Consider the following 55,912-nt stretch of genomic DNA (forward strand, 5'->3'; position numbering starts at 1 on the left):
CAGGAAAAAGGGGGAACGAGTCATAAGTAATCTCAATATTTTATTCAGAGGCAATACATAAATCCTATATCGTCGCGCACTCTACGGTAGCGTCAGTGGGTTGTGAAACGGTAAAATTTGCACCATGCTGTGAAAAAAATTGAAGGCAGGATATGTGGTCTGAATACTCTCTGGAAGTGATTGATGCCGTGGCACGTACCGGCAGTTTCAGTGCGGCCGCGCAGGAGCTGCACCGCGTGCCTTCTGCTGTCAGTTATACGGTGCGCCAGCTCGAGCAGTGGCTGGCGGTTGAGCTGTTTGAGCGCCGCCACCGGGATGTGGTGATTACCGAAGCCGGGCGGGTGTTTGTGCAGGAGGCGCGGCTGCTTATCAAAAAAATGCAGGCTACACGCCGCCAGTGCCAGCAGGTGGCGAACGGCTGGCGCGGCCAGCTCAGCATTGCCGTGGACCGGATTGTCCGGGCCGACCGTACCCGGCAGTTGGTGCTGGATTTTTACCGGGAATTCCCTGACATGGAACTGCTGATCTCACCCGAAGTGTTTAATGGCGTGTGGGATGCCCTGGCCGACGGGCGGGTGGATGCCGCCATCGGGGCCACGCGTGCCGTGCCGGTGGGCGGCGGTTACCGTTTCCGCGATATGGGGTTTATGCCGTGGCACTGTGTGGTCAGCCGGGGGCATCCGCTGGCGCAGCAGGCGGGGCCGCTGACGGACGATCAGCTGCGGCCCTATCCGGCACTGTGCCAGGAAGACACCTCGCGCAGCCTGCCGAAACGCGATACCTGGACGCTCGACAACCAGCGGCGGCTGGTGGTGCCGGACTGGACCAGCGCGCTGGATTGCCTGCTGGCCGGGTTATGTGTCGGCATGATCCCGGCGCACATGGCGCAACCGCTGATTGACCGCGGTGACCTTACCGTGCTGACGCTGCACCAGCCATTCCCGGACAGCGCCTGTTGCCTGACCTGGGCGCAGGAGAAATCGTCACCGGCGTTGGTATGGTTGCTGGATTATCTGGGGGAGAGTGACACGCTGAACCGCGAGTGGTTACGTGGATGAAACGCAGCGCGGGTAAAAAGCTGGGCGGGTAAAAGGTGGCGCGGGTAAACGCCGGGGGCGGGCTGGATGCCCCCGGCTCACGGATTACCGGCGGTAATCGCGGTACGGGCCGTCTGCCACGGAACGGCGTTCGACCAGTTTCGGGTGGACTTCAATGGTCTGCGGGTCTTCACGCTTGCTGGTGATGCGATCCAGCAGCATGGCAAAGGCGTTCTCGCCCAGGCGCTCTTTGGGCTGGTGGATGGTGGTCAGCGCCGGGGAGAAGTAACGCGCGTTGCGCACGTTGTCATAACCGATCACGGAGACGTCCTGCGGCACACGCAGGCCCAGCTCATCGGCGGCGCAAATCGCGCCCATCGCCATGATGTCGCCGCCGCAGAACACCGCCGTCGGGCGCTGTTTCTGGGTCAGGATCTGGTGCATCGCCTTATAACCTGATTCCGGCTCAAAATCGCCCTGAACCACCCACTCTTCGCGTACCGGAATATTGGCCTCTTCCATCGCCTTCAGGAAGCCCTGATGCCGCCCGCCGCCGGTATTGCGCGACAACTGGCCGGGGATAATGCCGATGTCGCGGTGGCCGCGTTCAATCAGGTAACGCCCGGCCAGATAACCGCCCTCAAAGGCGTTATCAATAATCGAGTCGGTAAAATCGCTGCGCGCCGAGCCCCAGTCCATCACCACCATCGGGATGTTGCGGTACTCTTCCAGCATGCCGATCAGCTGGTCGGGGTATTCAGAGCACATCACCAGCAGCCCATCGACACGCTTTTGCGCCAGCATCGCCAGGTAAGCCTGTTGTTTGTCGAGGTTGTTATGGGAATTACACAGGATAAGCGTATAGCCTTTGCTGTAGCAGCTGTTCTCTACCGCCTCAATCACTTCAGCGAAGTAGGGCGCTTCGCTGGAGGTCGCCAGCAGGCCAATCGATTTTGTATGGTTGACCTTCAGGCTGCGCGCGACGGCGCTCGGCGAATAGTGTAATTCCTTAATGGCAGCCCAGACTGCCGCCTTAGTCTCTTCAGCGACAAAACGTGTTTTATTAATGACGTGTGACACGGTAGTCGTGGATACGCCGGCACGTCTGGCGACATCTTTAATCGTTGCCATGGAAAGAATGACTCCTGATAGTACGTGTTACAGCACGTAACTATTATGTTAATCGTTTGCCTGCGTTTATTCTCCTGCCCGCTGAAAGAATTGCAGTGGATTCTGGGGGGAAGGAGCGGTCATCTTCGCTGAACTAAGCGGTGGGGCATCGCAGCCGGCCGGGTACGCAGTGCGTAAACCGCGAATTTTCACTCATTATGGTGAAAAGGGAAAGAGGAAAATTGTGCCGTACACCCCGAAAGTGTTTAGGAATTTCTTTAAATAGTGTGAGAATAGGGTCGGCACACTAAGTGTGTGGTTTTCTTGTGGTTCACCAAGGAGAGAATAATGGACAGTGATTTGAAAATGTCGCTTTTGACCACTGTGGGCGCGCTGACAGTGATTTTACTCTTCAGCTTTACCGCCATCCTGCACTGAGGCTGGCCGGGCTGATAAAAAAACGCCGGAGATCCGGCGTTTTTTACGGGTGCGCTTTACTCAGCGGATGGTTTTTGGCGTCATCACCCGGCGGGCGCCGACGTAATGATCCTGCCAGTAATCATTGTCCAGGAAACTGATGCGGATATCCTCACCGGTACGCGGTGACTGGATAAACTTGCCGTTGCCGAGGTAAACCCCCACATGGTCAGCGGCACCGCGGTTATTGATGCGGAAGAACACCAGATCGCCGGTTTCCAGCTCACCACGTTTGACCGGTGCAGCATCGCGCAGGTGGTACATCTCATTGGCGGTGCGCGGCATACGGATTTTCATGACGTCTTTATAGGCGTAATAGACCAGGCCGCTGCAATCAAACCCGGTATTGGGTGAGGTACCGCCCCAGCGGTAAGGCTTGCCGACCTGGTTCATCAGCTTGGCCATCGCAGTCTGCTTGGCATGCTGGTAGCGTTTTTTATGCGCCGGGCTGAGGGTCAGCGGTTTGCTGAGCTGGGCCAGTTCCTGCGCGTCCGCGCCTTTGGTGCGGTGGCGGCCATACCCTTTTTTGTACCCTTTCTTTGGCGGGGTGACCTTGACCAGCCGGGTCGAGGCCGTTTTACGGCTTTTGCCGCTTTTGGTGGTGACGTTAACCACCCGTGACTTTTCCGTCCCGGTGCTTTTCTTTTTGGCACTGGTTTTCACCGGCTTTCGCTTTTTGCGCTCATCCGTTTTGGCTTCGCTGACATGGCTTTTACGCTGTTCAGCAGAAACACGGGCGTGCGGCGACGCATGTGCCAGATTCATAAACAGTTGTGTCAACAACAGGACAAAAAGCGTGACGATTAAACGCATAGTAACGCTACCAAAAGTGGCCCCGGAAAGAACGTCAAAGGAGGCTCAGTATTCCTGAAACCTGCCGTACAAAAAAGCACGAAACGCATCGATTCTAATTCATATTGTCAGAAAACGTTAATAGCTTTTTTCACAAATGAAAAAACAGTGCCGTTTGCTGCTATTTTATTCTCTGCTCAACGGGTTAGCGTGCAAAAGTGCCCGCGGAACGGCCCGGTTTTACAGGTGAAAAGCCCCGCTTAAAAATGTTATTCTCAATGAATGTTTATTGATTACGGGCAGCCACGCCCCCGCGCGTTGGCCGGGTTAGGGGAAAAACCCTGTAAAAAATGGCGTTTTTATCCCATAGCTGCCATCGTTACAATAGACCCAGTGCCGATTTGACGTGACGCATAACAGCCAGCTTATGGCGTGAGGAAGCAAGACAATGACGACGACGATTGATAAAATTCAGGCCCAGATCACTGAAAACCCGATCCTGCTCTACATGAAAGGCTCACCGAAGCTGCCGAGCTGCGGCTTCTCCGCTCAGGCGGTACAGGCGCTGTCAGCCTGCGGCGAGCGTTTTGCCTACGTGGACATCCTGCAAAACCCGGACATCCGCGCAGAGCTGCCGAAATATGCCAACTGGCCGACGTTCCCGCAGCTGTGGGTAGACGGCGAGCTGGTAGGCGGCTGTGACATCATTCTGGAGATGTACCAGCGTGGTGAATTGCAGCAGCTGATCAAAGAGACGGCTGAAAAGCACAAGTCTCAGGAAGATCAGCAGTAACCGGGCCGGGCGGGCAACCGCCTGTCAGGTAAAAAAAGGCGGCCTCAGGGCCGCCTTTTTTATGGGTAAAAGCAAGTTGCCGGAAGGGCAGGCCCTCAGGCATCCGCCTCCGGTGCCTCTTCCGGCGTGGCCAGCGGCCAGCCGCCCAGCCGTTTCCAGCGGTTGACCAGCTCGCAGAACAGCAGCGCCGTCTGTTCGGTGTCATAAATCGCGGAGTGCGCCTGGGTGCTGTCAAACTCAATGCCGGCGGTGATACAGGCTTTGGCCAGCACCGTCTGCCCCAGCACCAGCCCGCTCAGCGCCGCGGTGTCAAAGGTGGCAAACGGGTGGAACGGGTTGCGCTTCAGCCCGGCGCGTTCGGCAGCAGCCATCAGGAAGCTGTGATCAAAGGTGGCGTTGTGCGCCACAATAATCGCCCGGTTACAGTTCTGCTCTTTCATGCCTTTGCGCACCGCTTTGAAAATCGCGTGCAGCGCATCATATTCACTGACGGCCCCCCGCAGCGGGTTATGCGGGTCAATGCCGTTGAACGCCAGCGCTTCAGGTTGCAGCAGTGCCCCCTCAAACGGCTCAACATGGAAGTGCAGGGTTTCATCACGCATCAGCCAGCCGTCGCTGTCCATACGCAGGGTTACCGCGGCAATCTCCAGCAGGGCGTCGGTGCGGGCGCTGAAACCGGCGGTTTCAACATCAATAACGACGGGGTAAAACCCGCGGAAGCGGCCACTCAGGGCGTTGAGATCACTTTTATCAGCCATCAGTTTCTTATCTTGTCCGAATTCAGCGCGCATTATGGCAAATTTTTGCAGCGGATGCAGGCGGGGAACGTCCGGAAGGGGAGAAACGGGTGCGGAGCCGCACCCGTCAGGGGAAAATCAGTTGCCCAGGCCGTGGCCGGCGTGGCTGTTTTCGATCAGTTCAATTTTGTAACCGTCTGGATCTTCAACAAAGGCGATCACGGTAGTGCCGCCTTTTACCGGGCCGGCCTCACGCGTGACGTTACCGCCTGCGTTGCGGATCTGGTCGCAGGTTGCGGCCACGTCATCCACGCCCAGCGCGATATGGCCGTACGCGGTGCCCATCTCATAGCTCTCTACGCCCCAGTTGTACGTCAGCTCAATCACCGCGCCTTCGCTCTCGTCGGTGTAACCCACAAACGCCAGGGAGTATTTGTATTCGGTATTTTCACTGGAACGCAGCAGACGCATGCCTAATACCTTGGTGTAGAAGTCGATGGAGCGTTGCAGGTCACCGACGCGAAGCATGGTATGGAGTAAGCGCATATTGTCCTCTGATAACAAGTTAGGGCACGGCAGCCCGGTTTGCGGCGCTGAAACCGCGCCGGGATTGCCGTACCATTAAGGTAAAAACAGTTAAGTATAGCCTCCGCAGGCGAATAAATTCAATGTGATGCAAAAACAGCGCCTGCGTGGCAGGGGCCGCTTACAGCGTCGGGTAATCGGTATAGCCTTCCGCACCGCCGCCGTAGAACAGCTCGGTACGCTGGGCATTCAGGGCCGCGCCCTGACGGAAGCGTTCAGCCAGATCCGGGTTGGCGATGTAGTCACGGCCAAAGGCCACGGCGTCAATATACCCTTTGGCGATCAGCGTCTCCGCTTTCTCCTGCGTATAGCCACCGGCCCCGATAATGACCCCCTGATAACGGGCGCGCACCGCGTCACGGAACGTCTCAGTGTAAGAGGCACCGCCGACCCAGTCCGGCTCAGAGATATGCAGATAGGCCAGCTTACGCGTATTCAGCTGCTCGATCAGGTACAGCGCGTCTTCAATTTCATTCTCCCCGTTCCCCAGCCCGCTGACGGTGCCCAGCGGGGAAATACGGATACCCACGCGATCGGCCCCGGCTTCTGCCACCGCGGCATCGACCACTTCCAGCGTCAGGCGGATACGGTTTTCCACGCTGCCGCCATACTGGTCGGTACGCTGGTTCGATTCCGGCGAAATGAACTGATGCAGCAGGTAACCGTGAGCGGCGTGCAGCTCCAGATAGTCGAAACCGGCTTCAACCGCATTGGCCGCCGCCTGGCGGAAATCGTTGATAATGCCTGGGATCTCGTCAGTCTCCAGTGCGCGCGGCACCGGGCAGTCAACGCGCACCGGCTGGCCGGCCTCATCACGCAGGGTGGTGCGGGTGTTCACCGGCAGGGCCGACGGGGCGACCGGCAACTGCTTGCCCGGTTGCAGCTCAGGGTGTGAAATCCGCCCGACGTGCCACAACTGCACCGCCATATGGCCCTGTTGCGCATGCACCCGTTCAACGATCTTTTTCCAGGCCGCAATCTGTTCCGGCGTGTGCAGGCCGGGTGCGCCGGCATAGCCTTTGCCCTGGAAGGAAATCTGGGTCGCTTCGGAGATGATAAGCCCGGCACCGGCACGCTGGGCGTAGTACTCGCCCATCAGGTCAGTCGGGATGTCGCCAGGCTCAATGCTGCGCAGACGGGTCAGCGGGGCCATAAACACGCGGTTCGGCAGAGTCTGTTTGCCGACGGTCAGCGGCGTAAAAAGTGTGCTCATCATATCTCCAAATATCTTGCCTGTTGTCAGCGCACACTATGCAAGGGCAGGGCGGCGGCAGATTGTTTAAATGTGCGAAGCCCGGCAGCGCTGTATAAGATCCAGATCCGGCTGGTACTCGTGCGTCTGCACATCCATCAGTCCCAGCATCATCGGGAACAGGTTGTCCTGGGAGATATCATCGTTGGCGGCGATACGGTTAAGGCACCGGCGATCGATACCGTAACTTTTCTCATATTGAGGGGACATCCAGATCAGGAACGGAATATGGGTTTGTTGCGACGGCGCAAACAGATAGGGCGTGCCGTGCAGGTACATGCCGTTTTCACCCAGCGATTCGCCATGATCTGAAAGGTAAACCATGACGGTATTGAATTTATCGCTGTGCTGTTGCAGCAATTTGATGGTGTCATCCAGCATCGCATCGGTATAGAGCAGCGTGTTGTTGTAGGTATTCACCAGTTTTTCATGATCGCAATCCTGGATCTGGTTGCTGTCACAGGTTGGCGTGAACGTGCGGAACTGCGCCGGGTAGCGCTGGTAATAGGCCGGGCCGTGGCTGCCAATCTGGTGCAGCACGACCACACTGTCCTCCTTCAGGCCGTCAATATACTGGTCGAGGCGGGAGAGCAACGCGCCGTCGCGGCAGAGGTCGCCCCGGCAATCCTCCTGCAATTTAAGCTGGGTCACATCCTGGTGCGGTACCCGGTCGCAGGCCCCTTTGCAACCGCCGTCGTTTTCACGCCACAGCACATGAATCCCGGCATGTTTCATCACATCCAGTAACCCCTCCTGGTGGCTGGCCAGGGCGGCGTCATAGTGACGGCGCGGCATATTGGAAAACATGCAGGGCACAGAAATTGCGGTTTCCGTGCCGCAGGAGGTGGCATGGCGGAAATAGCTGACCCCCTCTTTTGCCAGGCGCGGGTTGGTGGGTTTTTCATAACCGCCCAGCGAGAAGTTTTCAGCCCGTGCCGTTTCGCCGACCACCAGCACCACCAGCGTTTTCTTCGGTTGGGACAAGATCAGCGGGCCTTTGTGGGCATCTGTGCCGATAGGGATCAGCGGGAGATTTTCGGCAAAATAGCGGTGGTGGGCAAACGCAATCGTGCCGCTGACATAGCTGGTGGGGGCCAGCATTTTGACGATTGACCGGTTATTGCGGAACAGCGACGCGTAATCCTTATAGAAAAAAGCGGCAATCAACAGAATCACCACCCCTGACGCCAGGATATTGGCGGCCCGCAGCCCCAGCATGTACCACCATGGGCGGTCGTTGCGCACCTTAACCAGCCCGATCACCAGCGCCGGCAACACACCGGCGCCCAGCAGCCACAGCAGCAGTTGGGGCGTCAGCAGCGCGGTGGCCTCCTGCGGCGTGGTCTCAAAGGCGTTCTGCATCATATTGCCGTCAATCACCACCCCATAGCTGAACATAAAATAGTTTGCCGCCGCACCACACAGCAGCAAAACAATCGCCAGCGGTTTACGGAGATAGGGCAGTGCCAGCAGGCTGAAAAGGATGTTCAATGCCAGGAACAGAACCAGCGGTAGGCTCAGGGCGAACAGCACATCATGCAGCCGGCTGAAGGTGATTAATGACCAGGCTTTATGCAGAAACAGCGCATTTTGAAACAGCAGGAAGGCCAGTGCCGTCAGCAGCACAAAGCTCAGGGAATTACAGTGCAACGATCGCAGGGTACGCATCAGAATAGAAAAATCCGTCCGAAAGGAATAGGCACAAGGTATCAGGTGAAACTTAAGAGAACCTTAAACAGTCCGGCAACAATTCTTTTACGAGTAACGGGCGGCCGTTTGCGTCACAGCCCGGCACAAGGGCCTATGCCCCCGCCATGAGGTGCAGGTGTCCATCATAAGCCTTCATGAATCAGGGGAGCGACACCCACCGTACCGGGGCGCGATGCCTTGCCAGCCGCGGCGATAGCGTCTTCAATTAAAGGCATCGTCTTTTTATTCGCCCGCCGTATCGCCTGTTGGCGTGAGGCGTGGGAGGTTTTATGGCCGAACAGCTGGAGTTTTTTGACATACCCAGCCCCTGCCGCGGCATCTGCCAGATGGATGCCCGTGGTTTCTGCCGGGGGTGCCTGCGCAGCCGGGAGGAGCGTTTTGGCTGGATAAGCATGAGCGATGCGCAGAAGCGGCACGTCCTTTACCTGTGCCGCCAGCGTTTTCTGCGGCAACAGCGGCTGGCGCGGAAAACCGACGATCCCCCGCCGGAACAACCCTCTCTGTTCTGATCTGCTTTTTCTTGCGAGGCAGTACGCAAAGCGGCGCACTGCCGTCGAGTCCGGCCGGGCAATTGTGTATGCTTGGCTCCTTACTTTCTGAGGATGCCGTTATTTGAGGATGTTGTTATGGACTCACGTTGTCAGATCTCTCCGCAAGGCCCTGAATTTTCGCCGCTCATTGCCGGTTATTGGCGGTTAATGGAGTGGGGGATGCGCCCGCAGGAGCTGCTGGCTTTTATGGAGCAGCATAGTGAACTGGGCATCACCACCGTTGACCATGCGGATATTTACGGTGACTACCAGTGTGAAGCGGCTTTTGGTGAGGCGCTGCGCCTGAAACCGTCACTGCGTGAAAAGCTGGAGCTGGTGAGCAAATGCGGCATCGCCACCACGGCCAAACCGGAACATGCCCTCGGCCACTACATCACTGACCGGGCGCACATTCTGGCCAGCGCGGAGCAGTCGCTGAAAAACCTGCATACCGATTACCTTGACCTGCTGCTGATCCACCGGCCGGACCCGCTGATGGAAGCAGATGAGGTGGCCGAAGCCTTCACGGCGCTGCACAGCAGCGGCAAGGTGCGCCATTTTGGTGTCTCCAATTTTACCCCGGCACAATTCAGCCTGTTGCAGTCACGCCTGCCGTTTATGCTGGCGACTAACCAGGTGGAAATCTCGCCGCTGAACCAGACGGTGACGCTAGACGGCACGCTCGACCAATGCCAGCAGCTGCGCATCCGGCCGATGGCGTGGTCATGCCTGGGGGGCGGGCGGTTGTTTACCGAACCGCGTTACCAGCCGTTGCGGGAGGAGCTGGAGGCGATCGCCGGCGAAATCGGTGCGCAAACCCTGGAGCAGGTGGTGTATGCCTGGATCCTGCGCCTGCCCAGCCAACCGTTACCGATCCTCGGTACCGGGAAAATTGAGCGGATGCGGGACGCCTGGGCCGCGCTTTCCCTGACGCTCAGCCGTCAGCAATGGTTCCGCATCCGCAAGGCTGCGCTGGGGTATGACGTTCCCTGATTAAAAGGGTGACCGCGGTCACAAGACCGCGGGCTGCCCCCCGGCAAGCAATGCGCCGGCAGGGAAATAAGCGAAGCGGCGGCACGGAAACAGCAGGGTTGCCTATACTCAGGGTTCTGAATCAACAGGCACTGGAGGCAGCATGAAATCTCTTTCCGGCGTAGCATTGGCCGCCATCATGGTATGTGGCGCGGCACAGGCCGCCAGCAAAGATGTGACGATGAACCTGGTTTCGGCAGAGGGCGAGGCGAAACCGATCGGAACCATAACCATCAGTGAGACGCAATACGGCCTGCTGTTTACGCCAAAACTGACCTCCCTGCCGCCGGGCGTGCATGGTTTTCATGTCCATCAGAACGGCAGTTGTGACGCGGGCATGAAAGACGGGAAAAAAGTGGCGGCACAGGCAGCGGGTGATCACTTTGATCCGGGCAGCACCGGTAAACATCTGGGGCCGTATCAGGAAGGCCACCTGGGCGACCTGCCGGTGCTGTTTGTGCATGACGATGGCTCATCCAGCGATCAGGTGCTGGCACCACGCCTGAAAAAGCTGTCAGAGATCGACAATAAAGCGCTGATGATCCATGCCGGTGGCGATAACCACGCCGACATGCCGATGCCGCTGGGTGGCGGAGGCGGCCGGATCGCCTGCGGGGTAATATAAACCTGTGGGGTAATAGGAAGAAGAGAGTTTCCCCCGGTGTAATACGTCAGAACCGGCCTGCCTGTCAGGCCGGTTCTGATGCGCAGGTGCCTGGTGCCGGTACAGCCGGCCATTGCGGGACAGCGAGCAGGCCGGCCACCGGCGCACCCTGGCAAGGCCCCGTTCAGCCGTTGCGCAGGGAAGAACACGCCATCACGTAGGCGCGGTAATTTATTCAGATGCCCTGCAACATCCAGGTACCCTGCAACATCCAGATGCCCTGTAACGGGGGCGGGATTTTACCGCGAATAAGGCCATAAACACCCACCTGCAAAAATTGCCACGACCCAGATCAAAAGTATGCAGACTATTTTAATATCTTACATGTCATTATTTATTTACCCTTCTCCTGAAACCCGATGAGAAACCCTCACGGTTATCAAAAATCCTGTCAGATCCCTCAACAAAACGACCGCAGGTTTCAAGACTGTCGTTTTTGTGCAAAGCGCGGCGTCTCACCCGCCCTAATACTAACCCTGGTGAAAACGCACTAAATATAGGCTGTCTATAGAGGGAATCGCCGGATACCTGCACATTTAGAGGTTATTTGACGGAAAGAATAAGGTTATTAACCTGGGTATTATTATTTGGATGAATACTTATTTGTTTTAAAAACAGATGAATGATTCATGTCATAAATTATTAAGTCAAATATCATTATAATGATATATATAATTGAATTTGGGTTCTTATCTCTCCAAAATAGGCTACACTCTGGGAAACAATGTTAGCACGCTAATTATAAGGAGGGGCAATTGGAGTCCAACTTAGGTTCAGATTTAGCACGATTGGTACGCGTATGGCGTGCCCTGATTGACCATCGGCTTAAACCACTGGAAATGACCCAAACCCACTGGGTGACATTGCATAATATCAACAGGCTACCGCCTGAGCAGTCACAGATCCAGCTGGCGAAAGCCATTGGCATTGAGCAGCCGTCGCTGGTGCGTACGCTTGACCAACTGGAAGAGAAGGGGCTGATTACCCGTCACACCTGCGCCAGTGACCGTCGGGCCAAGCGCATCAAACTCACAGAGGCGGCTGCGCCGGTGATCGGCGAGGTTGAGAATGTGATTGATTCTACCCGTCAGGAAATCCTGGCCGGTATTACGCCGCAAGAGGTGGAGTTACTGACAAAACTGATAGGAAAATTGGAAGAAAACATCATCGAGTTACATAATAAATAACAAATTTTACCGACTTCACAGCACACAGACAGAACCGGCGGCCATTGGCCGCCGGTTTCTCGTTCAGCAGGGATTAGCGCGGGGAGACAGTCACCGTGCTGCCGCTGCTGGCCAGGCTCACGCGCTGGCCAACGCTGAATTTGCTGGCATCGGCTTTCTGCACCACCATGATGGTGTTGCCGTCATCTTTACGGATCTCCAGCTCGACGCCGTTGCTGCGGTTCAGCGCACCCTGCACGCCCTGGCCCGCAACACCCCCGGCTACTGCCCCTGCGGCTGTGGCCAGGCTACGGCCGGAACCACCACCCACGGTGTTACCCAGGAACCCACCCAATACCGCGCCGCCAATCGCCCCGATGACGTTATTCTCTTCACCGCCCTGAATCTGTACCGGGCGCGTTGAAACGATGGTGCCGTAAGTCACATTCTGCACCTGTTTGGCCTGATCAGCGGTATAGACATCACCGGAAAGGGCGCTGTCGTTTACACAACCTGTCAGCGTTACGCCCGTTAATGCCACCACGAGAAGACGCTTAATCATAAAAAACTCCTATTTTTTTACGCTCCGTCCCCGGCACTTCCTGCCTGACGACGTAATGATGATAACGACCGGTGAAAGTATGGCTGATAACCGGCCCAATGGCTATTTTGCCGGTGTACTGCCGGGCAGCATACCTTTCTGCCCGTCAACGGATAATAAACGGGTATTTAGGTTTCTGACAGCCGTTCAGCATGCCGCGGCGTTGAATAACGCCTGTGATCGCAGGGATGTTAAAAAATCAGCCGCTTTCATGGCGTTAAGCCGTTAAATCTGGTGTAGTGAAGGGCGGTGCACTAAGAGGACAGGTTATGAAGTCAGGCCGTTATATCGGTGTCATGTCGGGAACCAGCCTGGATGGGATAGACGTTGTGCTGGCCGCCATTGATGAACGCATGGTGGCGCAGCAGGGCAGTTATTCCCACCCCATACCGCCGGCGATGAAGCAGGCAATCCTGGGCATGTGCCAGGGGCAAAGCGTGACACTGTCACAGGTGGGGCAACTGGATGCCCAGCTTGGGCAGCTGTTTGCCGACGCTGTGCAGGGGTTACTGGCCCACTATCAGGTACAGGCGGGCGACATTACCGCCATCGGGTGTCACGGCCAGACTGTCTGGCATGAACCCAATGGCGTCGCCCCTTTTTCCATGCAACTGGGTGACAACCACCGCATCGCTGCCCTGACCGGCATCACCACCGTGGGCGATTTCCGGCGGCGTGACATTGCGCTGGGCGGACAGGGCGCGCCCCTGGTGCCGGCGTTCCATGATGCGCTGCTTTCCCACCCGAACGAGCGGCGGATGGTGCTGAATATCGGCGGCATCGCCAATCTTTCCCTGCTGCTGCCCGGCCAGCCGGTACGCGGGTTTGATACCGGCCCCGGTAATATGCTGATGGATGCCTGGATCTGGCGTCAGCGCGCGCTGCCGTATGATGAAGATGCCGCGCTGGGGCTGGCAGGGCGGCCGGCTATCGCGCTGTTGCAGCAGATGCTGGCAGACCCCTATTTTGCCGCCCCGGCCCCGAAAAGCACCGGGCGCGAATATTTCAACCTCGCCTGGCTGGAGCGCCATCTGGCAGCCTATCCCGGCCTGGTGCCGGAAGATGTCCAGGCCACGCTGGCCGAGCTGACGGCGGTCACCATTGCTGAACAGGTATTGCTCAGCGGCGGCTGTGAGCGGCTGCTGGTCTGCGGCGGCGGCGCCCGTAACCCGCTGGTGATGACCCGCCTGGCCGCGTTGCTGCCGGGCACCGAGGTCAGCCCCACCGATCCGTTCGGCATCAGCGGTGATGATATGGAAGCGCTGGCCTTTGCCTGGCTGGCCTCCCGCACGCTTTCCGGGCTGCCGGGTAATCTGCCGTCTGTCACCGGGGCGTCGGCCGCTGCCGTACTGGGCGCGGTTTACCCCGGCGCAAGCGGGTTGCTGTGCTGACACTGCCCGGATAACAAGGAGATTCAGATGTATAAACAGTTACTTACTGCGGCCGCGCTGCTGGCGTTGGCCGGATGCAGCCATGTCAGCCAGCCGGTGGCGCAGTCTGTCCACTATCAATGCGGCACCCTGCCGCTGACCGTGAACCAGGCGGCCGATCGCCAGAGCGTGAGCCTGGTGCTGGACGGGGAGCAGCTCCACCTGCCGCATGTGGAGGCTGCGTCCGGGGCCAAATACAGTGACGGCCGCTATACCTACTGGTCACAGGGCGAGAAAGCGTTGATCCAGCGGGATGATGAAATCATTATTTCTGATTGTGTGGTCAGCCGCTGACCGGCCGCCGTGACTGCGGCGGGCCGGGGCTGGCCGTGTTGTACATGTTGACAGGATCACATGGGCTATGACTGAAAAACTCTCTATCGCCGATTTACGGCGTGAATACACCAAAGGCGGTTTGCGCCGCCATGACCTGACAGACGATCCGCTGGATCTCTTCACCCTGTGGCTGCAACAGGCGTGCGATGCGCAACTGGCTGACCCGACGGCAATGTGTGTGGCCACCGTTGATGAAGAGGGCCAGCCGTTCCAGCGGATTGTGCTGCTCAAACACTATGACGAAAAAGGGCTGGTGTTCTACACCAACCTCGGCAGCCGCAAGGCACAGCACCTCAGCCATAACCCCAAAATCAGCCTGCATTTCCCCTGGCACACGCTGGAGCGGCAGGTCAGTTTCCTCGGGCGTGCGGAGCGGCTCTCTACGCTGGAGGTCGTAAAGTATTTCAGCAGCCGGCCGAAAGAGAGCCAGATCGGTGCCTGGGTGTCGCAGCAATCCTCCCGGATTTCCGCGCGCGGTGTGCTGGAGAGCAAATTCCTCGAGCTGAAGCAGAAGTTCCAGCAGGGTGAAGTGCCGCTGCCCAGCTTCTGGGGCGGGTTCCGCGTGGTATTTGATTCGGTTGAGTTCTGGCAGGGCGGCGAACATCGCCTGCACGACCGGTTTATCTACCAGCGTCAGGCGGATGGCTGGAAAATCGACCGCCTGGCCCCCTGAGCGGTAAAAACCGTGCTTACTTCTGGCGCTCGGGCTACGGGCGCTTTATTCTATGTGCTTTGCCGGATTTCGCCGTGGCCGGGCAGGCTTTTCCTGACACGGCAAGCAACGCGGCACGACTTACTACCCACCCTTAACGGAGTCATTGATGACCAGCAGTAATTTGATTGCACAATTGCAAGAGCGGGGCCTTATCGCCCAGGTAACGGATGAAAAAGCGTTAGCAGAGCGACTGGCGCAAGGGCCAATTGCACTCTATTGCGGTTTCGATCCCACCGCAGACAGCTTGCACTTGGGCCATCTGGTTCCGTTACTCTGCCTCAAACGTTTCCAGCTGGCCGGGCACAAGCCGGTGGCGCTGGTGGGCGGGGCGACCGGCCTTATCGGTGACCCGAGCTTCAAGGCCGCCGAGCGCAAGCTCAATACCAGCGACACCGTGGCAGAGTGGGTGGAGAAGATCCGCCGCCAGGTCTCCCCGTTCCTGGATTTTGATTGCGGTGAGAACAGCGCGATAGCGGCCAACAACTACGACTGGTTCGGCAACATGAATGTGCTGACCTTCCTGCGTGATATCGGCAAGCACTTCTCCGTCAACCAGATGATCAACAAGGAAGCGGTGAAACAGCGTCTGAACCGCGAAGACAGCGGCATCTCGTTCACCGAGTTCTCCTACAACCTGTTGCAGGGGTACGATTTCGCCTCACTGTATGGCCTGCACAGCGTTGAGCTGCAAATCGGCGGCTCCGACCAGTGGGGTAACATCACCTCCGGTATCGACCTGACCCGCCGTATGCACCAGAAACAGGTGTTCGGCCTGACGGTGCCGCTTATCACCAAGTCAGACGGCACCAAATTCGGTAAAACCGAAGGCGGCGCGGTGTGGCTGGACCCGAAAAAAACCAGCCCGTACAAATTCTACCAGTTCTGGATCAACACCGCGGACGCCGATGTTTACCGTTTCCTGAAGTTCTTTACCTTCCTGAGCCTGGACGAGATCAACGCGCTGGAAGAGGAAGATAAAAACAGCGGCAAGGCCCCGCGCGCGCAGTATGTGCTGGCCGAGCAGGTCACCGGCATGGTGCATGGCGAGGAAGGGCTGGCAGCGGCCCGCCGTATCACCGCCAGCCTCTTCTCCGGGGCGCTGAGTGACATGACCGAAGCGGACTTCGCCCAGCTGGCGCAGGACGGGATGCCGGCTATCGAACTGGAGCAGGATGCCGATCTGCAACAGGCCCTGGTGAATGCTGAGCTGGTGCCGTCCCGCGGGCAGGCACGTACCATGATCACGTCCAATGCGGTGCAGGTAAACGGTGAGAAACAAGCAGACGCTGAATACCGCTTCACGGCAGAAGATCGTCTGTTCGGCCGTTACACCCTGCTGCGCCGCGGCAAAAAACATTACTGCCTGGTGTGCTGGAAATAAACGGCGCATGATGCAGAAGGGGGCTTAGTGCCCCCTTTATTTTTGCCTGCGATGCAGGCCGATGACAGGGGTTGCCCGTCATGCGGGTAATCACCCTTTTGCCCGCAGCGCGGGCGATAATATTGACCGGCCACACCGGTTGAAACACAGCGTGTCGCCGCTTACGTCGGCGGCATCCGGGTGCCGGCATAACCGGCGCTTTTGGCAAGGGTAAGAGAGTAGGTTGTTGCAATGAAAAATATACTTTCCATTCAATCGCATGTGGTATTCGGCCACGCCGGTAACAGTGCTGCCGAATTCCCAATGCGCCGCATGGGTGTCAACGTCTGGCCGCTCAACACGGTGCAGTTTTCCAACCACACCCAATATGGCCGCTGGACCGGTTGCGTCATGCCCGCCAGCCATCTGACCGAGATTGTGCAGGGGATTGCGGACATCGATCAGCTGAAACACTGTGATGCGGTGCTGAGCGGCTACATCGGTTCCTCAGAGCAGGGCGAGCATATTCAGGAGATTGTCCGCCGGGTAAAACAGGCTAATCCGCAGGCGATTTATTTCTGTGACCCGGTGATGGGCCACCCGGAAAAAGGGTGCATCGTGGCGCCGGGCGTGGCGGAGTTCCACTGCAAACAATCGCTGCCCAGCAGTGATGTCATCGCGCCGAACCTGATTGAGCTGGAGCAACTGAGCGGCCGCGCCATTAACAGCGTGGATGATGCCGTCGCCACTGCCCGCGCGCTCTGCGCCCAGGGGCCGAAAATCGTGCTGGTGAAACACCTGGCCCGTGCCGCCCGCCGTGCGGATGCGTTTGAGATGTTGCTGGTCACCGCGGAAGAGGCATGGCATATCAGCCGCCCGCTGGTGACGTTCCCCGATCGCCAGCCGGTCGGCGTCGGCGATCTCACCAGTGGTTTGTTGTTAGTGAATCTGCTGAAGGGCGAGCCGTTGGACAAGGCGCTGGAACATGTGACGGCAGCGGTCTACGAGGTGATGCTGACGACCCGGCAGATGGGCGAATATGAGTTGCAGGTGGTGGCGGCACAAGAGGCGATTGCCCGCCCAACCCACCATTTTACCGCAGAAAAACTCTGATATTTGCAGGGGCAGTGGCTGCCCCTGCTTCACGCCTCAGCGTTATTTCAACCCTTCCGCCGTCAGGGCGGCATCCACTGCCGGGCGGGCCTTCATGCGCTCAACAAAGGCACTCAGGTGCGGCAGGGCGGAAAAATCAAATTTCAGCGCGTTTGCCCAGTTCAGGACCGTAAACAGATAGGCATCGGCCACGCTGAACCGGCTCCCCAGCAGATACTCTTTCTCCGCCAGCTGATCGTTCAGGAAAATAAACTTCTTCTCCAGCAGCTCACGTGCCACCGTTTTGGCCTCGTCCGGGAAACGCGGGTTAAACAGTGGGCTGAAGCCTTTGTGCAGCTCGGTTGCCACATAGTTAAGCCACTCCAGGGCATGGTAACGCGCCGGGGTGCCGGCTTCGGGCAACAGCTGGCGGTCAGGCTTCTGGTCGGCCAGGTATTGCACAATCACCGCGTTTTCCGTCAGGAAGCTGCCGTCGTCCAGTTGCAGCACCGGCACCTGGCCTTTCGGGTTGATTGCCAGGAAATCCGCGTCATGCTCGGTCTTTTTCGACACCAGATCGACCTTTTCGATGCTGAAGTCCAGCCCGGCTTCACGCAGAACGATATGGGGGGAGAGCGAGCAGGCACCCGGCTTGTAGTAAAGTTTCATCGTAAGGCTCCATCAGGGGGGTAAACCTTTATCCTAGAAGCCGGTAGGGGAAAAGTCAGGGTGTAAGTGTGCGAAATACTGAATAAAAAGCGGCGTCATGGGGTAAACCCGGTTCGCCGCCTTTTGGCGGGAGGGGCAAGATAAGCCTAGTGCATGTGCAGGGTGAAATAGTCGCGCAGCGCCTGTTCGACGTCGGCAGGGGCCGCCAGCATCGGTTCGCGCAGCTCGTTTTCCATCTGCCCCTGCAACGCCAGGGCGCACTTGATGGCGACCGGGTTGGCAATCGAGAACAGCAGGCGGATCATCGGCAACAGGCCAAAGAAGGTGGCGCGGGCTGCCGGAAGGTTGCCCTCTTTCACCTGTTGCACCAGCGCGACGAACTGCGCCGGGCAGAGGTGGGCCGAGGCGGTAATCGCGCCGGTGCCGCCGAGTGCCAGCACCGTGAGCATCTGGGTATCCTCGCCGGTCAGTACATCCAGCTTGCCGTCATGGATGAGGTCCAGCGTCAGCTCGGCATTGCCGCCACAATCTTTGATCGCCACAATCCGCGGGTGATCGCTCAGGCGGCGCAGCGTCTCCCACTCCAGCGCAATGCCGGTGCGGTAAGGGACGTTATACAGGATGATCGGCAGGTGGGTGCGATCGGCAAGCGTGGTGAAATAGTGGGCCAGCGCTGCCTGGGTCGGGCGGATATAGTAGGGGGCCGCCACCAGCAACCCGGCAACCGGCCGCTGCTGAACAGCATCCTGCATCGCCAGGATGGAGGGCAGATGGTTACCGGCCAGCCCCATTACCACCTGCGCACCCGGCACCACCTCCAGCACCGCATCCAGCGCCTGTAACTGTTCTTCGTCGCTCAGGGCGGCGGCTTCACCGGTGGTGCCGCACACCACCACGCCTGACACGCCGGAGGCAATCAGTGACGTCGCCAGGGTTTTCAGTGCGGGCAGATCCAGCGCGCCCTGGCGGAAAGGGGTGACCAGCGGAACCCAGATACCTGAAAAGTGTGACATGTTCTTCTCCTTGAAAAGTAGGTGCCGCCAGGGGGAAAGAGGCCAGGAAAGGGGCACGTTGCCGTGATGCCGCTGTCCTGTCATCTCACCTGACGGGACAGCGCCCGGTCAGATGAGCGACGGTTTCTTCGATTTATCAGCAGCACGCACGCCACAGGCCAGGGTCACCGCGGGGGTGCCGGAAGGGCCGTTCAGAGGGGCAGAGGGCGTCATGAGCTGTTCCATAGTGGGTTGATTTTTCGGCTTCTTTAAGCGGGAGCACCGCCTGCCAAGACTATGACGCAGCACAGGGCAGAGTACCAATTGAATGAATTAATACCAAAAACGTTATTATTGTTTTTGCTTATGGATGATGCCGTTCCCTGGGTAAAGGGCGGGGAACGGGCATTCTGTCAGGCAGGGGTCAGGCGGCAGGCAGCAGCGCGGTCAGCACATCCACCGGCACCGGGCGTGAAAACAGGAAACCCTGCATATGGGAGCAACCGGCGGTCAGCAGGAAACGTTTTTGCAGATCGTTCTCCACCCCTTCGGCAATCACGTTCAGCTTCATCTTGTTGCCGAGTTGCGATACCGCCGTGACGATCGCCGCCGTATCCGTAACGTCATTGACGTATTGCACAAAAGAGCGGTCGATTTTGACGCTGTCTACCGCAATGTCTTTCAGCAGGCTCAGGCTGGAGTAGCCGGTACCGAAATCATCCAGCGAGATTTTGATGCCGGCGTTGCGCAGTTGCATCAGCTGTTGCAGGCTGTCGGCATCGGCGTTCATCACGGCGGTTTCGGTGAGTTCCAGCTCCAGCCGGTGGCAGGGGAAGCCCTCTTCATGCAGCAGGGCCAGGGTTTTTTCAGCGAACTGCCGTTCACGCAATTGCACGGCTGACACGTTGATCGCCAACCGCAGATCCCCCAGCGGTTTGATATGGCGGCACGCCTGGCGCAACACCGATTCCCCCAGCTGGCTCACCAGCCCGGTCTCTTCTGCCAGCGCGATAAATTGCACCGGCGGCACCGGCCCCAGTTGCGGGTGCGTCCAGCGTGCCAGTGCCTCAACCCCGATGATTTTTTCATCGCTGCTGCGCAAAATCGGCTGGTAGACGCAGGTCAGTTCGCCCTCTTTGGTCAGCGATTCCGCCAGTGCTTTCACCATCACCCGTTTGTTCTCTGAACCGGCATCCAGCGCTTCGGAGTAGAAGCAGAAGGTGTTCTGCCCCTGGCGCTGCGCCTCTCGCAGGGCCGCATTGCCGCGCCGCAGGATCTCCCCGGCGGTGAGGTTTTCGCTGTTCAGGCTGACGATACCGCAGGAGAGGGTGACCACCGGTTTGGCCTGGGTCAGGGTAAACGGCTCATGCATCATGGCGATGATGGCACTGGCAACCGGCTCAACCTCCTCAATGGCCGATTTGCCGCGCAGCAGCACGGCAAACTCATCCGCCCCCAGGCGCGCCGGCATCCCCTGCTGGCCGATCAGCGTGCGCAGTCGCTGGCCAAACTCACACAGAATGCTGTCACCGGACTGGTAGCCGTAAGTGTCATTCAGCACAGTGAAATAGTTCAGGTTGAACACCAGCAAAGCGCAATGTTGCGGATGGTAGAGGCTGCGGGCCGCCAGCTGGTGCAGCTCCTCATTCAGTGAGGTGCGGTTCGGCAGGCCGGTCAGGGTGTCATGGTAGGCAAGGTAACGGATCTGCGCCTCTGAACTGCGCAGCAGTGAAATGTCACTGAGAATAGAGAGCACATAGAAACGGTTGTTCAGGGTAATGCGCGATTTGCGGATCAGCACTGTCCGGCTTTTGTTGGCCCCGTCAGTAATGACCTCCTCACTTTCAAGCTGTTCACCGCTCTTTAATACTTTTAGGGCGCGGCTGGTGTGCCGGGCGGCCTGGTCTGCCGTCATAAAAAAGGTGAAATTCTGCCCGACCAGCTCTTCACGGGAATAACCAAAAAAATCACACGCCCTTTTGTTCACAAAAACCAGTTGCAGCGAGTCATCTTTTATAAGGGTGGCTTCCGGGAGTGCATTCAGCACCGCCTGACATATGGCAATGTCATTGAGCATTTTCAAACGTCCTGAGCAGGGGGAAGCGGCAAGATTAGCACTGAAATATGACGGCGTCTCGCGCAGGACAGGCGATAAGTGAATTATTTTACTGCATTTTTTAATTCTGCCAGGCAATCATAACGCCATTCTGTTTATTTAAGTATCTTCAACTGTTTATCACGCTCTAAGTACCGTCGGCCTTATTTTATCCGGCCAGGGGGAACCCCCTGAATCAGCGTGCGCCCGGCAACCCCAGGCATGACAACCGGCTTTCCAGCGCGGCAACCTGAACGGCAACGGATTATTCACAATAAGGTAAGGAGGGAACGCGGCGGGGTGCCGGGGGAAGCAGGCACTACTCAGGGCTTTGGGCCAAATTTTTCATCCCACTCCCGGCGATACCGGCGCGCCCTGGCCCGGTCGCGCAGGTAGAGATAGGTACTCACCACACACACCGCGCCGGAGAAGAGAATATTGCGCATATCCTGGTCATAGAACGACACCAACAGGCAATCCAGGGCCGCGACAATGGCAAACCATTTGTAAATGTGGGATTGCCGGCGGGTCAGGGCATTCAGCCGCTTGAGCTGGCGCGATTCATCCAGGAATTTTCTTTTTTCCATCGGCATCTCAGGAAGCGGAAGGGTGGCGTAAACGGGTTCATTTTACTGAAGAGTCAGCGAGATAAAGGGTACCAAAGAGTGATTGGTTTGCGCGAGAAAATTATCATCGTGAATGATTTGTGCGCCGGCCCCCGCATGACGCCGGGCCGGCACACGGCTGACCGCGCCCGGCTCAGGGCCATTGCTGGGTGGCATAACGGGCAAACCCCGGCCGTTCGCGCAGCAGGTCATAATAGCGGTCAATCGCCGGTAACGCCGGGTGTGACATCGGCGTCATCAGCCAGCGATGCACCGACAGCCCCAGCACAATGTCGGCCAGGGTAAAGGTGCCGCCGGTCACATAGGCACCGGTCTGCGCCAGCTGACTGGCCAGCAAAGTGAGATGTTGGTTCCAGCCGGCCTCACTTTCCGCCAGCTGGGCCGGGTCCGGCTCGGCCGGGGTATTGCGCATCCGCGCATTGAACAGGTAGCGCCAGGCACTGTTCATATCGCCGAGTTGCCAGTCCATCCAGCGCTCAATCTCCGCACGGGCGCGGGCGCCCTGCGGGTAAAGCGTTGTCTCCGGCCCGGCGGCAGCCAGATAACGGCAGATGGTGTTTGACTCCCACAGCACAAACTCCCCGTCCCGGAGCACCGGCACCTGCGCATTGGGGTTCAGTGCCAGAAACGCCGGCTGGTGCGTCTCCTGAAAGCCGTGGCCCCACATCTCCTGCCGGTAATCCAGCGCCAGTTCGTCACAGGTCCACAGCACTTTCCGGACGTTAATAGAGGACGTCCTTCCCAGTATGGTCAGCATCGCAAAGCTCCCGGAAGAGGGTGGCCCGCAGGCCACGGTGAAACCACGATACGGCGCGGCACGGCGCAAAAGCAAAATGCTGCTTAAAAAGCCACCGGTGAGGGTAAATATCAGCGGCCTCATGCCGATAATGAAGGACACGGCTTTCGGATGAAAGCCCCCTGACCGCCCACCTGTTATGTCCGCGCCCGGAGAGGACGATGAGCCATCTTATTACGCGAAAGATTACTGATTCTGCCCATATTTATGAGGATTTTGACACGCGTTTTTATGAGTGGGAGGACGGCATGTCATCCGCCGGCCTGAAGCTGGAGCTCTCCCGCCAGGCCTTTACCGGCTTTGACTGGGAAGTGACCGGCTATAATTTCGGCCGTCTGGTGGGCGGGGTGCTGAATGTCAGTGAGCACGATATCCACCGCCAGCGCGGCAACGTTTTTTCCATGCCCGATCATGTATTGATCTTCATCATCATGCTGGGCGGCATGGAGTGCCAATGTTTTGGCCGCCGTTTCTCCCTCACGCAGGGGGATGTGCTGATCCAGGACTCTTCCCAGCCGATCGCCATCCACGTTCACCCGAGCAAATCACCGCCGCATCTCTGCACGTATCAGTACATCATCCTGCCGAAACACACGGTGGCCCTGAGCCTGGATATTGCCGCGCTGCATGGCCGGGTGTTGCCTGCGGCCTCACCGATGAGCTTTTTGCTGCGCCAGCATTTCAATGCCATGTTGCAGGTCTTCGACACCCTGAGTGAGCCGGAAGTGCTGGCTACCGGTGAAGGGGCGGCCGCGTTGATCCTGCATACCCTGGCGCTGGTGGCGGGCACGCCGGTGGAGACGCCTTTCATGCACAGTTCGCGGCTGGAGCAAATCTGCCTCTATATTGAGCAGCATCTGGCGCAGCCGCTGACGGCGGAGATGCTGTGCCGCCAGTTTGGCCTGTCTCGCGCGGCACTTTACCGGCTGTTTGAACCGATGGGCGGCATTGCGCTGTTTATCCGTAACCGGCGCGCCACACTGGCACGGCGGCTGATGCGCACCACGTCACTCTCTGATCTGAGCCTGACCGCCATCGCCCGCCGTTGCGGTTTGTCGCCTGCGGCCCTGCGCCGCCTGCTGGTGCAGGAGTACGGCATGTCATCGCGTGATGTGCGTACGGCGTTGCTGAATGCACCGCCGATGGCCACCGGCACCCCGACGCACCTGAACTGGGTCAGCCACCTGTAACCGGCGGGCAGCCCGCTCATCTCCCTCATTTTTCCTCATTTAGCCGTACCGCCTCTGCCGGGGACGATCCCGGCAGGCTAAGGTTACCCCTGTGTGGCAGGCAGGAGAGTGGGGGCGGCATGTTGATAAAAAGATCAGGGTTTATAAAAAGATCGGGGTTAATAAAACGCGCATGGCGGCACAGCGCCTGGCTGGTTATGGCGTTACTTTCCGCCTGCTTACTGGTGGGCTGCGCCACGGATACCCAGCCGCAGCACACCGCAGAAAATTTTGCTGAGCGGAATGCAGAGGCGGGAAAACTGAGCGAACAGGCGCTGATCATGATGCATCAGGGGATTAACCGCATGGCGTATCAGCAACAGTACCTGCAACTGACGCGCAGCAGCGGCATCCCGATGCGGCAGGATCTGCCGCTGGAACATACCGTGCAGCGGGTCGCCGCGGCACGGGCGCTGCAACAGTATGGCGAAGCGTTGCAGGCGTTGCTGCGGCAGGAGCGCACCCCGGAAGCCGCGGCAGCGTTTAACGGCCTGCTCGACAACACCCAGACGGCGTTGGGCATGTTCCTGCCTGCGGCCGTCGCCCGGCCCATCCGGGAAATGGGGGAGGCGCTGGGTCAACAGTACTACTTCCAGCGCAAAATCACCCAGGTCAGGCTGCTGATGAGCACCTACCAGCCGATAGTGAGCCAGCTCGCCGGCCTGCTGGCTGAGGATTTTGAGGCCAACGGCTCAGGCTATATGGCGCTTTACCTGACCAGCGCCGCAGAATTGCGCAACACCGCACAGCAGGTGCTGGACGATCCACAGACCGGCCCCACCCGGCGTCAACAGGCGCTGGAGGCACTGAACGATGCCGAACACGCCGACGAGCAGGGGCAGGCCCTGAGCGTCCGGATGGTAGGGATGATGACTGCGCTGCACACGGCGCAGCAGGAGACGTTGCGCAACCTGGATGAGCCGGTGGATGCCCACCCGGCGCTGGAGGAGTACAGCCGCCGGGTCAGCTATGCCGGGCGGCTTATGCCGTTACTGTCACCGTCGGCACAAGGGGGGATGAATCATGAGTGAAAGCCTGATGCAGCAACTGAACCGCACATTGGCCCAGCTTGAGGCGGTCAGCAAACAGGGCGGTGAGGCGGGAAAACGGGCGCAACAGCTGTTGTCCCAGCTTTACCCGGTAAAAAAGGCGATGCTGTTACAGGCGATCGCGCTCCAGACCCCGCTCTATGCGGCGCTGGCCGATGCCCTGAAGCAGGGGGCAGACAAAGCGCATCAGGCGCAGTTGGGGCTGATCGCGCCGGTGTCCTTTGTGGCAGGCGTAGAAAGCTGCATGGCAAAAGCGCTGGTCATGCTGCAGGCCGGACGGCAGGCATAAAAAAACGCTCCCGGAGGAGCGTTTTTCAGGCAACAGGCGGGGATTAGCGCGCCTTGACCAGTTCAACCTTTTTGCGTTCTTCGGCCGTGTCCTGCGTCATGCGGTGCAGTTTCGGCGCAGCCAGAATCATCAGCACGGCGATCACGCCGGTAGCGATACCAATCTGCAGGAAGACGTGGCTGTAGATCGCCAGGGAGGCATGGGCATCGGTGATGTCCTGCGGCACGGCGGTCAGGTTAGCCACCTTACCGGCAATGATCGCGGCCGCCGCAGTGGTGAGGAACCAGGAACCCATGATAAAGCCCATCAGGCGTTGCGGCACCAGTTGGGCCACCATCGCCAGGCCGAGGCCGGAGATCATCAGCTCACCAATACTTTGCAGGGCATAGCTCAGCACCAGCCAGTTCACCGACACGATACCGGCGTCGTTTGCCATTGAAGCACCCCACGGCAGCACCAGGAAGGCCGCGGAGCAGAGCACCATGCCCACAGCGAATTTGTGCGGCATCGGCAACCGGTCACCGGCTTTGGCATAGAAGGCCGCCAGCAGCGGGCTGGCCAGCATGATCCAGAACGGGTTGAGTGCCTGATACTGTTCCGGCTCCATGCTGATACCTAACAGGCTGTGCTCGACGTTATGGATGGCGAAGAAGTTCAGTGAGGTCGGCATCTGGCTGTAGAGCACAAAGAACACCACTGCTTCGATCATCATCAGGAACGCCACGATCATTTTGCGGCGGGCGGTGCCTTTCAGGGCAAACGTCTCTTTGGCAAAGATAAAAATGATCCCCAGAGACACCACACCCAGCGCCAGGCGGGCGATATCCTGGTGGTGCAGCAGCCAGGTGGACACCGCCGCCAGCGCAATCACGCCCACAATGGTCATCAGCAGTTTATTCATCTGCAACGGTTCAAAATCGGGTTTGGAACCGTGGTTTTTCACCCACTTCGAGCAGAACAGGAAGTTCACCAGGGTGATCAGCATCCCGACCACGCTCAGGGAGAACGCCACGCTCCAGCCAAATCTGGCGGCCAGCCACGGTGTTGCCAGCATAGAGAAGAAGGAACCGATATTCACCGACATATAGTACATGGTGAAGGCGCCATCCAGGCGCGGGTCATCTTTCTCATAGCAGGTAGAAAGCAGGGAGGAAGGGTTTGCCTTAAACAGGCCGCTGCCCACGGCAACCGTCGCCATACCGACATACACCCAGAAGATCTCATGATTGGAGTAGGCGATGCAGGCATAACCCACGGCCAGCACCAGTGCACCGAGCACAATAACACGTTTGGACCCCAGCACTTTGTCACCCAGCCAGCCACCGATGGCCACAAAGCCATACACCAGCGCGCTGAAGGAGGAGAACAGGGTAATGGAATCGGCTTCACTCAGGCCAAGCTGCTTGACCAGGTACACCGCCATAATGCCCTGCAGACCGTAAAAGCCGAAACGTTCCCAGAGTTCGATAGAGAAGATCAGATAAAACGCTTTCGGTTGTTTGAACGCGTTCAAGCTGACGTCTTGTGATGTCTGTTTGTTTGATGTTGACACTGAAACCTCTTTATTCACAGCCTGTTTTAAGTTGCACAGGGAAGGCGCAGAAGTGATGCCGGAAACATCCTTCGCATTGTTATAAGATGAAGAGCGAAGGGTAATGTTCCCGATCTTTGTCAATGAGGCAAGCTATTTGACATAACCTGTTACATATAATTCCAGCGGCATAATGAGAAGGTGTTGCAAATGTTATGCAGGATTAACGTTTATGTTCCGTAGGTTTTCCAAACTATTATATTGATTAATCGCCATCCAAATTTTTATTAGTGATATATTCTGCTTTTTAACGCCTTAGCAGTTCATCCGGTTATCTCTGAATAGTCTGATTGAAGATGATAAGGGCAGTCATCCCTTTTCCCCTATATTCCCCTTTTTAATGAATGAAGAAGATCGCTGCTTTTTCTCTCACCCGGTAAAAACGTGATAGAGATCCCAATTCCTGCTTAAAATTCAGGTTGAAAAAAATGTTTTTACCACATGAGGTAATTAACCGGGGTGTTGGAAGGGGTTTATCCGTTTTAAATCACATTTCCAACAGAAAATGGGGGAAGGGCGAATTACCATGAGGAAGAGGGCGCGTTTTCGCCGGCGTGGAGGGCACAAGGGGGATCACCGGCATAAAAAAACCGGCCACCGGCCGGTTTGATTACGCTGCCGCCACCAGGCGGCAGGAGGCTTAGTTGATTTCCAGCTCGTTCATCGCAGCGATGTTGAAACCGCCGTCAACGTGCAGGATTTCACCGGAGATACCGGCTGCCAGGTTGGAGCACAGGAAGGCTGCGGAGTTACCCACGTCTTCGGTGGTCACGGTACGGCGGATCGGGGTCACTGCTTCGCAGTGTGCCAGCATCTTACGGAAGTTTTTGATGCCGGAGGCTGCCAGGGTGCGGATCGGGCCGGCAGAGATGCCGTTAACACGCACGCCTTCCGGGCCCATCGCGTTCGCCATGTAGCGCACGTTGGCTTCCAGAGAGGCTTTCGCCAGGCCCATCACGTTGTAGTTCGGGATGGCGCGCTCTGCACCCAGGTAAGAGAGGGTCAGCAGGGCGGAATCCGGGTTCAGCATGGCGCGGCAGGCTTTAGCCATGGCCACAAAGCTGTAGGAGCTGATGTCGTGCGCCACGCCAAAGCCCTGGCGGGTCACGGCATTGACGTAGTCGCCGTCCAGCTGGTCAGCCGGGGCGAAACCAATGGAGTGAACGAAGCCGTCAAATTTCGGCCAGGATTTAGCCAGTTCAGCAAACATTGCATCGATGCTGGCATCTTCTGCCACGTCGCACGGCAGCACCAGGTTGGAACCCAGTTCAGTCGCGAACTCTTCAACGCGGGACTTCAGCTTGTCATTCTGGTAAGTGAATGCCAGTTCCGCGCCTTCGCGGTGCATAGCCTGAGCAATACCGTAAGCGATGGAAAGTTTGCTGGCAACGCCAGTAATCAAAATGCGTTTGCCGGTAAGAAAACCCATAGCAATAATCCTTGTGGTCATTGTGCGTGCGGAAGCCTGACTGCCCGACAGCAGCGCCGGGCCGCGCTTCCGCGTTAATAAACCGGGCGATTCTAGCACGCCCGGGCGAAATTAGGAGATGATTCGCCATCTGCTCCGATCAGTGTTGACTAACGGGCATCACGCCGCCAGGCATCGGCGGTCAGGGCTTCGCCAAAGTGGCTGTTAATCAGCCGGCGGGTGAGGTCATGCAGCGGGGCGGCGAGCACTTCCGCCGTACAGCCACGCTCCACCACCTCGCCCTGATGCATCACCAGCACCTGATCGCTGATGTGTTTCATCATGCCGAGGTGCTGGGTCACGTAGATATACGATATGCCGTGCTTTTCCTGCAATTCCAGCATCAGGTTAATAATTTGTGAGCGCATGGACATATCCAGTGAGGCCAGCGCCTCATCGGCAATGATCACCTGCGGCTGCAGGATCAGCGCCCGCGCCAGCGCCACACGCTGTTTCTGGCCGGAAGCCAGCATATGCGGGTAATAGGCGGCATGGTCAGGCAACAGGCCGACCTGGCGCAACGTCTGGTTGATGCGCTGCCCGCGCGCGGCGGCATCCAGCCCGGTGTTCAGGCGCAGCGGCGCATCCAGCAGCTGGCCGATGCGCTGGCGCGGGTTCAGCGAGGTGCTCGGGTCTTGCAGGATCATGCGGATGCGCTGGCTGCGGTAGCCGTAGTCACCAAACGCCAGCGGATGGTCATCGATCAGCATTTCACCGCCGCTCGGCTCCACCATCCCGGAGAGCATTTTGGCCAGGGTCGATTTGCCGGAGCCGTTTTCACCGATGATCGCCAGGGTCTGGCGCTCACGCAGGGTAAAACTCACCGGCTTGACCGCCTCCACGTTCATGCGCCGGAATAAACCGGTGCGGTAGCGGAACGTTTTGCTGAGATTGCGTACCTCAAACAGCGTCTCAGCCATCAGGATTTCTCCATGTTCAACGGGAAGTGGCAGGCAAAGGCATGGGTTTTCACCGGCTTCAGCGGCGGGGTTTCAATGCATTTTTTCTGCGCGTAAGGGCAGCGCGGCCCCAGCCGGCAGCCAATCGGCAAATGCTCCAGCGAGGGGATGGCCCCCGGCAGGGTGTTCAGCCGGCTTTTGTGCGGCAGGGAGCGGCCGAAATCCGGCATCGCGCGGATCAGCGCCTGGGTGTAAGGGTGATGCGGTGCCGCCAGCAGATCCTCACAGGTGGCGCTCTCCACGGTCTGGCCGCAGTACAGCACATTGATGCGGGTGGCCCATTTGCTCATGGTCTGCAAATCGTGGCTGATCAGCAAAATCGTGGTGTTGTTGTTCTGGTTGAGCCGCGCCAGCAGGCGGAAAATCTGCGCCTGGGTGGTGGGTTCCATCGCATTGGTGGGTTCATCAGCGATCAGCAGCCGCGGCTGGTTGGCCAGCGCGATGGCAATCATCACCTTCTGGCACTCCCCCTCGGTCAGCTCATAGGGGAAACTGCCCATAATGTCTTTATGATCTTTGATGCCGACCCGGTGCAGCAGCTCAATCGCCCGGCGCTTGCGCCAGTGCAGCCGTTGCCACCATTTCCCTTTGTACGTCCAGCCGGGGATCGCCTGCATCAGCTGGCGGCCGACGCTCTCTGACGGGTCCAGACAGGATTGCGGCTCCTGGAAAATCATCGAGACATTGTGGCCGACCACTTTGCGCCGTTCACGCGGCGTCAGTTGCAGCAGATCGATGTCATTGAAACGGAACCGGTCGGCGGTCACGCGCCAGTTATCTTTGGTCACGCCGCAGATCGCCTTGGCGATCAGGCTCTTGCCGGAGCCGGATTCACCGACCAGCCCGCGGACTTCCCCCTCCATCAGCGCCATGCTGACACGGTCAACCGCTTTGACCGGGCCGTCCGGCGTCATAAATTCAATGGTAAGGTTACGGATATCAAGCAGAGGCATCAGCGATCCTCCTGCCGGGTAAGGTTACGCATGTTAACGACCTGATTCATGATTCAATTCCCGCGTTGATCGCCCGGCGCATCCCGTCACCCATCAGGTTGATCAGCAACACGCTGACCATGATGGCCGCGCCCGGCAGCATCACCGTCCAGGGCGCGACGTAGACCAGCTCCAGCGAGTCACCCAGCATCGCCCCCCATTCCGGGGAGGGCAACTGGGCGCCGAGATCCAGAAAACCGAGGGCCGCAATATCCAGAATCGCCATTGAAAGGGCGCGGGTGAACTCGGTGACCAACACGGCAGCAATATTAGGAAGTATGGCATACCAGAGCAAATAACGAACAGAGGCACCGTCCAGCCGGGCCGCCACCACGTACTCTTTTTCCAGCTCGTCATGCACGGCGCTGTACACGGTGCGCACCATGCGCGGCACCAGCGCCAGCCACACTGCCAGCATCGCATGTTCGAGCTTGGGGCCGATAAACGCCACCACGATAATCGCCAGCAGCAGGGAGGGGATCGAAAGCAGGGTATCCAGCACATGGTTCATGACCGCCGAGCGCAACCCGTGGGTCACGCCCGCCAGCACGCCCAGGATCAGCCCGCACAGCGCCGCCGCCACCGTCACCACCATTGCCGAGCCGAGGGTCGGCGCGGCACCGGAAAGCAAACGGCTCAGGATGTCACGCCCCAGGTCATCCGTCCCGAGGAAGAAGGAGACGTTGCCGTAGCGTGACCAGGAGGGCGGCAGCAACTGGTAGCCGAGGAACTGCTGGTCGAGGGTATAGGGCGCGAGGTAATGGCCGAACAGGCAGAGCAGCACCAGCAGCAGCACGCCGTAGAAGCCAATCATCGCCAGCGGGTCGCGGTAAAAGGCCCGCCACATTGCCCGCAGCGGCCCGGCAATCCGCTTCTCATGGTAGACGTTATCGAAGGGCATACCATTCCTTATGTTTCAGCGGGTTCGTCAGCGCACCCAGAATATCGGACAGCACATTGACCACAATCACCAGCGCGCCCACCAGCATCACACCGGCCGAAATCGCGGCGTAGTCCTGCTGGCGGATGGCGTTGATCAGCCAGCGGCCCAGGCCCGGCCAGCTGAACACCACTTCGGTGATCATCGCCAGGGTCAGCATGGTGGAAAATTGCAGCCCGAGCTTGGGGATGATCGGCGGCAGCGCATTATGCAGCACATGGCGGCGGATTACGGTAAAACGGGACAGGCCGCGGGTGGCCGCCGCCTTGATATAGTTTTTGCTGAACACCTCATCGGTGCTGATGCGCATCAGGCGTATCACCTCGGTGGTCGGGGCCACAGCCAGCGCGGCAATCGGCAGCACCATATGGCGCAGGGCGCTGAGCAGCATGTCATCCCGGTACGGGGAGTCAGAGAGCCAGGCATCAATCAGCGTTACCCCGGTCACCGGTTTGAGCTGATAGAGCAGGTCAAGCCGCCCGGAAACCGGCAGCCAGCCGAGATGCAGCGAGAAAAACAGCGTCAGCAGCAACGCCAGCCAGAACACCGGCATCGAAAAGCCCAGCAGCGCCAGCATACTGATCAGCGTGTCTGGCCATTTATGGCGCGTTACCCCGGCGGTGATGCCGAGCGGGATGCCGATCAGCAGCGCCAGCCCGAACGCCAGCACGCACAGCTCCATCGTTGCCGGGAACACCTCGTGCAGCTGTTCCCGGATCGGCTGGCCGTTAATGCTGGAGACGCCGAAATCCCACTGCAACAGGCTCTGGAAGTAAAAGCTGTAAGCATCAAACAGCGCGGCCCCGCTCAGCGGGGCGTGGGGGGTAAAGTAACTCAGGCTGAACCCCACCAGCGACAGCAGGAACAGGGTGATCAGCAACAGCAGCAGGCGGCGCAGGGTAAAGATAATCATGGTTGTGATCCCTCCGGGGCCTCACGGTACACGCCGGCAAAGGAGGCGTTGCCGAACGGGCTGAGCACCAGCCCTTTGATGTCATAACGGTAGGCCTGCAACCGCAGCGAAGAGGCCAGCGGCAGCACCGGCAACTGCTGTTCCAGGATGCGCTGCGCCAGCTGGTACTCATCCATCCGCTGGGAAAGCTGCTGGGAGAGCAGGGCGCGTTGCAGCAGGGCATCAAATTCCGGGTTACACCAGTGAGCATAGTTGGTCTGTGAATGGATCGCCGCGCAGCTCAACAGCGGCCGGAAGAAGCTGTCCGGGTCGTTACTGTCGGTGGCCCAGCCGGAGAGCGTCAGGTCATGGTTCATCTCCATCAGCCGCGCTTCCTGGTAACGCCCCTCCACCGGCACAATCACAATCTGGATGCCGACCTGCGCCAGATCGGCCTGCAACAGTTCGGCGGTTTTCAGCGGGCTGGGGTTGTACGCCTGGGAGGCGGTCGGCACCCATAAATAGAGCTGCAGGCCGGAAATGCCCTGGCTTTGCAGCAATTGCCGCGCTTTTTCCGGGTTGTACTCCGTGACCTGCGCGGCGTTGTCATAGGCCCAGGAGGCGCGCGGCAGAATAGAGGCTGCCGTCTCCGCCGTGCCGTAATAGATCGACTGCATCAGCCGCTGGTTGTTGATCGCCAGTGCAATCGCCTGCCGCACGACGGGGTTATCCAGCGGCGGTTTGCCGGTGTTAAACGCCAGATAGGCGACGTTCATGCCGGGGCGCAGCGTCATGCGTAAGCGCGGGTCATCCCGCAGGATGGTGAGCTGGCTGGCCGCCGGGTAGGCCAGCACATCGCATTCGCCGGTCAGCAGCTTGGAGAGGCGGCCGGTGCCGCCCGCGCCGAGGTCAATGATCACCTGCGGCATCCGCGGTACCCCTTTCCAGTAGGCGCCGTTACGCGCCAGCCGGATATATTGCCCGGCGCGGTATTCATTCAGCATAAACGGCCCGGTGCCCACCGGCTGGCGATCCAGCTCCTCTTCATGGCCGCGGCGGCTCAGATCGGCCGCATACTCGGCCGACAGCACCGGCGCGTAGTGAGTGGCCAGGTGCCAGAGGAAGGAGGCGTCCGGCTGGGTGAGGCGGAACTCCACGGTATGGTTGTCAATTTTGCGGATACGTTTGACGGAGTCGGCAAATTTCAGGCTGTCGAAATAGGGATAACTGCCGCCGTTAATCTCATGGTAAGGATGGTGCGTATCCACCACCCGCTGGAAGCTGAAAATCACATCATCGGCATTCATCATGCGGGTCGGGCGGAACCAGCCGGTGGTCTGGAACGGCACATCTTTGCGCAGGTGGAAACGGTAGGTCGCGCCGTTGTCGAGCACTTCCCAGCGCTGCGCCAGCTCCGGGATTAACCGGTAGGTGTAAGGGTCGACATCCAGCAGGCGATCGTAGAGTTGTGCCGCCAGCGTATCTACCGTCAGCCCACTGCTGGCCATCTGCGGGTTAAAGGTGTTGAGGATGCCGCTGACGCAGTAGACAAAGCCGCTCTGGCGGATGTCGGGCGGAGTGGCGGGCACCGGTTTCGGCGCGGCGCAGACACTGCCGGCCAACCCGGCCAGCGCCAGTACCCAATAAGTTAAGACTCGCATAAACGCTTCATTGTTAAGTAAGCAATAAGATGATTGTACCGTACTCTGGCGATCACCCCAATCTGTTGCACGCCGGCGGCCGGTGCGGTCAGGCGTTTTTTGCGCCGTCGGGCGCGTCACCGCCCAGCAGCGCATGTTTTTTCAGCACGCCGCGCAGCTGGTGGTAGGTCAGCCCCAGCAGGGTGGCGGCGCGGCGCTGGTTATAGTGCGCCTGGGTCAGCGCCTGCTGTAACAGGTCATGTTCCTGCTGATGCTGCCAGCCGCGCAGGTCAAGCGGCAGCGCGGGCAGGGTGCCGGGGGCAGGCGTGAGGGCCGCCGGGCCTGGGTTCGCGCGCGGGCTGAACGGGTTAATGATGATCTCATCCAGCGGCTCGTCACTGGTGCCGTGGCGGTACATCGAGCGCTCAACCACATTTTTCAGCTCGCGGACGTTGCCCGGCCAGGGGTAGCCCAGCAGGGCGTCCTGCGCGCGTGCGGTGAAACCTGGGAACAGCGGCAGGTGCAGTTCCCGGCACATCAGAATGGCAAAATGCTCAGCCAGCAGCATGATGTCCTGACGGCGCTCGCGCAGCGGCGGCAGTTGCACCACATCGAAGGCCAGCCGATCGAGCAGGTCAGCGCGGAATTTGCCGGCAGCGGCCAGCGCCGGCAGGTCGGCATGGGTGGCGCAGACCAGCCGCACATCCACCCGCAACGGCTGGCTGCCGCCGACCCGCTCAAGCTGGCCATACTCAATCACCCGCAACAGCTTCTCCTGCACCAGCATCGGCGCGGTGGCCAGCTCATCCAGAAACAGTGTGCCGCCATCCGCACGCTCAAAGCGCCCCAGATGGCGTTTTTGCGCCCCGGTAAACGCCCCGGCCTCATGGCCGAACAGCTCTGAATCCAGCAGGTTTTCGTTTAATGCCGCACAGTTCAGCGAGATAAACGGCCCCTGCCAGCGTTCGGAGAGGTAGTGCAGCCGGTGGGCAATCAGCTCTTTACCGGTGCCGCGTTCGCCAATCACCAGCACCGGTTTATTCAGTTTCGCCAGCCGCGATACCTGCTCCAGCACGTCAATAAAGCTGTTGGCCTCGCCCAGCAGGTTATCCAGGGATTCACTCATGATTAAATTCACCACGCATTGGTTAAATTGACCAGTCCGCTGATAAGCGTAGCAGAGCTGTTTTATAAAAGTAGTGTTATTTCAATAAGATATTTTTTATGCAAACCTGGCACGGCAATTGTATTAATGAACAGGCTAATCAAGCACACCAACGCTGCGGCGGCGGTGAGAGAAAAATTTTGCGGCAATTGTCGCGTGACCGTCAAAGAGGAAGTTTTTTATGGGTATCTTTTCGCGTTTTGCTGACATCGTAAATGCCAACATCAACACCCTGCTGGACAAGGCTGAAGATCCGCAAAAGCTGGTTCGCCTGATGATCCAGGAGATGGAAGACACGCTGGTGGAAGTGCGTTCCACCTCTGCCCGTGCGCTGGCCGAGAAAAAACAGCTGCTGCGCCGTATTGAGCAGGGCGAAAGCCAGCAGGCGGAGTGGCAGGAGAAAGCTGAACTGGCGCTGCGCAAAGACAAAGACGATCTGGCCCGCGCGGCCCTAATCGAGAAACAGAAGCTGGCCTCTCTGGTCGCCACGCTGAAAACCGAAGTCGCGGTGGTGGAAGAGACGCTGGGCCGCATGAAAGGGGAAATCACTGAGCTTGAGAAAAAGCTTACCGAAACCCGCGCCCGCCAGCAGGCCCTGACGCTGCGCCATCAGGCTGCGTCCTCTTCGCGTGAGGTGCGCCGCCAGCTCGACAGCGGCAAACTGGATGAGGCCATGGTGCGCTTCGAGCAGTTTGAACGCCGTATTGACCAGATGGAAGCAGAAGCCGAGAGCGTCAGCCTGGGCAAACAGAAGTCGCTTAACCAGGAGTTTGCTGAGCTGAAAGCGGATGACGAAATCAGCGCGCAACTGGCGGCCCTGAAAGCCAGAATGCAGCGCCCGGAGTAACCGGAACAAGGATGCCCGGCCCAGTGCGTGGGCCGGTTGCCACCGCTCTCGTGTCATACACTAAGGAGAAGGAATGAGCGTCTTATTTTTAGCGATTCCGCTGACCATTTTCGTGCTGTTTGTGGCGCCGATCTGGCTTTGGCTGCATTACAGCAGCCGCCAACAGCGCGGCGGGCAGCTCAGCCAGCAGGATGTGCAACATTTAACCCAGCTAACGCAGGACGCGCGCCGGATGCAGGATCGTATCCGGGCGTTGGAAGAGATCCTGGATGCCGAACACCCGCATTGGAGAGAGTCATAATGAACAATGGTCTCACTGAGAAAAAACTCTACCGGGTGCCGGAAGAGGGCATGGTAAAAGGCGTGCTGGCCGGTCTGGCGCACTACTTTAATGTCCCGGTCAAGCTGTTGCGGGTGATGGTGGTACTTTCGCTGTTCTTTGGGCTGTTTGCCTTTACCGTTCTGGCGTACATCATCCTCAGCTTTGTGCTGGACCCGGTGCCTGCCAGCCGGTACAGCGGCGAAGAGACGGTGTCACCCCATGATTTGCTGGATGAAGCGGACGCAGTGCTGAATAACAGCGAGCGCCGTTTACGGGAGGTGGAGCGCTATGTTACGTCCGAAACCTTTGGCGTGCGCAGCCGCTTCCGTCAGCTGTAAGCCAGCCCGATAACGGCGCGTATCGCCCGGCGGTGCGCGCCGTTTTTTATCCCTGCATTGTTCATCATCAGACAGACTATTTACCCGGAGCTGCTTCATGACACGTTACGCATCTGGCGTTACCCTTAAAAAAGTGCTGCGCTTTCTGTTTATGATGGCGATCAGTTATGGACCGGCCGGCGTCGCCACCCGTATTCTGGGTGTGGTAGGCAGCCGCCCGTTGCGCTTTATTCTGGCGCTGGTACTGGAGCCGCTGCTGAAACGCGGCTTTACCGCGCTGTTTGGACGTTTCACCAAGGAGCCGAATGAAACGATTACAAAATGAATTGACTTCCCTGGTCAACCGCGGCATGGATCGGCATCTGCGGCTGGCCGTCACCGGCCTGAGCCGCAGCGGCAAAACGGCATTTATTACCGCCTTCGTTAACCAACTTCTGCATCTGCACAGCGGTGCCCGGTTGCCGCTGTTCGCCGCCGCCCGTGAGGATCGCCTGCTGGGCGTCAAACGCGTGCCCCAACGCGATCTCGGCATTCCGCGCTTCCGGTATGATGAAGGCCTGGCCTCACTGTACGGCACACCGCCCGCCTGGCCGCTGCCGACCCGCGGCGTCAGTGAGATGCGGCTGGCGTTGCGGTTCCGCTCACAGGCATCCCTGATGCGCCACCTCAAAGAGACCTCCACGCTCTACCTCGAGATTGTCGACTATCCCGGCGAATGGCTGCTCGACCTGCCGATGCTGGACCAGACCTATCTCAGCTGGTCATTGCAGATGGCCGGGCTGTTGCAGGGAGAGCGCGCAAAATGGGCGGAACCCTGGCTGGCGCTGTGCAAACGCTGTGATCCCTTCGCCCCGGCCGATGAAAACCTGCTGGCCGCCATTGCACAGGCCTACAGTGATTATCTGGTGCGCTGCAAGCAGGAGGGGCTGCACTTTATCCAACCGGGGCGCTTCGTGCTGCCCGGCGAGCTGGCAGGCGCCCCGGTGCTGCAATTCTTCCCCTGGCCGGATGTGAACGGCATCGGCGAGGCACGGCTGGCACAAGCCGGCAAGCAGACCAATATCGGGATGCTCCGTGAGCGTTATCACTACTATTGCCAGAACATCGTGAAAGGGTTCTACAAGGAGCATTTTGTCCGCTTTGACCGGCAGATTGTGCTGGTGGACTGCCTCCAGCCGCTCAACAGCGGCCCGCACGCCTTCAATGACATGCGCCTGGCGCTGACCCAGCTGATGCAGAGTTTCCACTACGGGAAACGTACCCTGTTCCGCCGGTTGTTCTCCCCCTGTATTGATAAGCTGATGTTCGCTGCCACCAAAGCTGACCATATTACCGGCGAGCAACATGCCAACCTGGTGTCACTGCTGCAGCAGCTGGTGCAGGAGGCGTGGCAGAATGCCGCGTTTGAAGGGATCAGCATGGACTGCGTCGGCCTGGCCTCGGTACAGGCGACGCAGAGCGGCATTATTGACTACCAGGGCCAGCCGGTCCCGGCGCTGAAAGGCCACCGGCTGGAGGATGGCGCGCCGCTGACGGTATTCCCCGGTGAAGTCCCGGCGCGGCTGCCGGGCGGGGCCTTCTGGCAGCAGCAGGGATTTCATTTTGAGCAGTTCCGGCCGCCGGCGCTCGCCGTGGACACCCCTTTGCCGCATATCCGGCTGGATGCCGTCATGGAATTTTTATTGGGAGATAAATTGCGATGAACGATCCAATAAAACCGCGCATTGATTTCGACCAGCCGCTCGAGCCGCCGGCGCAGCCGGTATTGCGCGCGGCGCAGGCTTTCAGCGATCGGGATGCCGAGCACTTTCTGCCGGCTGCCCCGGAGGCGCAGGAAAATGAAGGGGAGGCGGAAGCCGTGGTAGCGCAGGTGCTGAAACCCCGTCGCAGCCTCTGGCGCAAACTGGTGACGCTGGGGCTGACGATTTTTGGCGTCAGTGTGGTGGCACAGGGCGTGCAGTGGACGCATCAGGCGTGGGTAGAGCAGCAATGGATCGCCCTGGGCGGCTGCGCGGCCGGTGGGTTGATTGTGCTGGCCGGTGCCGGATCGCTCTTCACCGAATGGCGGCGGTTATACCGCTTGCGCCAGCGGGCCGAGATGCGTGATACCGCCCAGGCGCTGTTGCACAGCCACGGCGTAGGGCAGGGTCGGGCTTTTTGCGAGAACCTGGCGCGGCAGGCCGGGATTGATGCGGGCCACCCGGCATTGCAGCGCTGGCAGGCCTCCTTGCATGAAACGCAGAACGATCGCGAAGTCGTGGCGCTCTATGCGCGGCTGGTGCAGCCGGTGCTGGATAAGCAAGCCCGCCGGGAGATCAGCCATTCAGCGGCAGAGTCCGCGCTGATGATTGCGGTCAGCCCGTTGGCGCTGGTGGATATGGCGTTTATTGCCTGGCGTAATCTGCGGCTGGTCAACCGTATTGCGCTGCTCTACGGCATTGAGCTGGGGTACTTCAGCCGGTTGCGGCTGTTCCGGTTGGTGCTGCTGAATATGGCGTTTGCCGGTGCATCAGAGCTGGCGCGGGAAGTGGGGGTTGACTGGCTGTCGCAGGATTTAGCTGCCCGTCTTTCCGCCCGCGCCGCCCAGGGGATTGGTGCCGGGCTGTTAACTGCCCGCCTGGGCGTCAAGGCGATGGAATTATGCCGCCCTCTGCCGTGGCTGGAAGATGACAAACCCCGCCTGGGCGATTTCCGCCGTGATCTGGTGAACCAGGTCAAAGGCGCCCTGACGAAAACCCCGCCGCGCAGCTGATCCCCAGAACATGCCCGGTTCAATGAGCCAGGCCTTATCATACGGTTTGCTTATGGCTGAAATACGGCTATCTGGATCCTGATCAAAGGATCTCGTCCTTCCCCGCATGGGCAACTCTTTTTTACTGGGATGTTTATCAGGGAGTGCGTGCTGTCTGAAAGGAGGGTGGTGGGGGAAGGATGATTCGTCACTTCGTTCCTCACCCTTCGGGCCGTTGCTGCGCAACGTTGCTCGCGTTCGCTCGCCCGAACCTTGTCGAAGGTTCTCGTCCTTCCCCGTATGGGCAACTCTTTTTTTACTGGGATGTTTATCAGGAAGTGCGTGCTGTCTGAAAGGATGGTGGTGGGGGAAGGATTCGAACCTTCGAAGTCTGTGACGGCAGATTTACAGTCTGCTCCCTTTGGCCGCTCGGGAACCCCACCACTGGCCTTACGTGCTTGCGCTGTCGCGGTAAGCGGGGCGCATCATATCAAATGAATCCACGCTGTAAAGTGTTGAAATGCAGAAAAGGATCCGTTTGCCGATTTTTTGCCCCGGACGGTGCATTCTTCACCTTTTGCACCGCCCGGCAGCCGGATTACAAGATAATGGTACGGTTACCGTAGACAAACACGCGCTGGGCCAGCACCCGGTACAGGGCCCGGCTCAGCACATTCTTCTCTACGTCCCGGCCGGCACGCATCATGTCATCCGCCGTGTAAGTATGATCCACGTGAATCACATCCTGCATGATGATCGGGCCTTCATCCAGATTGTCATTCACATAGTGCGCAGTCGCCCCGATAATCTTCACGCCACGCTCATACGCCTGATGGTAAGGGCGCGCACCGATAAAGGCCGGCAGGAAGGAATGGTGGATATTGATCACCTGATTCGGGTAGTGCTGCACAAACTGCGGGGTCAGCACACGCATATATTTCGCCAGCACCACGTAATCAGGCTGGTACTGGTCAATCTGCGCAATCATCTGGCTGTCATGCTGCTCGCGTGTCAGCCCTTCGTGGCTCACCAGGTGGAACGGAATATCAAAACGCTCCACCAGCGTCTGCAACGTGGTGTGGTTACCAATGACCGCCGCAATCTCCACATCCAGGCCGCCATAAGCACTCTTCATCAGCAGATCGCCCAGGCAGTGGGCCTCTTTGGTGACCAGCACCACAATCCGGCGGCGGCCGGCGGCATGCAGCTCACGCACAGAGCCTTCAGGCAGGGCGCTGTCCAGATCGGCCAGCAAGGTATTGTCGTTGAAGATGCCTTCCAACTCGGTGCGCATAAAAAACCGCCCGGTACGGTGATCAACATACTCATTGTTTTGCACGATATTGAGCTCATGCTTGTAACAAATATTGGTGATCTTGGCGATCAGGCCCTTGGCATCAGGGCAGATGGTGCGCAGAATTTTTCGTTGTACGTGCTGATGTTGCATCGGGGGTAATCCTGTAGGCGTTGCGATGGTGTGAGTATGTCTCTGTTTTCGGAATGTTCGGAATTATTGTCCGCAACATTTCTTATATTTTTTACCGGAACCACAAGGGCAGGCATCATTACGGCCGCTTTGCAGGTGGGTGCCGTCCCTATAGTACCAGCGTTCATTTACACGAAGAAAGCGTGAGCGTTCATGCAGCAGATGCACGTGCGGGTTGTCGCCTTCACTGAAGCGGGCGGCAAACTCGACGAACCCTTCATCCGGCCCGCGGCCTGCAGCCTCCTCAATGATGCGCAGCCCCAGCCACCGGGTCTGGGCGGCACTCTCGGCCAGGCTTTCGCGCCACTGTTCAGCCCGGCAATCCGGGTGCCAGCTGGCCAGCAGGTAAGCGACATCATTCATGACATACGCAGTATAGCGCGAGCGCATCAGGGCCACCGGCGTGGGGGCAATATCAGTGCCCTTATGGTAAGGCTGGCAACAGAGGCTGTAGGTTACGCCACTGCCGCAAGGACAGGTCTGGGACACAATGACTCCTGATTTAACAATAAGTTTGGCGCACCGGCGCACTTGAATCACATAGGCGGACTATGTTACCTAACAATATCGCCGGCTGACAATGCAACCGGCAGGTTCTGTTTTTTGCACTGAGGACAGCCTGACAGGCTGTCCTCAGTGCAAGCGTTTACCTGCACGTCAACATTGGGTACGATCGTATTATCCGGCTGTTTACTGTGTCAGGCCACAGAGTGGGTTAGGTGATAAAAAACTTTGTTTCGTAAAAAAAGTGAGTCAGCAGGCGGGTTTCTCACCAGTTTGGTGCACTAACCCCACTTTCAGACATGCGAAAAACCGCTTTTTAGGCCACTATTAAAGAGGAGTGAGCAAGGGGGCCAGATGGATAAACCGTTAACAAGCAAGCATATCCTGATCGTGGAGGACGAGGCCGTCTTTCGCTCGGTGCTTGTCGGCTACCTGAAAACGCTGGGGGCAACCACCAGCGAAGCGGAGAATGGCCTGGAAGCGTTATCAGCTGTAGAGGAGGTGTCGCCTGATTTGATCCTGTGTGATCTGGCGATGCCCGAGATGGACGGTATTGAGTTTGTCGAGAACCTCCGCCTGCAGGGGAATAAAATTCCGGTGCTGGTGATTTCCGCAACCGACAACATGAGCGATGTGGCAAAAGTATTGCGGCTGGGCGTCGAAGACGTGCTGTTGAAACCGCTTAACGATCTTACCCGGCTGCGCGAAGCGCTGCTGGCCTGCCTCTATCCCAACCTGTTTACCTCACAGGCGATGGAGGGGAATGACCTGATTCAGGATTGGTCGGCGCTCTGCCAGGACCCGGCGCAGGCGGCCAAGCTGCTGAAACAGCTTCAGCCACCGGTACAGCAGGTGCTGGCGCACTGCCGCATCAACTACCGGCAACTGACGATGGCAGAACACCCGGGGCTGGTGTTGGATGTTGCCGCGTTATCGCCAAACGATCTGGCATTTTATTGCCTGGATGTGACACGCGCCGGGGAAAACGGTGTATTAGCCGCGCTGCTGCTGCGGGCAATATTCAATGGATTATTACGTGACCATTTAACCAATCAACGCCAGCGTTTGCCGCAGATGTCCACTATTTTAAAGCAGGTTAACCAGTTATTAAAACAGGCACATCTGGAGGGGCAATTCCCTCTGTTGCTGGGTTATTACCATGCTGAGTATAAGAATTTAATATTGGTCTCGGCGGGGTTACATGCCACAGTCAACACCGGTGAAAATCAGATTCAACTCAGTAATGGGGTGCCGTTAGGCACGCTGGGGGCGACCTATTCAAACCAGATTTCACAACGTTGCGCCGCCTGGCAGTGTCAGGTATGGGGTGCCGGGGGACGGCTGCGTTTAATGCTTTCCTCAGATTAATCTGTAAAAAAGGGAGCGTTGCTTCCTTTTTATATTCATTATTTAACCGGGTTCAATATATTGCAGATAAGGGCTATTAGGTAATTATCTTAATTTTTCTCAAACCCTCATATGAAATAAGCGCGACGGAATGAAGGTGGTATACTCGAAAACGCTAATTTAGGGTAAACCCGCTAATGTTCATTAAATGAACGGGCAAGAGAGAGATAGTCAATGTCTGCATCAAATAGAAAAGTAAAAAAGGCTGTGATTCCTGTTGCAGGGCTTGGGACGCGTATGCTGCCTGCAACGAAAGCCATTCCTAAAGAGATGTTGCCGCTGGTGGATAAGCCGCTGATTCAGTATGTGGTCAACGAATGCATCGCCGCAGGCATCCAGGAAATCATCCTGGTGACCCACTCCTCTAAAAACTCCATCGAGAACCACTTCGATACCAGTTTCGAACTGGAAGCCATGCTGGAAAAACGCGTCAAGCGCCAGTTGCTTGAAGAAGTGCAGGCGATCTGCCCGAAACATGTCACCATCATGCAGGTGCGTCAGGGTGAGGCCAAGGGCCTCGGCCATGCCATCCTCTGCGCCAAACCGCTGGTGGGCAACGAGCCGGTTGCCGTGGTACTGCCGGATGTGATCCTCGATGAATACTCCGCCGATCTGACCAAAGAAAACCTTGCAGAGATGATGGCGCGTTTTGAGCAGAGCGGCCGCAGCCAGATCCTGGTTGAGCCGGTGCCGGAAAGCGACGTCTCCAACTATGGCGTGGCAGATTGCGAAGGCCGTGAGCTGTCCGCGGGTGAAAGCGCGCCGATGGTCGGCATGGTGGAAAAACCTGCCGCCGGGACTGCGCCGTCCAATCTGGCCGTGGTAGGGCGTTATGTCCTCTCCGCTGACATCTGGCCGTTACTGGAAAAAACGGAGCCGGGTGCCGGTGACGAGATCCAGCTGACGGACGCCATCGCCATGCTGATGGATAACGAAACTGTTGAGGCCTATCACCTCCAGGGCGTGAGCCATGATTGCGGCAACAAGATGGGCTATATGCAGGCTTTTGTTGAATATGGCATGCGTCACCAGGGGTTGGGTAAAGCATTCAGTGACTGGGTAGCCGATTTCGTCAAGCAACGGGACGAACGCACTGCCGGGCACGCGTAACACCCTTTTTCTTTTCAATTTTAAAAACTAGGATTTTCCAATGAAAGTAACAGTTTTTGGTATTGGTTATGTCGGTTTGGTGCAAGCTGCCGTCCTAGCTGAAGTTGGCCATGATGTACTCTGTGTAGATGTGGATGAGCGTAAGGTCGAGAACCTGAAAAAAGGCATCATCCCGATTTATGAACCGGGCCTGACCCCGCTGGTCCAGCAAAACTATGAAGCCGGCCGCCTGCAGTTCACCACGAACGCAGAGCAGGGCGTGGCGCATGGTGTGATGCAGTTCATCGCGGTAGGCACCCCGCCGGATGAAGACGGCTCTGCCGACCTGAAATACGTGACGGCCGTGGCGCGTACCATCGCGCAGCACATGACCGATCGCAAAGTCGTGATCGACAAATCTACCGTACCGGTCGGTACTGCTGACAAAGTGCGCGCCGTGATGGCAGAGACGCTGAAACAGCGTGGCGCAGAGATCGCCTATGATGTGGTTTCCAACCCGGAATTCCTGAAAGAAGGCGCCGCAGTGGCTGACTGTATGCGTCCGGAACGTATTGTTATCGGTACGGACAACCCGGAAGCCATTGAGCCGATCCGTGAGCTCTATGAGCCGTTCAACCGCAATCACGACCGTATGATCCTGATGGATGTGCGCAGTGCTGAGCTGACCAAATATGCGGCCAACTGTATGCTGGCCACCAAGATCAGCTTCATGAACGAAATCGCTAACCTGGCTGAAATCCTGGGTGCGGATATCGAAAAAGTGCGTCAGGGCATCGGTTCTGATTCCCGTATCGGTTACCACTTCATCTATCCGGGCTGCGGCTACGGCGGTTCCTGCTTCCCGAAAGATGTGCAGGCCCTGATCCGTACCTCCGAACAGATCGGTTACCAGCCGAAGCTGCTGCAAGCTGTTGAGCACGTGAACTATCAGCAGAAATATAAGCTGACCCAGTTCATCAAACGTGAGTTCGGTGACAACCTGAAAGGCAAAATTTTCGCGCTGTGGGGCCTCTCCTTCAAGCCAAACACCGACGATATGCGTGAAGCCTCCAGCCGTGTGCTGATGGAAACCCTGTGGGAAGCCGGTGCGCAGGTACAGGCATTTGACCCGGAAGCGATGGACGAAACCCAGCGCATTTATGGTCACCGTGACTCCCTGAAACTGATGGGCACCAAAGAAGCTGCTTTGCAAGGCGCTGATGCACTGGTAATTTGTACCGAATGGCAGAACTTCCGCGCGCCGGACTTTGATGTCATCAAGGCGTCGCTGAAGCAGCCGGTCATTTTTGATGGCCGTAACCTTTTCGATCCGGAGCGTCTGGCGAAGCGTGGTTTCACCTATTATGGAATCGGCCGCGGCGCATCGGTGCAAGTGCATGATTAAGAGGTAGGTATGAATTTTCTGGTAACAGGTGCGGCCGGTTTTATCGGTTATCATGTCACGGAACGACTGCTGGCCGCCGGCCATCAGGTGGTCGGGATTGATAACCTGAATGACTATTATGATGTCAATCTTAAGCGGGCACGCCTGGCCAGGCTGGAGCAGCCGGGTTTCACCTTTATCAAAATGGACCTGGCTGACCGCGAGGGCATGGCTGAGCTGTTTGCCGCACATCAGTTCCAGCGCGTCATCCATTTGGGTGCGCAGGCCGGGGTTCGCTATTCGCTGGAGAATCCGCTGGCGTATGCTGATGCTAACCTGATTGGGCATCTGAATGTGCTGGAAGGGTGCAGGCATAACAAGGTGGAACACCTGCTTTATGCCTCCTCCAGTTCAGTCTATGGCCTGAACCAGAAAATGCCTTTCTCTACCGAAGATTCGGTTGATCACCCGGTGTCGTTGTATGCGGCGACCAAGAAAGCGAATGAGCTGATGTCACATACTTATTCGCACCTCTATAGTCTGCCGACCACCGGGTTGCGCTTCTTTACCGTGTACGGCCCCTGGGGCCGGCCGGATATGGCACTGTTTAAGTTTACTAAGGCCATGCTGGCCGGAGAGGCGATTGACGTCTATAACCGTGGCGAGATGCGCCGTGATTTCACCTACATCGATGATATCGCCGAAGCCATTGTCCGGTTACAAGAGGTCATTCCGCAGCCGGACACCCGCTGGACGGTGGAGCAGGGCTCTGCCGCCACCAGTTCGGCGCCTTACCGGGTGTACAATATCGGTAACAGCCAACCGGTGAAACTGATGGCTTACATTGAAGCGCTGGAAACTGCGTTGGGCATTGAAGCAAAGAAAAACCTGCTGCCTATGCAGCCGGGTGACGTGCTTGAAACCAGCGCTGATACCACCGCGCTCTATGAGGCGATTGGTTTTAAGCCAGAGACCAGCGTGACAGACGGTATTCAACGCTTTGTTGATTGGTATCGTGACTTTTACCAGCAATAAAACGTGAACAGTTTAAAAAGGGATGCGTTGGCATCCCTTTTTTATGGGTAAGGGTTCATTGTTTTATTTTTGTAGGTAGAATGTAAAATAAATGTATATAAAAATACTCCCCGGCGGGAGTATTGTTTTAAGCAGGTGACGTGCAATAGCAATAGAGCAATTACAGCAGGAAATCGTCCAGCGATTTACCTTCTTCATCAATTGCTTTTTTGATCACAGCCGGAGTACGCCCCTGGCCTGTCCAGGTACGGGTTTCACCGTTTTCATCCTGATATTGGTATTTAGCCGGGCGTGCAGCACGCTTGGCTTTACCTGCCGGCTTAGCCGCCGCCAGGGTTTGCATTAACTCGTTTGGATCAATACCGTCAGCAATTAACATCTCACGGTACTGTTGCAGTTTGCGGGTACGTTCTTCTGTTTCCGCAGCAACATGTTGTTCTTCTTCCCGGCGTTCATTAACAACAACATCCAATTTTTCCAGCATCTCTTCAAGCGTTTCAAGAGAGCACTCTCTTGCCTGCGCCCGCAAAGTGCGGATGTTGTTCAGAATTTTCAAAGCTTCGCTCATTGTCCTACTCTCTAATTATCATATGGGGTATTCGCCGTAATAATAGAGTGCGGGTTTAAATTCTGCAACAGCCAATATGCCGCGCTTCAGGCAGTTATAGTATAAGGCGATTATTTTTCCCGTTAAAAATAGCCTATAAACCAAAGGGAGATAAAAAAGAGAACAGGTAAATAGCGTGCCTACATGTATTTGAATTTACTGTCGCCTCGCGTCTTTTTTGATTATGAAAAACAGTTTTATTATTCCTGTTTCCATAAACCAGCCACTATTTACGCTATTTTGTAAGAAAATCGTAAGATGTCTGGAGGAGAAGTCGCCAACATGCTGCCTTCTTATTCATTTTGTCACACCGGCATAAATTAGCGGGCTAACCGGCGTCGCAACACAGCAGGCGGTGCAGGGCGGGGGAACAGGCAGAGGATCTGCCCCCGGTGCTATGTTACACTCCACGCAAATTTAATTTGGTGTGATAGGGAACGCGAGAGCAATGGCTCAACTCTATTTTTATTATTCTGCGATGAATGCCGGAAAATCTACGGCCTTGCTGCAATCATCCTATAACTATCAGGAACGCGGTATGCGTACCCTGGTGTTCACCGCTGAAATTGACCGACGCTTTGGGGTCGGCAAGGTCAGTTCCCGTATTGGGCTCTCCTCTCAGGCGCAGCTCTATAATGCGGAAACCGATCTGCAGGCCATGATTACCCAGGAACACGTTCAGCAACCGGTACATTGTGTTTTATTAGATGAAAGCCAGTTCCTGACAAAAAGCCAGGTGAGCCAGCTCTGCGACGTGGTCGATCACCTGGATATTCCGGTTTTATGTTATGGGCTCAGAACAGATTTTCTCGGGGAGTTGTTCATCGGCAGTCAATATCTGCTGGCCTGGGCAGATAAACTGGTAGAACTAAAGACAATTTGTCATTGTGGCCGTAAAGCCAACCGCGTGCTCCGCCTGGACCAGAACGGCCGCCCGATGCATGCAGGCGAACAAGTGGTCATTGGCGGCAATGAGCGTTATGTTTCAGTGTGCCGCAAACACTATCGGGATGCATTGTCCGGTACCGGTGAAGATACCCCGTAAATAGTCTGCTGTGCATCGACGCATAAAAAAACCCGCCTGACGGCGGGTTTTTTGTGGCCAGTGTGAAATTATCTTCCCGCAGGGGGAGGGTTCTCACACTGTGCCTCTTTTAAGAAGAGGCACAGCAGGCAGGCCTTATTTTTTCGCTTTTTTATCCGCTTTTACTGACTCAGTCACGGCAACCGGTTCAACGGCTTCAACCGCTGTAGCCTTCTCTTCCTCAGTAAATTTGCGGCCATAGTAAGTGTCCAGCAGGATCTGTTTCAGCTCAGCAATCAGCGGGTAACGTGGGTTAGCCCCAGTACACTGGTCGTCAAAGGCATCTTCAGACAGCTTGTCCACTTTTGCCAGGAAATCAGCTTCCTGTACGCCGGCTTCGCGGATAGAGGTCGGAATACCCAGGTCGGTTTTGATCTCATCCAGCCAGTTAAGCAGTTTCTCGATTTTTTGTGCAGTGCGATCGCCGGGTGCACTCAGGCCAAGGTGGTCAGCGATTTCAGCATAACGACGACGCGCCTGCGGACGGTCATACTGGCTGAAGGCTGTTTGCTTGGTCGGGTTATCATTCGCGTTATAGCGGATGACGTTGGAGATCAGCATCGCATTCGCCAGACCGTGAGGAATGTGGAACTCTGAACCCAGTTTGTGGGCGATAGAGTGGCAGACCCCCAGGAAGGCGTTCGCAAAGGCGATCCCTGCGATAGTCGCCGCGTTATGTACACGTTCGCGGGCAACCGGGTTTTTCGCCCCGTCACGGTAGCTTTGCGGCAGGTTCTCTTTCAGCAGTTTCAGGGCTTGCAGCGCCTGGCCGTCAGAGTACTCATTCGCCAGCACAGACACATAGGCTTCCAGCGCATGGGTCACTGCATCCAGGCCGCCAAAGGCACACAGCGACTTCGGCATGTTCATCACCAGGTTGGCGTCAACAATCGCCATATCCGGGGTCAGGGCATAGTCTGCCAGCGGGTATTTCTGGCCGGTTGCGTCATCGGTCACCACGGCAAACGGCGTAACTTCAGAGCCGGTACCTGAGGTGGTGGTAATGGCCACCATTTTTGCTTTGACGCCCATTTTCGGGAATTTGTAGATGCGTTTACGGATATCCATAAAGCGCAGCGCCAGTTCTTCAAAATGAGTTTCCGGATGCTCGTACATGACCCACATAATTTTGGCTGCATCCATCGGCGAACCACCACCCAGCGCGATAATGACGTCTGGTTTAAAGGAGTTCATCAGCTCCGCCCCTTTACGCACAATGCTCAGGGTTGGATCAGCCTCTACTTCAAAGAACACCTCGGTTTCGATACCGTGCGATTTCAGTACGCTGGTGACCTGGTCGGCATAACCATTGTTGAACAGGAAACGGTCAGTGACGATAAAGGCACGTTTAGCGCCATCAGTTGCCACCTCTTCCAGTGCAATCGGCAGTGAGCCACGACGGAAGTAGATGGATTTCGGAAGTTTATGCCACAACATATTTTCTGCTCGTTTCGCAACGGTTTTCTTGTTGATCAGGTGTTTAGGCCCTACGTTCTCAGAAATTGAGTTACCGCCCCAGGAGCCGCAGCCCAGAGTCAGAGAAGGAGCCAGTTTGAAGTTGTACAGGTCACCGATCCCACCCTGTGATGCCGGGGTGTTAATCAGGATACGGGCCGTCTTCATCTTGTCGCCGAAGTAATTTACGCGTTCCGGCTGGTTGTCCTGGTCTGTGTAGAGGCAGGAGGTGTGGCCGATACCACCCATCGCCACCAGTTTTTCTGCCTTGCTGACCGCATCATGGAAGTCAGTGGCACGGTACATCGCCAGGGTAGGGGAGAGTTTTTCATGAGCGAAAGGCTCAGACTCATCCACCAGCGTTACTTCACCAATCAGCACTTTGGTAGAAGCCGGCACACGGATACCGGCCATTTCAGCGATTTTATGCGCCGGCTGGCCAACAATTGCTGCGTTCAGGCCACCATTTTTCAGGATAATATCCTGAACGGCTTTCAGCTCCTGACCGCGCAGCAGATAGCCGCCGTGGCTGGCAAAACGTTCGCGGACAGCGTCATACACAGCGTCTACAACGATGACGGACTGTTCAGACGCACAGATAACGCCGTTATCGAAGGTTTTGGACATCAGGATAGACGCGACAACACGTTTGATATCTGCCGTTTCATCCACGACTACCGGGGTGTTACCGGCTCCTACGCCGATAGCCGGTTTACCGGAGCTATAGGCGGCTTTCACCATACCCGGACCACCTGTCGCCAGAATCAGGTTCAGGTCCGGGTGATGCATCAGTTGATTGGAAAGCTCAACGGACGGCTCATCAATCCAGCCGATAATGTCTTTTGGCGCCCCAGCGGCAATGGCGGCCTGCAGGACGATGTCTGCGGCTTTGTTGGTGGCGTTTTTAGCACGTGGGTGCGGGGAGAAGATGATGCCGTTACGGGTTTTCAGGCTAATCAGCGCCTTGAAAATCGCAGTAGAAGTTGGGTTGGTGGTAGGAACGATACCGCAAATCAGGCCAATAGGTTCAGCGATGGTGATAGTCCCGAAGGTGTCATCTTCTGACAAAACCCCACAGGTTTTTTCATCTTTATAGGCGTTGTAAATATATTCAGAAGCAAAGTGGTTTTTGATGACTTTATCTTCCACAATACCCATGCCGGATTCTGCAACAGCCATTTTGGCTAAGGGAATACGGGCATCGGCGGCAGCCAGGGCAGCGGCACGGAAGATCTTGTCGACTTGCTCCTGAGTAAAGTTGGCATACTCGCGCTGGGCTTCTTTGACACGGGCCACAAGTGCGTTAAGTTCAGCAACATTCGTTACAGCCATAATGCTCTCCTGATAAGGTTAAACTCTTTTAGTAAATGAGCTGTCAGCACCGCATCAAGTATAGTCCTGGGGGACATATTCGCTTGGGGCGTTACCCGATTCCCTGGGGATGTACAATTATCGCTTATTTACTGAAAGAGCTTGTCAGCATGCTGCAGTGCGGCGTAATGAGGAAAATGGCCGCTAATGATGAAGTTGGACAGGATCTCGTGATTTCTTAATATGTGCTCATGGTACTCTTCCCTGCACAGGTTTTCTTGATCTGGATCAAGAAAACCCCAAGCTGACACCTTTCAGCAACAGATAAAATGAGAAAAACTCTCATAGATAAGAAATGTTTTTTATTTCTTGTAAAAAATAAAAGATTACAGAAAAAGCTTCGCCAGAGGGGAGTGTTTTATCTTATAACTACTTCTAATATCGCTATTAAATCCTGCTGATGAGGATGGATTATATCGGGTAATTCCATTACATTAGCGGCCTTCAAAATGTCACCTTTATGGCCTGTTGACGGAGTTCTGCGTGAGCCAGACACTACTGGATTTGTCAGGATACATTAAATTTTTTGTCGGCCTTTTTGCGCTGGTTAACCCGATCGGCATCCTGCCGGTATTTATCAGTATGACCAGCTACCAGGCGGCAGCCGGCAGAAATAAAACCAACCTGACGGCGAATTTGTCAGTGGCCATTATTCTGTGTACCTCGCTGTTCCTGGGGGATGCGATTCTGCATCTTTTCGGCATTTCCATTGATTCCTTCAGGATTGCCGGCGGCATACTGGTCGTGACCATTGCGATGTCAATGATCAGCGGGAAGCTGGGCGAAGACAAGCAAAACAAGCAGGAAAAATCGGAGTCAGCGATCCGCGAAAGTGTTGGGGTGGTGCCGCTGGCGTTGCCGTTAATGGCAGGGCCGGGCGCAATCAGCTCCACTATTGTCTGGAGCTCCCGTTACCATAGCTGGCAGAACCTGCTCGGGCTGACACTGGCTATCGCCTTCTTCTCTTTCTGCTGTTGGCTGTTGTTCCGGGCGGCTCCCCTGGTGGTGCGGCTGCTGGGGCAGACCGGCATCAACGTGGTGACACGGATTATGGGATTATTATTGATGGCACTGGGTATCGAATTTATTGTTACCGGTATCAAAACAATTTTCCCCGGACTGCTGTAACATTATTTCCGCACACGCCTTTTCTTTTCGCTTGTCCCTGTTAGTTCGTGAACACGCTTTACGGGCTGACAGGCAGCCTCCCTTATTCTTTCCTGCCTTTTATCAGTGCACTATTTGCTGAGTAAAACAGCGGTTGCACCATCATGGCGCATTAAAACGGCATGAATGATCCAACGGTGTTCATGGCCTCCTTTCTGATACTTTTCCTGTGTTTAAAGCTGTCATAAAAATGTCATTTTTCTCACTGATGTTAATTTAGTCACATCATTCTGCAGGGCTTGTGAAGCACGTGGTGAGATGATATTAGTGTTAATTCGGACTTGCACAGCGGTTTATTCTTCAGGCGTCAGTGTTGTTAACGCTTTGTTTTTGGTTTTTTGATTATCACAGAAGCCTGGGTCAGGAAGATTTCCTGGTTATAGTGTAAGTTATTGTATTTAGTAGATTTATTTAGATTTCGCGGTTTGTTTCCAGTCCTTTCCGGTCTGGGTGCCTTTTGTTAAAAGAGAAATGCTTAACATTTCTGTAAATTAGATTGGCACAACATTTTCGCTTCTGATAATTTTTCGAACCCACCTTGTGTGCAGACCTTTTCGGACAACAGCAGTCTCTTTTGGGCAATGGCAGGTTCATTCAGCCAATTCAAACAGGCAGGCCTGAAATTTGCTAGTTAACACGTCTTATGTGATCTAATTAAAACAGAGGGAGGAGAGTGTGGCAGTGATCTCATTATTGTTTAACCCTGCCCGTGCAGCCATGTTTGCCGCGTTGGCCGGTGCTTTACCTGTTCCCATGTTGTTTGCTGCCGACGTTCCGGCATCTGTGGCGCTGGCTAAACAGCAGAGCATCGTGATTAATAATGGCTCAGAAGTCTCTTCCCTGGATCCGCAAAAAATAGAGGGTGTGCCTGAATCGAATATTATTCTCAACCTCCTTGAAGGCCTGGTTGAGACGGACGCCAACGGCCACATTGTGCCGGGTGTGGCAGAGCGCTGGGAAAACAGCGGTTACCGGATCTGGACATTCCATCTGCGTCAAAACAGCCGCTGGAGTGACGGTACGCCGGTCACGGCTGAAGACTTCGTCTATAGCTGGCAGCGCCTGGTCGACCCAAAAACAGCCTCACCTTACGGCAGTTACCTGCAATTCGGCAAAGTCGACAATATTGACGACATTCTGGCCGGTAAAAAAGCGCCGGATACATTGGGCGTCAAGGCACTGGATGCAACAACGCTGCAGGTGACGTTAAGTGCGCCGGTGCCTTATTTCGTCTCACTGCTGGCGAATACATCCCTTAAGCCGGTCAAGCGGTCAGTGATTGAAAAGTATGGCGAACGCTGGACCCAGCCGGAGAATTACGTCGGCAATGGGGCCTTCCGCCTGAAAAAGTGGGTGGTGAATGAGCGCATTGAACTTGAGCGCAGCCCCACCTACTGGAACAACGGTAAGACGGTGATTGAACACGCGACCTTCCTGCCGATCTCCTCGGAAGTGAGCGACGTTAACCGTTACCGCAGCGGCGATACCGACATCACCAGCAGTGCGATTCCCCCCACCTTATTCCCGATGGTGAAAAAAGAGCTGACGACCCAGCTGCATGTCAGCCCGCTGCTGTGCACTTTTTACTATGAGCTGAATAACCGCCGCCCACCATTGAATGATGCGCGTGTGCGTACCGCGCTGAAAATGGGGCTGGACCGCCAGATCATCACGGAAAAAATCATGGGGCAGGGGCAGATCCCGGCCTATGGCCTGACGCCGCCTTACACCGCAGGTGCCGGGTTTACCGCGCCTGCCTGGGCCGGCTGGAGCCAGCAGCAGCGCAATGCCGAAGGGCGCAAATTACTGGCGGAGGCCGGGTTCACTGCCCAGAACCCGCTGAAAGTCGCGCTGCTCTACAACACGTCTGATCAAAACAAACAACAGGCGATTGCTGCCGCCTCAATGTGGACGAAAAACCTGGGCGCGCAGGTCACCCTGCAGAACCAGGAGTGGAAAACCATGCTGGAAACGCGCCGCCAGGGTAACTATGACATTGCCCGCGCGACCTGGTGCGCCGATTACAACGAGCCGTCAAGTTTCCTCAGCATGGCGATCTCGACCAGCAGCAATAACACCATGTTCTATAAAAGTGCGGCGTTTGACCGCCTGATGGCGCAGTCACTGACCGCCCCGGATGACGCAGCCCGCCATGCCCTGTACCAGCAGGCAGAGAATCAGCTGGACAGCGATTCCGCGGTGGTGCCGGTCTATTACCGCGTCAGCGCCCGGCTGGTGAAACCCACGGTGGGCGGTTTTACCGGCAAAGACCCGCAGGACCTGACGGATTTGAAGAATTACTACCGGATCCAGCCCTGAACCGGGCTTCCTGTCATAAGAATCAGGGGTAGTGCCCTTACTCAGGGCGGTACAAAGTGAGCCACTGCGGTGCGGCCTCCGTTCCGGCCCATCCGCAGTCACACTCCGTTCGCGGAGCAATCCTGCCGTTTGGCGGCGGGTTCATAATAAAAAGTGGAGTTAAAAAGAGAATGACCAACATCACGAAAAAAACAGGGCTGGCCGTCGCGGTCATGGCAGCGATGGGCATCAGCAGCGCGTTTGCGGCTGAGGTGCCGGCAGGCGTCCAGCTGGCAGCGAAACAGGAGCTGGTACGTAACAACGGGTCGGAAGTGCAATCCCTTGACCCGCATAAAGTGGAAGGGGTGCCGGAATCCAACGTCATCCGTGATTTGCAGGAAGGGCTGGTCAACACCTCAGTCAAAGACGGCAGCGTCACGCCGGGTGTGGCAGAAAGCTGGGATAACAAAGACTTCAAAGTCTGGACGTTCCACCTGCGTAAAGACGCCAAATGGTCGAACGGCGAGCCGGTGACGGCAGAAGATTTCGTGTTCAGCTGGCAGCGCCTGGCCGATCCGAAAACCGCTTCACCGTATGAGAGCTACCTGCAATATGGTCACATTGCCAATATTGATGACATCATCACCGGCAAAAAAAGCCCGGATACGCTGGGCGTGAAAGCCATTGATGACCACACCCTGGAAGTCACCCTGACCCAGCCGGTGCCGTATTTCGTTAAAATGCTTTCCCATACCTCGATGAAACCGGTCAATAAAAAGGCCGTGGAGAAGTTTGGCGACAAATGGACGCAACCGGAAAACTACGTCAGCAACGGCGCTTACAAACTGAAAACCTGGACGGTCAACGAGCGCATCGTGCTGGAGCGCAACCCGCAATACTGGGATAACGCCCATACGGTGATCAATCAGGTCACCTACCTGCCGATCTCCTCGGAAGTCACCGACGTTAACCGCTACCGCAGCGGTGAAATCGACATGACCTACAACAACATGCCGATTGAGCTGTTCCAGAAACTGAAGAAAGAGATCCCGAACGAGGTGCATGTTGACCCGTATCTCTGCACCTACTATTACGAAATCAATAACCAGAAAGCCCCGTTCAATGACGTGCGTGTCCGTACCGCGCTGAAACTGGGCCTGGATCGTGACATCATCGTCAATAAAGTGAAAAACCAGGGCGATCTGCCGGCCTACGGCTTTACCCCGCCGTACACTGACGGCACGGAAGGCAAGCTGACCAAGCCGGAGTGGTTCACCTGGACGCAGGAAAAACGCAACGAAGAAGCCAAAAAACTGCTGGCAGAAGCGGGCTACGGCCCAGGCAAACCGCTGAGCTTTGACCTGCTGTATAACACCTCTGACCTGCACAAAAAGCTGGCGATTGCCGCCTCGTCCATCTGGAAGAAAAACCTGGGCGTCAACGTGAAGCTGGAGAACCAGGAATGGAAAACCTTCCTGGATACCCGTCATCAGGGGACGTTTGATGTGGCACGTGCCGGCTGGTGTTCTGATTACAACGAGCCGACCTCGTTCCTGAACATGTTACTCTCCGACAGCAGCAACAATACTGCCCATTATAAAAGTGAAGTATTTGATAAGCTGATCGCAGATACCATGACGGTGAAAACGGACAGCGAGCGCGCCGACCTTTACCAGAAAGCGGAAGCACAACTGGATAAAGACTCCGTGCTCGTCCCGGTCTACTACTATGTTAACGCACGTCTGGTGAAACCTTACGTCGGTGGCTATACCGGTAAAGACCCGCAGGACAACGTCTACGTTAAAGACCTCTACATTATTAAACACTGAGTGACACACTGAGTGCAACGGGCAGGCCCTGAGCCTGCCCGCTTATCATAATGAAGAGAGTGAGCTGTCGTTATAAAGCCGTTTTTGCGGCTTAAGAACAGGTATGGGCAATGTTAAAGTTTATTTTCCGTCGCTGTCTGGAAGCCA

56 protein-coding genes, 1 tRNA gene and 1 other RNA gene (2 of these 58 running past the window's edge) are annotated in these 55,912 nt (G+C 56.9%); 31 read left to right on the forward strand and 27 right to left on the reverse strand.

All coding sequences use genetic code 11. The features are described 5' to 3' along the window. Nucleotides 1-24 carry the beginning of a purine nucleoside transporter PunC gene (gene punC, locus JK232_RS14295; protein ID WP_101828880.1) on the reverse strand. The gene continues 1,185 nt to the left of window position 1, outside the view, so only the first 24 of its 1,209 coding nucleotides appear in the window; its start codon is at nucleotides 22-24; its stop codon lies off the left edge, out of view. A 128-nt stretch (nucleotides 25-152) separates the two neighbouring features. Here punC and punR point away from each other — a divergent pair, with 128 nt between their 5' ends. Further along, on the forward strand, nucleotides 153-1,058 hold the full coding sequence (punR, locus tag JK232_RS14300) for a DNA-binding transcriptional activator PunR (protein ID WP_072930902.1): 906 nt from the start codon (nucleotides 153-155) through the stop codon (nucleotides 1,056-1,058). A gap of 84 nt (nucleotides 1,059-1,142) precedes the next feature. Here the strand turns inward: punR and purR are convergent, their stop codons facing one another. Continuing rightward, entirely contained in the window at nucleotides 1,143-2,168 is a 1,026-nt protein-coding gene (gene purR, locus JK232_RS14305; protein WP_072930900.1) for an HTH-type transcriptional repressor PurR, read from the reverse strand. 327 nt (nucleotides 2,169-2,495) lie between these two features. Between purR and cydH the strand changes: the two genes are divergently transcribed. Next, entirely contained in the window at nucleotides 2,496-2,585 is a 90-nt protein-coding gene (gene cydH / locus JK232_RS14310) for a cytochrome bd-I oxidase subunit CydH (protein WP_101828881.1), read from the forward strand. A 60-nt stretch (nucleotides 2,586-2,645) separates the two neighbouring features. Here cydH and JK232_RS14315 read toward each other — a convergent pair whose 3' ends face one another. Further along, nucleotides 2,646-3,437 (reverse strand): C40 family peptidase, encoded by a 792-nt coding sequence (locus JK232_RS14315; protein WP_072930897.1) that lies wholly within the window; start codon nucleotides 3,435-3,437, stop codon nucleotides 2,646-2,648. A 427-nt stretch (nucleotides 3,438-3,864) separates the two neighbouring features. Between JK232_RS14315 and JK232_RS14320 the strand changes: the two genes are divergently transcribed. Beyond that, entirely contained in the window at nucleotides 3,865-4,209 is a 345-nt protein-coding gene (locus JK232_RS14320; RefSeq protein ID WP_072930895.1) for a Grx4 family monothiol glutaredoxin, read from the forward strand. Nucleotides 4,210-4,304: 95 nt separating this feature from the next. Here the strand turns inward: JK232_RS14320 and rnt are convergent, their stop codons facing one another. The 4 genes from rnt to eptA all read right to left on the reverse strand — a co-directional run bounded on the left by rnt (nucleotide 4,305) and on the right by eptA (nucleotide 8,451). After that, entirely contained in the window at nucleotides 4,305-5,000 is a 696-nt protein-coding gene (gene rnt, locus JK232_RS14325; RefSeq protein WP_072930893.1) for a ribonuclease T, read from the reverse strand. Nucleotides 5,001-5,084: 84 nt separating this feature from the next. Then, on the reverse strand, nucleotides 5,085-5,492 hold the full coding sequence (gene gloA / locus JK232_RS14330; RefSeq protein ID WP_072930891.1) for a lactoylglutathione lyase: 408 nt from the start codon (nucleotides 5,490-5,492) through the stop codon (nucleotides 5,085-5,087). A gap of 160 nt (nucleotides 5,493-5,652) precedes the next feature. Further along, on the reverse strand, nucleotides 5,653-6,744 hold the full coding sequence (gene nemA, locus JK232_RS14335; protein WP_072931030.1) for an alkene reductase: 1,092 nt from the start codon (nucleotides 6,742-6,744) through the stop codon (nucleotides 5,653-5,655). Between the two features lie 66 nt (nucleotides 6,745-6,810). Further along, the gene (gene eptA / locus JK232_RS14340; RefSeq protein WP_101833733.1) at nucleotides 6,811-8,451 is read right to left on the reverse strand and encodes a phosphoethanolamine transferase EptA; all 1,641 of its coding nucleotides are present in this window, start codon (nucleotides 8,449-8,451) and stop codon (nucleotides 6,811-6,813) included. A gap of 311 nt (nucleotides 8,452-8,762) precedes the next feature. On the opposite strand from eptA, the gene JK232_RS14345 reads away from it, so the two are divergent. The 4 genes from JK232_RS14345 to slyA all read left to right on the forward strand — a co-directional run bounded on the left by JK232_RS14345 (nucleotide 8,763) and on the right by slyA (nucleotide 11,906). Beyond that, nucleotides 8,763-9,002: a DUF1289 domain-containing protein gene (locus JK232_RS14345; protein ID WP_072930889.1), complete on the forward strand. Its 240-nt coding sequence runs from the start codon at nucleotides 8,763-8,765 to the stop codon at nucleotides 9,000-9,002. A gap of 117 nt (nucleotides 9,003-9,119) precedes the next feature. Beyond that, nucleotides 9,120-10,016 carry an aldo/keto reductase gene (locus JK232_RS14350; RefSeq protein ID WP_072930887.1) on the forward strand — a complete coding sequence of 299 codons (897 nt, stop codon included), beginning with the start codon at nucleotides 9,120-9,122 and terminating at the stop codon, nucleotides 10,014-10,016. Nucleotides 10,017-10,158: 142 nt separating this feature from the next. Then, nucleotides 10,159-10,680: a superoxide dismutase family protein gene (sodC, locus tag JK232_RS14355; protein WP_072930885.1), complete on the forward strand. Its 522-nt coding sequence runs from the start codon at nucleotides 10,159-10,161 to the stop codon at nucleotides 10,678-10,680. Nucleotides 10,681-11,474: 794 nt separating this feature from the next. Next, entirely contained in the window at nucleotides 11,475-11,906 is a 432-nt protein-coding gene (gene slyA, locus JK232_RS14360) for a transcriptional regulator SlyA (protein WP_072930883.1), read from the forward strand. A gap of 73 nt (nucleotides 11,907-11,979) precedes the next feature. Here slyA and JK232_RS14365 read toward each other — a convergent pair whose 3' ends face one another. Continuing rightward, nucleotides 11,980-12,447: an outer membrane lipoprotein gene (locus JK232_RS14365; RefSeq protein ID WP_072930881.1), complete on the reverse strand. Its 468-nt coding sequence runs from the start codon at nucleotides 12,445-12,447 to the stop codon at nucleotides 11,980-11,982. Nucleotides 12,448-12,526: 79 nt separating this feature from the next. On the opposite strand from JK232_RS14365, the gene JK232_RS14370 reads away from it, so the two are divergent. The 6 genes from JK232_RS14370 to pdxY all read left to right on the forward strand — a co-directional run bounded on the left by JK232_RS14370 (nucleotide 12,527) and on the right by pdxY (nucleotide 17,440). Continuing rightward, entirely contained in the window at nucleotides 12,527-12,715 is a 189-nt protein-coding gene (locus JK232_RS14370; RefSeq protein ID WP_139300325.1) for a hypothetical protein, read from the forward strand. 40 nt (nucleotides 12,716-12,755) lie between these two features. Continuing rightward, the gene (anmK, locus tag JK232_RS14375) at nucleotides 12,756-13,877 is read left to right on the forward strand and encodes an anhydro-N-acetylmuramic acid kinase (protein ID WP_212589330.1); all 1,122 of its coding nucleotides are present in this window, start codon (nucleotides 12,756-12,758) and stop codon (nucleotides 13,875-13,877) included. A gap of 27 nt (nucleotides 13,878-13,904) precedes the next feature. Continuing rightward, the gene (locus JK232_RS14380) at nucleotides 13,905-14,210 is read left to right on the forward strand and encodes an MliC family protein (RefSeq protein WP_101828885.1); all 306 of its coding nucleotides are present in this window, start codon (nucleotides 13,905-13,907) and stop codon (nucleotides 14,208-14,210) included. 67 nt (nucleotides 14,211-14,277) lie between these two features. Further along, nucleotides 14,278-14,925 (forward strand): pyridoxamine 5'-phosphate oxidase, encoded by a 648-nt coding sequence (gene pdxH / locus JK232_RS14385; RefSeq protein ID WP_072930875.1) that lies wholly within the window; start codon nucleotides 14,278-14,280, stop codon nucleotides 14,923-14,925. A 148-nt stretch (nucleotides 14,926-15,073) separates the two neighbouring features. Further along, a complete protein-coding gene (tyrS, locus tag JK232_RS14390; protein WP_212589331.1) occupies nucleotides 15,074-16,348 on the forward strand; it encodes a tyrosine--tRNA ligase in 1,275 nt (424 codons plus the stop codon). A 231-nt stretch (nucleotides 16,349-16,579) separates the two neighbouring features. Next, nucleotides 16,580-17,440 carry a pyridoxal kinase PdxY gene (gene pdxY, locus JK232_RS14395; protein WP_101833729.1) on the forward strand — a complete coding sequence of 287 codons (861 nt, stop codon included), beginning with the start codon at nucleotides 16,580-16,582 and terminating at the stop codon, nucleotides 17,438-17,440. A gap of 42 nt (nucleotides 17,441-17,482) precedes the next feature. Here pdxY and gstA read toward each other — a convergent pair whose 3' ends face one another. From gstA to JK232_RS14420, 5 genes are all read right to left on the reverse strand, one after another. After that, entirely contained in the window at nucleotides 17,483-18,088 is a 606-nt protein-coding gene (gene gstA, locus JK232_RS14400; protein WP_072930869.1) for a glutathione transferase GstA, read from the reverse strand. A gap of 146 nt (nucleotides 18,089-18,234) precedes the next feature. Beyond that, a complete protein-coding gene (gene dapA, locus JK232_RS14405; protein ID WP_072930866.1) occupies nucleotides 18,235-19,101 on the reverse strand; it encodes a 4-hydroxy-tetrahydrodipicolinate synthase in 867 nt (288 codons plus the stop codon). Between the two features lie 403 nt (nucleotides 19,102-19,504). Beyond that, on the reverse strand, nucleotides 19,505-21,157 hold the full coding sequence (locus JK232_RS14410) for a sensor domain-containing protein (protein WP_072930864.1): 1,653 nt from the start codon (nucleotides 21,155-21,157) through the stop codon (nucleotides 19,505-19,507). A 341-nt stretch (nucleotides 21,158-21,498) separates the two neighbouring features. Beyond that, the gene (locus tag JK232_RS14415; protein WP_072931028.1) at nucleotides 21,499-21,762 is read right to left on the reverse strand and encodes a hypothetical protein; all 264 of its coding nucleotides are present in this window, start codon (nucleotides 21,760-21,762) and stop codon (nucleotides 21,499-21,501) included. Nucleotides 21,763-21,934: 172 nt separating this feature from the next. Continuing rightward, entirely contained in the window at nucleotides 21,935-22,558 is a 624-nt protein-coding gene (locus JK232_RS14420) for a glutathione S-transferase family protein (protein WP_101857496.1), read from the reverse strand. Nucleotides 22,559-22,758: 200 nt separating this feature from the next. Here JK232_RS14420 and JK232_RS14425 point away from each other — a divergent pair, with 200 nt between their 5' ends. From JK232_RS14425 to JK232_RS14435, 3 genes are all read left to right on the forward strand, one after another. Beyond that, nucleotides 22,759-23,787: an AraC family transcriptional regulator gene (locus tag JK232_RS14425; protein WP_072930860.1), complete on the forward strand. Its 1,029-nt coding sequence runs from the start codon at nucleotides 22,759-22,761 to the stop codon at nucleotides 23,785-23,787. A 197-nt stretch (nucleotides 23,788-23,984) separates the two neighbouring features. Next, nucleotides 23,985-24,857 (forward strand): hypothetical protein, encoded by an 873-nt coding sequence (locus tag JK232_RS14430; RefSeq protein WP_101857488.1) that lies wholly within the window; start codon nucleotides 23,985-23,987, stop codon nucleotides 24,855-24,857. Next, on the forward strand, nucleotides 24,850-25,164 hold the full coding sequence (locus JK232_RS14435; protein WP_072930856.1) for a hypothetical protein: 315 nt from the start codon (nucleotides 24,850-24,852) through the stop codon (nucleotides 25,162-25,164). Before JK232_RS14430 ends, JK232_RS14435 begins: the two co-directional genes overlap by 8 nt. A 43-nt stretch (nucleotides 25,165-25,207) precedes the next feature. Here JK232_RS14435 and dtpA read toward each other — a convergent pair whose 3' ends face one another. From dtpA to pspF, 8 genes are all read right to left on the reverse strand, one after another. Next, nucleotides 25,208-26,716 (reverse strand): dipeptide/tripeptide permease DtpA, encoded by a 1,509-nt coding sequence (gene dtpA / locus JK232_RS14440; protein WP_212589332.1) that lies wholly within the window; start codon nucleotides 26,714-26,716, stop codon nucleotides 25,208-25,210. 679 nt (nucleotides 26,717-27,395) lie between these two features. After that, the gene (fabI, locus tag JK232_RS14445) at nucleotides 27,396-28,184 is read right to left on the reverse strand and encodes an enoyl-ACP reductase FabI (RefSeq protein ID WP_072930851.1); all 789 of its coding nucleotides are present in this window, start codon (nucleotides 28,182-28,184) and stop codon (nucleotides 27,396-27,398) included. Between the two features lie 149 nt (nucleotides 28,185-28,333). Next, nucleotides 28,334-29,143: a putrescine export ABC transporter ATP-binding protein SapF gene (gene sapF / locus JK232_RS14450; protein WP_072930849.1), complete on the reverse strand. Its 810-nt coding sequence runs from the start codon at nucleotides 29,141-29,143 to the stop codon at nucleotides 28,334-28,336. Further along, nucleotides 29,143-30,135, reverse strand: coding sequence for a putrescine export ABC transporter ATP-binding protein SapD (gene sapD / locus JK232_RS14455; protein ID WP_212589333.1), 993 nt, complete (start codon nucleotides 30,133-30,135; stop codon nucleotides 29,143-29,145). The genes sapF and sapD overlap by 1 nt, the downstream gene beginning before the upstream one ends. Before the next feature lie 46 nt (nucleotides 30,136-30,181). Beyond that, nucleotides 30,182-31,075: a putrescine export ABC transporter permease SapC gene (gene sapC / locus JK232_RS14460; protein WP_072930845.1), complete on the reverse strand. Its 894-nt coding sequence runs from the start codon at nucleotides 31,073-31,075 to the stop codon at nucleotides 30,182-30,184. Beyond that, complete coding sequence (gene sapB / locus JK232_RS14465) at nucleotides 31,062-32,027, reverse strand: putrescine export ABC transporter permease SapB (RefSeq protein ID WP_072930843.1); 966 nt, start codon at nucleotides 32,025-32,027, stop codon at nucleotides 31,062-31,064. The genes sapC and sapB overlap by 14 nt, the downstream gene beginning before the upstream one ends. Further along, a complete protein-coding gene (gene sapA, locus JK232_RS14470) occupies nucleotides 32,024-33,667 on the reverse strand; it encodes an ABC transporter substrate-binding protein SapA (protein WP_072930842.1) in 1,644 nt (547 codons plus the stop codon). Before sapA ends, sapB begins: the two co-directional genes overlap by 4 nt. Before the next feature lie 88 nt (nucleotides 33,668-33,755). Next, on the reverse strand, nucleotides 33,756-34,772 hold the full coding sequence (gene pspF, locus JK232_RS14475) for a phage shock protein operon transcriptional activator (RefSeq protein WP_101833725.1): 1,017 nt from the start codon (nucleotides 34,770-34,772) through the stop codon (nucleotides 33,756-33,758). Between the two features lie 220 nt (nucleotides 34,773-34,992). On the opposite strand from pspF, the gene pspA reads away from it, so the two are divergent. The 6 genes from pspA (at nucleotide 34,993) to JK232_RS14505 (ending at nucleotide 39,070) form a co-directional block, all read left to right on the forward strand. Beyond that, a complete protein-coding gene (pspA, locus tag JK232_RS14480; RefSeq protein WP_072930838.1) occupies nucleotides 34,993-35,658 on the forward strand; it encodes a phage shock protein PspA in 666 nt (221 codons plus the stop codon). Nucleotides 35,659-35,731: 73 nt separating this feature from the next. Further along, entirely contained in the window at nucleotides 35,732-35,959 is a 228-nt protein-coding gene (gene pspB / locus JK232_RS14485) for an envelope stress response membrane protein PspB (RefSeq protein ID WP_072930836.1), read from the forward strand. Continuing rightward, on the forward strand, nucleotides 35,959-36,318 hold the full coding sequence (gene pspC, locus JK232_RS14490) for an envelope stress response membrane protein PspC (RefSeq protein ID WP_212589334.1): 360 nt from the start codon (nucleotides 35,959-35,961) through the stop codon (nucleotides 36,316-36,318). The genes pspB and pspC overlap by 1 nt, the downstream gene beginning before the upstream one ends. A 97-nt stretch (nucleotides 36,319-36,415) precedes the next feature. Further along, entirely contained in the window at nucleotides 36,416-36,643 is a 228-nt protein-coding gene (locus JK232_RS14495) for a phage shock protein PspD (RefSeq protein ID WP_101833723.1), read from the forward strand. After that, nucleotides 36,624-38,021, forward strand: a complete 1,398-nt coding sequence (locus tag JK232_RS14500; protein ID WP_212589335.1) for a YcjX family GTP-binding protein — start codon at nucleotides 36,624-36,626, stop codon at nucleotides 38,019-38,021. Before JK232_RS14495 ends, JK232_RS14500 begins: the two co-directional genes overlap by 20 nt. After that, nucleotides 38,018-39,070, forward strand: coding sequence for a YcjF family protein (locus JK232_RS14505; RefSeq protein ID WP_101828889.1), 1,053 nt, complete (start codon nucleotides 38,018-38,020; stop codon nucleotides 39,068-39,070). Before JK232_RS14500 ends, JK232_RS14505 begins: the two co-directional genes overlap by 4 nt. A 163-nt stretch (nucleotides 39,071-39,233) precedes the next feature. Here JK232_RS14505 and JK232_RS14510 read toward each other — a convergent pair. From JK232_RS14510 to JK232_RS14525, 4 genes are all read right to left on the reverse strand, one after another. After that, nucleotides 39,234-39,360, reverse strand: a non-coding RNA gene (locus JK232_RS14510) — RtT sRNA. A 47-nt stretch (nucleotides 39,361-39,407) separates the two neighbouring features. After that, nucleotides 39,408-39,492 (reverse strand) — tRNA-Tyr (locus JK232_RS14515). A gap of 155 nt (nucleotides 39,493-39,647) precedes the next feature. Next, nucleotides 39,648-40,496, reverse strand: a complete 849-nt coding sequence (gene purU / locus JK232_RS14520) for a formyltetrahydrofolate deformylase (RefSeq protein WP_072930824.1) — start codon at nucleotides 40,494-40,496, stop codon at nucleotides 39,648-39,650. Nucleotides 40,497-40,559: 63 nt separating this feature from the next. Continuing rightward, complete coding sequence (locus JK232_RS14525) at nucleotides 40,560-41,024, reverse strand: YchJ family protein (RefSeq protein WP_072930822.1); 465 nt, start codon at nucleotides 41,022-41,024, stop codon at nucleotides 40,560-40,562. A gap of 369 nt (nucleotides 41,025-41,393) precedes the next feature. Here JK232_RS14525 and rssB point away from each other — a divergent pair, with 369 nt between their 5' ends. The 4 genes from rssB to JK232_RS14545 all read left to right on the forward strand — a co-directional run bounded on the left by rssB (nucleotide 41,394) and on the right by JK232_RS14545 (nucleotide 45,954). Then, nucleotides 41,394-42,407, forward strand: a complete 1,014-nt coding sequence (gene rssB, locus JK232_RS14530; protein ID WP_072930811.1) for a two-component system response regulator RssB — start codon at nucleotides 41,394-41,396, stop codon at nucleotides 42,405-42,407. A gap of 213 nt (nucleotides 42,408-42,620) precedes the next feature. Further along, nucleotides 42,621-43,556 (forward strand): UTP--glucose-1-phosphate uridylyltransferase GalU, encoded by a 936-nt coding sequence (gene galU / locus JK232_RS14535; RefSeq protein WP_212589336.1) that lies wholly within the window; start codon nucleotides 42,621-42,623, stop codon nucleotides 43,554-43,556. 40 nt (nucleotides 43,557-43,596) lie between these two features. Beyond that, entirely contained in the window at nucleotides 43,597-44,940 is a 1,344-nt protein-coding gene (locus JK232_RS14540; RefSeq protein ID WP_212589337.1) for a UDP-glucose dehydrogenase family protein, read from the forward strand. 9 nt (nucleotides 44,941-44,949) lie between these two features. Further along, nucleotides 44,950-45,954 carry an NAD-dependent epimerase gene (locus JK232_RS14545; protein WP_072930805.1) on the forward strand — a complete coding sequence of 335 codons (1,005 nt, stop codon included), beginning with the start codon at nucleotides 44,950-44,952 and terminating at the stop codon, nucleotides 45,952-45,954. 160 nt (nucleotides 45,955-46,114) lie between these two features. Here JK232_RS14545 and hns read toward each other — a convergent pair whose 3' ends face one another. Continuing rightward, entirely contained in the window at nucleotides 46,115-46,522 is a 408-nt protein-coding gene (gene hns / locus JK232_RS14550) for a histone-like nucleoid-structuring protein H-NS (RefSeq protein ID WP_072930803.1), read from the reverse strand. 487 nt (nucleotides 46,523-47,009) lie between these two features. Here hns and JK232_RS14555 point away from each other — a divergent pair, with 487 nt between their 5' ends. Further along, nucleotides 47,010-47,606: a thymidine kinase gene (locus JK232_RS14555; RefSeq protein WP_072930801.1), complete on the forward strand. Its 597-nt coding sequence runs from the start codon at nucleotides 47,010-47,012 to the stop codon at nucleotides 47,604-47,606. Nucleotides 47,607-47,741: 135 nt separating this feature from the next. Here JK232_RS14555 and adhE read toward each other — a convergent pair whose 3' ends face one another. Further along, nucleotides 47,742-50,432: a bifunctional acetaldehyde-CoA/alcohol dehydrogenase gene (adhE, locus tag JK232_RS14560; protein WP_101828653.1), complete on the reverse strand. Its 2,691-nt coding sequence runs from the start codon at nucleotides 50,430-50,432 to the stop codon at nucleotides 47,742-47,744. A gap of 522 nt (nucleotides 50,433-50,954) precedes the next feature. Here adhE and JK232_RS14565 point away from each other — a divergent pair. The 4 genes from JK232_RS14565 to oppB form a co-directional block, all read left to right on the forward strand. Then, nucleotides 50,955-51,599: a YchE family NAAT transporter gene (locus JK232_RS14565; protein ID WP_072930797.1), complete on the forward strand. Its 645-nt coding sequence runs from the start codon at nucleotides 50,955-50,957 to the stop codon at nucleotides 51,597-51,599. Between the two features lie 756 nt (nucleotides 51,600-52,355). After that, complete coding sequence (locus JK232_RS14570) at nucleotides 52,356-53,957, forward strand: ABC transporter substrate-binding protein (RefSeq protein WP_212589351.1); 1,602 nt, start codon at nucleotides 52,356-52,358, stop codon at nucleotides 53,955-53,957. A 170-nt stretch (nucleotides 53,958-54,127) separates the two neighbouring features. Beyond that, complete coding sequence (gene oppA, locus JK232_RS14575; protein WP_072930795.1) at nucleotides 54,128-55,765, forward strand: oligopeptide ABC transporter substrate-binding protein OppA; 1,638 nt, start codon at nucleotides 54,128-54,130, stop codon at nucleotides 55,763-55,765. A 110-nt stretch (nucleotides 55,766-55,875) separates the two neighbouring features. Continuing rightward, on the forward strand, nucleotides 55,876-55,912 hold the start of the coding sequence (gene oppB / locus JK232_RS14580; RefSeq protein ID WP_072930793.1) for an oligopeptide ABC transporter permease OppB. The gene runs 884 nt beyond the window's last position; 37 of the gene's 921 nt are visible here — the first part of the coding sequence; the start codon lies at nucleotides 55,876-55,878; its stop codon lies off the right edge, out of view.

The organism is Nissabacter archeti (assembly GCF_018257325.1).
Classification (GTDB): domain Bacteria; phylum Pseudomonadota; class Gammaproteobacteria; order Enterobacterales; family Enterobacteriaceae; genus Chimaeribacter; species Chimaeribacter arupi.

What these genes read in the sequence shown, in the direction of transcription:
- pspA (WP_072930838.1), top strand. Translation starts at nt 34,993, where the DNA reads ATGGGTATCTTTTCGCGTTTTGCTGACATCGTAAATGCCAACATCAAC.
- galU (WP_212589336.1), top strand. Translation starts at nt 42,621, where the DNA reads ATGTCTGCATCAAATAGAAAAGTAAAAAAGGCTGTGATTCCTGTTGCA.
- rnt (WP_072930893.1), bottom strand. Translation starts at nt 5,000, where the DNA reads ATGCGCGCTGAATTCGGACAAGATAAGAAACTGATGGCTGATAAAAGT.
- fabI (WP_072930851.1), bottom strand. Translation starts at nt 28,184, where the DNA reads ATGGGTTTTCTTACCGGCAAACGCATTTTGATTACTGGCGTTGCCAGC.
- anmK (WP_212589330.1), top strand. Translation starts at nt 12,756, where the DNA reads ATGAAGTCAGGCCGTTATATCGGTGTCATGTCGGGAACCAGCCTGGAT.
- JK232_RS14505 (WP_101828889.1), top strand. Translation starts at nt 38,018, where the DNA reads ATGAACGATCCAATAAAACCGCGCATTGATTTCGACCAGCCGCTCGAG.
- oppA (WP_072930795.1), top strand. Translation starts at nt 54,128, where the DNA reads ATGACCAACATCACGAAAAAAACAGGGCTGGCCGTCGCGGTCATGGCA.
- pdxH (WP_072930875.1), top strand. Translation starts at nt 14,278, where the DNA reads ATGACTGAAAAACTCTCTATCGCCGATTTACGGCGTGAATACACCAAA.
- JK232_RS14570 (WP_212589351.1), top strand. Translation starts at nt 52,356, where the DNA reads ATGTTTGCCGCGTTGGCCGGTGCTTTACCTGTTCCCATGTTGTTTGCT.
- pspB (WP_072930836.1), top strand. Translation starts at nt 35,732, where the DNA reads ATGAGCGTCTTATTTTTAGCGATTCCGCTGACCATTTTCGTGCTGTTT.
- rssB (WP_072930811.1), top strand. Translation starts at nt 41,394, where the DNA reads ATGGATAAACCGTTAACAAGCAAGCATATCCTGATCGTGGAGGACGAG.
- JK232_RS14495 (WP_101833723.1), top strand. Translation starts at nt 36,416, where the DNA reads ATGACACGTTACGCATCTGGCGTTACCCTTAAAAAAGTGCTGCGCTTT.
- sodC (WP_072930885.1), top strand. Translation starts at nt 10,159, where the DNA reads ATGAAATCTCTTTCCGGCGTAGCATTGGCCGCCATCATGGTATGTGGC.
- JK232_RS14425 (WP_072930860.1), top strand. Translation starts at nt 22,759, where the DNA reads ATGAGCCATCTTATTACGCGAAAGATTACTGATTCTGCCCATATTTAT.
- tyrS (WP_212589331.1), top strand. Translation starts at nt 15,074, where the DNA reads ATGACCAGCAGTAATTTGATTGCACAATTGCAAGAGCGGGGCCTTATC.
- JK232_RS14320 (WP_072930895.1), top strand. Translation starts at nt 3,865, where the DNA reads ATGACGACGACGATTGATAAAATTCAGGCCCAGATCACTGAAAACCCG.
- purU (WP_072930824.1), bottom strand. Translation starts at nt 40,496, where the DNA reads ATGCAACATCAGCACGTACAACGAAAAATTCTGCGCACCATCTGCCCT.
- eptA (WP_101833733.1), bottom strand. Translation starts at nt 8,451, where the DNA reads ATGCGTACCCTGCGATCGTTGCACTGTAATTCCCTGAGCTTTGTGCTG.
- JK232_RS14370 (WP_139300325.1), top strand. Translation starts at nt 12,527, where the DNA reads ATGGCTGATAACCGGCCCAATGGCTATTTTGCCGGTGTACTGCCGGGC.
- pspF (WP_101833725.1), bottom strand. Translation starts at nt 34,772, where the DNA reads ATGAGTGAATCCCTGGATAACCTGCTGGGCGAGGCCAACAGCTTTATT.
- JK232_RS14430 (WP_101857488.1), top strand. Translation starts at nt 23,985, where the DNA reads ATGGCGTTACTTTCCGCCTGCTTACTGGTGGGCTGCGCCACGGATACC.
- JK232_RS14435 (WP_072930856.1), top strand. Translation starts at nt 24,850, where the DNA reads ATGAGTGAAAGCCTGATGCAGCAACTGAACCGCACATTGGCCCAGCTT.
- JK232_RS14555 (WP_072930801.1), top strand. Translation starts at nt 47,010, where the DNA reads ATGGCTCAACTCTATTTTTATTATTCTGCGATGAATGCCGGAAAATCT.
- sapB (WP_072930843.1), bottom strand. Translation starts at nt 32,027, where the DNA reads ATGATTATCTTTACCCTGCGCCGCCTGCTGCTGTTGCTGATCACCCTG.
- sapD (WP_212589333.1), bottom strand. Translation starts at nt 30,135, where the DNA reads ATGCCTCTGCTTGATATCCGTAACCTTACCATTGAATTTATGACGCCG.
- gstA (WP_072930869.1), bottom strand. Translation starts at nt 18,088, where the DNA reads ATGAAACTTTACTACAAGCCGGGTGCCTGCTCGCTCTCCCCCCATATC.
- sapF (WP_072930849.1), bottom strand. Translation starts at nt 29,143, where the DNA reads ATGGCTGAGACGCTGTTTGAGGTACGCAATCTCAGCAAAACGTTCCGC.
- pdxY (WP_101833729.1), top strand. Translation starts at nt 16,580, where the DNA reads ATGAAAAATATACTTTCCATTCAATCGCATGTGGTATTCGGCCACGCC.
- purR (WP_072930900.1), bottom strand. Translation starts at nt 2,168, where the DNA reads ATGGCAACGATTAAAGATGTCGCCAGACGTGCCGGCGTATCCACGACT.
- gloA (WP_072930891.1), bottom strand. Translation starts at nt 5,492, where the DNA reads ATGCGCTTACTCCATACCATGCTTCGCGTCGGTGACCTGCAACGCTCC.
- pspC (WP_212589334.1), top strand. Translation starts at nt 35,959, where the DNA reads ATGAACAATGGTCTCACTGAGAAAAAACTCTACCGGGTGCCGGAAGAG.
- hns (WP_072930803.1), bottom strand. Translation starts at nt 46,522, where the DNA reads ATGAGCGAAGCTTTGAAAATTCTGAACAACATCCGCACTTTGCGGGCG.
- punR (WP_072930902.1), top strand. Translation starts at nt 153, where the DNA reads ATGTGGTCTGAATACTCTCTGGAAGTGATTGATGCCGTGGCACGTACC.
- JK232_RS14315 (WP_072930897.1), bottom strand. Translation starts at nt 3,437, where the DNA reads ATGCGTTTAATCGTCACGCTTTTTGTCCTGTTGTTGACACAACTGTTT.
- cydH (WP_101828881.1), top strand. Translation starts at nt 2,496, where the DNA reads ATGGACAGTGATTTGAAAATGTCGCTTTTGACCACTGTGGGCGCGCTG.
- JK232_RS14500 (WP_212589335.1), top strand. Translation starts at nt 36,624, where the DNA reads ATGAAACGATTACAAAATGAATTGACTTCCCTGGTCAACCGCGGCATG.
- JK232_RS14380 (WP_101828885.1), top strand. Translation starts at nt 13,905, where the DNA reads ATGTATAAACAGTTACTTACTGCGGCCGCGCTGCTGGCGTTGGCCGGA.
- JK232_RS14540 (WP_212589337.1), top strand. Translation starts at nt 43,597, where the DNA reads ATGAAAGTAACAGTTTTTGGTATTGGTTATGTCGGTTTGGTGCAAGCT.
- dapA (WP_072930866.1), bottom strand. Translation starts at nt 19,101, where the DNA reads ATGTCACACTTTTCAGGTATCTGGGTTCCGCTGGTCACCCCTTTCCGC.
- JK232_RS14415 (WP_072931028.1), bottom strand. Translation starts at nt 21,762, where the DNA reads ATGGAAAAAAGAAAATTCCTGGATGAATCGCGCCAGCTCAAGCGGCTG.
- adhE (WP_101828653.1), bottom strand. Translation starts at nt 50,432, where the DNA reads ATGGCTGTAACGAATGTTGCTGAACTTAACGCACTTGTGGCCCGTGTC.
- nemA (WP_072931030.1), bottom strand. Translation starts at nt 6,744, where the DNA reads ATGAGCACACTTTTTACGCCGCTGACCGTCGGCAAACAGACTCTGCCG.
- JK232_RS14420 (WP_101857496.1), bottom strand. Translation starts at nt 22,558, where the DNA reads ATGCTGACCATACTGGGAAGGACGTCCTCTATTAACGTCCGGAAAGTG.
- JK232_RS14545 (WP_072930805.1), top strand. Translation starts at nt 44,950, where the DNA reads ATGAATTTTCTGGTAACAGGTGCGGCCGGTTTTATCGGTTATCATGTC.
- JK232_RS14365 (WP_072930881.1), bottom strand. Translation starts at nt 12,447, where the DNA reads ATGATTAAGCGTCTTCTCGTGGTGGCATTAACGGGCGTAACGCTGACA.
- sapC (WP_072930845.1), bottom strand. Translation starts at nt 31,075, where the DNA reads ATGCCCTTCGATAACGTCTACCATGAGAAGCGGATTGCCGGGCCGCTG.
- JK232_RS14345 (WP_072930889.1), top strand. Translation starts at nt 8,763, where the DNA reads ATGGCCGAACAGCTGGAGTTTTTTGACATACCCAGCCCCTGCCGCGGC.
- JK232_RS14350 (WP_072930887.1), top strand. Translation starts at nt 9,120, where the DNA reads ATGGACTCACGTTGTCAGATCTCTCCGCAAGGCCCTGAATTTTCGCCG.
- JK232_RS14410 (WP_072930864.1), bottom strand. Translation starts at nt 21,157, where the DNA reads ATGCTCAATGACATTGCCATATGTCAGGCGGTGCTGAATGCACTCCCG.
- sapA (WP_072930842.1), bottom strand. Translation starts at nt 33,667, where the DNA reads ATGCGAGTCTTAACTTATTGGGTACTGGCGCTGGCCGGGTTGGCCGGC.